The sequence below is a fragment of the Leisingera sp. F5 genome (assembly GCF_001593695.1).
Genome location: NZ_LUKH01000006.1, coordinates 54,385 through 108,430, shown reverse-complemented (window position 1 = coordinate 108,430; position 54,046 = coordinate 54,385). Strand labels below are relative to the sequence as shown.

At 62.5% G+C, this 54,046-nt stretch carries 59 protein-coding genes (3 of these 59 only partly in view); 29 read left to right on the top strand and 30 right to left on the bottom strand.

The genetic code is table 11. The features are described from left to right. Positions 1-2 carry a 2-nt sliver of a molecular chaperone DjiA gene (locus A2I95_RS05425; protein ID WP_291728611.1) on the top strand. 697 nt of this gene lie to the left of the window's left edge, so only 2 of the gene's 699 nt are visible here; its start codon lies beyond the left edge, outside the window; the stop codon is cut by the window's left edge — 2 of its three bases fall inside, at positions 1-2. Next, positions 1-978 carry the 3' portion of an endonuclease/exonuclease/phosphatase family protein gene (locus A2I95_RS05420; protein WP_291728610.1) on the top strand. Its footprint begins 18 nt before the window's first position, so 978 of the gene's 996 nt are visible here — the last part of the coding sequence; its start codon lies off the left edge, out of view; it ends in the stop codon at positions 976-978. Before A2I95_RS05425 ends, A2I95_RS05420 begins: the two co-directional genes overlap by 20 nt. Before the next feature lie 137 nt (positions 979-1,115). Further along, positions 1,116-2,186, top strand: coding sequence for a serine hydrolase (locus tag A2I95_RS05415; protein ID WP_291728609.1), 1,071 nt, complete (start codon positions 1,116-1,118; stop codon positions 2,184-2,186). A gap of 113 nt (positions 2,187-2,299) precedes the next feature. After that, positions 2,300-2,680 (top strand): hypothetical protein, encoded by a 381-nt coding sequence (locus A2I95_RS05410; protein ID WP_291728608.1) that lies wholly within the window; start codon positions 2,300-2,302, stop codon positions 2,678-2,680. An 18-nt stretch (positions 2,681-2,698) separates the two neighbouring features. On the opposite strand, the gene A2I95_RS05405 is transcribed toward A2I95_RS05410, so the two are convergent. The 5 genes from A2I95_RS05405 to A2I95_RS05385 form a co-directional block, all read right to left on the bottom strand. Further along, complete coding sequence (locus A2I95_RS05405; protein ID WP_291728607.1) at positions 2,699-4,270, bottom strand: Ppx/GppA family phosphatase; 1,572 nt, start codon at positions 4,268-4,270, stop codon at positions 2,699-2,701. A gap of 52 nt (positions 4,271-4,322) precedes the next feature. Continuing rightward, positions 4,323-5,042 (bottom strand): DnaA/Hda family protein, encoded by a 720-nt coding sequence (locus A2I95_RS05400; protein WP_291728606.1) that lies wholly within the window; start codon positions 5,040-5,042, stop codon positions 4,323-4,325. Positions 5,043-5,047: 5 nt separating this feature from the next. Beyond that, a complete protein-coding gene (locus A2I95_RS05395) occupies positions 5,048-6,136 on the bottom strand; it encodes an AI-2E family transporter (RefSeq protein WP_291728605.1) in 1,089 nt (362 codons plus the stop codon). 312 nt (positions 6,137-6,448) lie between these two features. Then, positions 6,449-7,426: a 2OG-Fe(II) oxygenase family protein gene (locus A2I95_RS05390; protein ID WP_291728604.1), complete on the bottom strand. Its 978-nt coding sequence runs from the start codon at positions 7,424-7,426 to the stop codon at positions 6,449-6,451. Then, positions 7,423-8,787 carry an FAD-dependent oxidoreductase gene (locus A2I95_RS05385; RefSeq protein ID WP_291728603.1) on the bottom strand — a complete coding sequence of 455 codons (1,365 nt, stop codon included), beginning with the start codon at positions 8,785-8,787 and terminating at the stop codon, positions 7,423-7,425. The genes A2I95_RS05390 and A2I95_RS05385 overlap by 4 nt, the downstream gene beginning before the upstream one ends. Positions 8,788-9,029: 242 nt before the next feature. On the opposite strand from A2I95_RS05385, the gene A2I95_RS05380 reads away from it, so the two are divergent. The 3 genes from A2I95_RS05380 (at position 9,030) to proS (ending at position 12,695) form a co-directional block, all read left to right on the top strand. Beyond that, complete coding sequence (locus A2I95_RS05380) at positions 9,030-10,631, top strand: BCCT family transporter (protein ID WP_291728602.1); 1,602 nt, start codon at positions 9,030-9,032, stop codon at positions 10,629-10,631. Positions 10,632-10,853: 222 nt separating this feature from the next. Then, positions 10,854-11,147 carry a hypothetical protein gene (locus tag A2I95_RS05375; RefSeq protein WP_291728601.1) on the top strand — a complete coding sequence of 98 codons (294 nt, stop codon included), beginning with the start codon at positions 10,854-10,856 and terminating at the stop codon, positions 11,145-11,147. Between the two features lie 192 nt (positions 11,148-11,339). Then, positions 11,340-12,695: a proline--tRNA ligase gene (gene proS, locus A2I95_RS05370; RefSeq protein WP_291728600.1), complete on the top strand. Its 1,356-nt coding sequence runs from the start codon at positions 11,340-11,342 to the stop codon at positions 12,693-12,695. Positions 12,696-12,778: 83 nt separating this feature from the next. Here the strand turns inward: proS and A2I95_RS05365 are convergent, their stop codons facing one another. Both A2I95_RS05365 and A2I95_RS05360 read right to left on the bottom strand, forming a co-directional pair. Further along, positions 12,779-13,267, bottom strand: a complete 489-nt coding sequence (locus A2I95_RS05365) for an HPP family protein (protein ID WP_291728598.1) — start codon at positions 13,265-13,267, stop codon at positions 12,779-12,781. Positions 13,268-13,488: 221 nt separating this feature from the next. Next, a complete protein-coding gene (locus A2I95_RS05360; RefSeq protein ID WP_291728596.1) occupies positions 13,489-14,592 on the bottom strand; it encodes a spondin domain-containing protein in 1,104 nt (367 codons plus the stop codon). Positions 14,593-14,998: 406 nt separating this feature from the next. On the opposite strand from A2I95_RS05360, the gene A2I95_RS05355 reads away from it, so the two are divergent. From A2I95_RS05355 to A2I95_RS05345, 3 genes are all read left to right on the top strand, one after another. Continuing rightward, on the top strand, positions 14,999-16,285 hold the full coding sequence (locus tag A2I95_RS05355) for a lipoprotein-releasing ABC transporter permease subunit (protein ID WP_291728594.1): 1,287 nt from the start codon (positions 14,999-15,001) through the stop codon (positions 16,283-16,285). Further along, positions 16,278-16,961, top strand: coding sequence for an ABC transporter ATP-binding protein (locus A2I95_RS05350; protein WP_291728592.1), 684 nt, complete (start codon positions 16,278-16,280; stop codon positions 16,959-16,961). The genes A2I95_RS05355 and A2I95_RS05350 overlap by 8 nt, the downstream gene beginning before the upstream one ends. 208 nt (positions 16,962-17,169) lie before the next feature. Continuing rightward, on the top strand, positions 17,170-17,490 hold the full coding sequence (locus A2I95_RS05345; RefSeq protein WP_291728590.1) for a polymer-forming cytoskeletal protein: 321 nt from the start codon (positions 17,170-17,172) through the stop codon (positions 17,488-17,490). A gap of 71 nt (positions 17,491-17,561) precedes the next feature. Here the strand turns inward: A2I95_RS05345 and A2I95_RS05340 are convergent, their stop codons facing one another. From A2I95_RS05340 to A2I95_RS05325, 4 genes are all read right to left on the bottom strand, one after another. Next, positions 17,562-17,996, bottom strand: coding sequence for a DMT family transporter (locus tag A2I95_RS05340; RefSeq protein WP_027259436.1), 435 nt, complete (start codon positions 17,994-17,996; stop codon positions 17,562-17,564). Positions 17,997-18,145: 149 nt separating this feature from the next. Further along, positions 18,146-18,826, bottom strand: coding sequence for a hypothetical protein (locus A2I95_RS05335; RefSeq protein WP_291728586.1), 681 nt, complete (start codon positions 18,824-18,826; stop codon positions 18,146-18,148). A gap of 18 nt (positions 18,827-18,844) precedes the next feature. Further along, positions 18,845-19,501: a DNA-3-methyladenine glycosylase I gene (locus A2I95_RS05330; RefSeq protein WP_291728584.1), complete on the bottom strand. Its 657-nt coding sequence runs from the start codon at positions 19,499-19,501 to the stop codon at positions 18,845-18,847. 27 nt (positions 19,502-19,528) lie between these two features. Continuing rightward, positions 19,529-20,293, bottom strand: a complete 765-nt coding sequence (locus tag A2I95_RS05325) for a hypothetical protein (RefSeq protein WP_291728582.1) — start codon at positions 20,291-20,293, stop codon at positions 19,529-19,531. Between the two features lie 823 nt (positions 20,294-21,116). Here A2I95_RS05325 and A2I95_RS05320 point away from each other — a divergent pair. Beyond that, a complete protein-coding gene (locus A2I95_RS05320) occupies positions 21,117-22,058 on the top strand; it encodes an SIR2 family protein (RefSeq protein WP_291728580.1) in 942 nt (313 codons plus the stop codon). An 18-nt stretch (positions 22,059-22,076) separates the two neighbouring features. Here A2I95_RS05320 and parE read toward each other — a convergent pair whose 3' ends face one another. Beyond that, positions 22,077-24,035 carry a DNA topoisomerase IV subunit B gene (gene parE, locus A2I95_RS05315; protein ID WP_291728578.1) on the bottom strand — a complete coding sequence of 653 codons (1,959 nt, stop codon included), beginning with the start codon at positions 24,033-24,035 and terminating at the stop codon, positions 22,077-22,079. Positions 24,036-24,386: 351 nt separating this feature from the next. On the opposite strand from parE, the gene A2I95_RS05310 reads away from it, so the two are divergent. The 3 genes from A2I95_RS05310 (at position 24,387) to A2I95_RS05300 (ending at position 27,553) form a co-directional block, all read left to right on the top strand. Beyond that, positions 24,387-25,802, top strand: a complete 1,416-nt coding sequence (locus tag A2I95_RS05310; protein ID WP_291728577.1) for a pyridoxal-dependent decarboxylase — start codon at positions 24,387-24,389, stop codon at positions 25,800-25,802. A 202-nt stretch (positions 25,803-26,004) separates the two neighbouring features. Continuing rightward, the gene (locus A2I95_RS05305) at positions 26,005-26,640 is read left to right on the top strand and encodes a DUF1007 family protein (RefSeq protein WP_291728575.1); all 636 of its coding nucleotides are present in this window, start codon (positions 26,005-26,007) and stop codon (positions 26,638-26,640) included. A 1-nt stretch (position 26,641) separates the two neighbouring features. Next, positions 26,642-27,553 (top strand): hypothetical protein, encoded by a 912-nt coding sequence (locus A2I95_RS05300; RefSeq protein WP_291728573.1) that lies wholly within the window; start codon positions 26,642-26,644, stop codon positions 27,551-27,553. Between the two features lie 4 nt (positions 27,554-27,557). Here A2I95_RS05300 and A2I95_RS05295 read toward each other — a convergent pair whose 3' ends face one another. Then, positions 27,558-28,208 carry a TIGR02453 family protein gene (locus tag A2I95_RS05295; RefSeq protein ID WP_291728571.1) on the bottom strand — a complete coding sequence of 217 codons (651 nt, stop codon included), beginning with the start codon at positions 28,206-28,208 and terminating at the stop codon, positions 27,558-27,560. Positions 28,209-28,331: 123 nt separating this feature from the next. Here A2I95_RS05295 and A2I95_RS05290 point away from each other — a divergent pair, with 123 nt between their 5' ends. The 3 genes from A2I95_RS05290 (at position 28,332) to A2I95_RS05280 (ending at position 31,361) form a co-directional block, all read left to right on the top strand. Beyond that, complete coding sequence (locus A2I95_RS05290) at positions 28,332-29,720, top strand: MATE family efflux transporter (RefSeq protein ID WP_291728569.1); 1,389 nt, start codon at positions 28,332-28,334, stop codon at positions 29,718-29,720. 67 nt (positions 29,721-29,787) lie between these two features. After that, positions 29,788-30,234, top strand: coding sequence for a nucleoside deaminase (locus A2I95_RS05285; protein WP_291728567.1), 447 nt, complete (start codon positions 29,788-29,790; stop codon positions 30,232-30,234). Positions 30,235-30,377: 143 nt separating this feature from the next. Continuing rightward, a complete protein-coding gene (locus A2I95_RS05280) occupies positions 30,378-31,361 on the top strand; it encodes an NAD(P)H-binding protein (protein WP_291728565.1) in 984 nt (327 codons plus the stop codon). Between the two features lie 125 nt (positions 31,362-31,486). On the opposite strand, the gene A2I95_RS05275 is transcribed toward A2I95_RS05280, so the two are convergent. Then, positions 31,487-32,350 carry a delta-class carbonic anhydrase gene (locus tag A2I95_RS05275; RefSeq protein WP_291728563.1) on the bottom strand — a complete coding sequence of 288 codons (864 nt, stop codon included), beginning with the start codon at positions 32,348-32,350 and terminating at the stop codon, positions 31,487-31,489. Positions 32,351-32,699: 349 nt separating this feature from the next. On the opposite strand from A2I95_RS05275, the gene A2I95_RS05270 reads away from it, so the two are divergent. Beyond that, a complete protein-coding gene (locus A2I95_RS05270; RefSeq protein ID WP_291728561.1) occupies positions 32,700-33,350 on the top strand; it encodes a hypothetical protein in 651 nt (216 codons plus the stop codon). 21 nt (positions 33,351-33,371) lie between these two features. On the opposite strand, the gene A2I95_RS05265 is transcribed toward A2I95_RS05270, so the two are convergent. After that, positions 33,372-33,785 carry a hypothetical protein gene (locus tag A2I95_RS05265; protein WP_291728559.1) on the bottom strand — a complete coding sequence of 138 codons (414 nt, stop codon included), beginning with the start codon at positions 33,783-33,785 and terminating at the stop codon, positions 33,372-33,374. Between the two features lie 14 nt (positions 33,786-33,799). Further along, a complete protein-coding gene (locus tag A2I95_RS05260) occupies positions 33,800-35,002 on the bottom strand; it encodes a pyridoxal phosphate-dependent aminotransferase (protein ID WP_291728557.1) in 1,203 nt (400 codons plus the stop codon). Positions 35,003-35,100: 98 nt separating this feature from the next. Between A2I95_RS05260 and A2I95_RS05255 the strand changes: the two genes are divergently transcribed. The 3 genes from A2I95_RS05255 to A2I95_RS05245 all read left to right on the top strand — a co-directional run bounded on the left by A2I95_RS05255 (position 35,101) and on the right by A2I95_RS05245 (position 36,356). Further along, positions 35,101-35,517, top strand: coding sequence for a helix-turn-helix transcriptional regulator (locus A2I95_RS05255; protein WP_291728556.1), 417 nt, complete (start codon positions 35,101-35,103; stop codon positions 35,515-35,517). A gap of 7 nt (positions 35,518-35,524) precedes the next feature. Next, entirely contained in the window at positions 35,525-35,782 is a 258-nt protein-coding gene (locus tag A2I95_RS05250) for a succinate dehydrogenase assembly factor 2 (RefSeq protein ID WP_291728554.1), read from the top strand. 76 nt (positions 35,783-35,858) lie between these two features. Continuing rightward, positions 35,859-36,356, top strand: coding sequence for a winged helix DNA-binding protein (locus A2I95_RS05245; protein WP_027259418.1), 498 nt, complete (start codon positions 35,859-35,861; stop codon positions 36,354-36,356). Positions 36,357-36,646: 290 nt separating this feature from the next. Here A2I95_RS05245 and A2I95_RS05240 read toward each other — a convergent pair whose 3' ends face one another. The 3 genes from A2I95_RS05240 to A2I95_RS05230 all read right to left on the bottom strand — a co-directional run bounded on the left by A2I95_RS05240 (position 36,647) and on the right by A2I95_RS05230 (position 39,511). Next, entirely contained in the window at positions 36,647-37,075 is a 429-nt protein-coding gene (locus tag A2I95_RS05240) for a VOC family protein (protein ID WP_291728550.1), read from the bottom strand. A gap of 78 nt (positions 37,076-37,153) precedes the next feature. Next, positions 37,154-38,506, bottom strand: coding sequence for a surface lipoprotein assembly modifier (locus tag A2I95_RS05235; protein WP_291728549.1), 1,353 nt, complete (start codon positions 38,504-38,506; stop codon positions 37,154-37,156). An 84-nt stretch (positions 38,507-38,590) separates the two neighbouring features. Continuing rightward, positions 38,591-39,511 (bottom strand): thymidylate synthase, encoded by a 921-nt coding sequence (locus A2I95_RS05230; protein WP_291728547.1) that lies wholly within the window; start codon positions 39,509-39,511, stop codon positions 38,591-38,593. Between the two features lie 416 nt (positions 39,512-39,927). On the opposite strand from A2I95_RS05230, the gene A2I95_RS05225 reads away from it, so the two are divergent. Continuing rightward, on the top strand, positions 39,928-40,824 hold the full coding sequence (locus A2I95_RS05225) for a thymidylate synthase (RefSeq protein WP_291728545.1): 897 nt from the start codon (positions 39,928-39,930) through the stop codon (positions 40,822-40,824). A gap of 382 nt (positions 40,825-41,206) precedes the next feature. On the opposite strand, the gene A2I95_RS05220 is transcribed toward A2I95_RS05225, so the two are convergent. Continuing rightward, the gene (locus A2I95_RS05220) at positions 41,207-41,410 is read right to left on the bottom strand and encodes a hypothetical protein (RefSeq protein WP_291728544.1); all 204 of its coding nucleotides are present in this window, start codon (positions 41,408-41,410) and stop codon (positions 41,207-41,209) included. A 63-nt stretch (positions 41,411-41,473) separates the two neighbouring features. Then, positions 41,474-41,827, bottom strand: a complete 354-nt coding sequence (locus tag A2I95_RS05215) for a hypothetical protein (protein ID WP_291728542.1) — start codon at positions 41,825-41,827, stop codon at positions 41,474-41,476. Between the two features lie 278 nt (positions 41,828-42,105). Here A2I95_RS05215 and A2I95_RS05210 point away from each other — a divergent pair, with 278 nt between their 5' ends. Then, on the top strand, positions 42,106-42,585 hold the full coding sequence (locus tag A2I95_RS05210; protein ID WP_291728540.1) for a dihydrofolate reductase: 480 nt from the start codon (positions 42,106-42,108) through the stop codon (positions 42,583-42,585). Positions 42,586-42,640: 55 nt separating this feature from the next. On the opposite strand, the gene A2I95_RS05205 is transcribed toward A2I95_RS05210, so the two are convergent. Then, positions 42,641-42,847: a cold-shock protein gene (locus A2I95_RS05205; RefSeq protein ID WP_027259410.1), complete on the bottom strand. Its 207-nt coding sequence runs from the start codon at positions 42,845-42,847 to the stop codon at positions 42,641-42,643. A gap of 188 nt (positions 42,848-43,035) precedes the next feature. On the opposite strand from A2I95_RS05205, the gene A2I95_RS05200 reads away from it, so the two are divergent. Continuing rightward, a complete protein-coding gene (locus tag A2I95_RS05200) occupies positions 43,036-43,353 on the top strand; it encodes an arsenate reductase family protein (protein WP_291728535.1) in 318 nt (105 codons plus the stop codon). Positions 43,354-43,395: 42 nt separating this feature from the next. Beyond that, entirely contained in the window at positions 43,396-43,743 is a 348-nt protein-coding gene (locus tag A2I95_RS05195) for a hypothetical protein (RefSeq protein ID WP_291728533.1), read from the top strand. Between the two features lie 74 nt (positions 43,744-43,817). Here the strand turns inward: A2I95_RS05195 and A2I95_RS05190 are convergent, their stop codons facing one another. From A2I95_RS05190 to thrS, 5 genes are all read right to left on the bottom strand, one after another. After that, positions 43,818-44,381, bottom strand: a complete 564-nt coding sequence (locus tag A2I95_RS05190; protein ID WP_291728531.1) for a DoxX family protein — start codon at positions 44,379-44,381, stop codon at positions 43,818-43,820. Between the two features lie 4 nt (positions 44,382-44,385). After that, the gene (locus A2I95_RS05185) at positions 44,386-45,141 is read right to left on the bottom strand and encodes a DUF2063 domain-containing protein (RefSeq protein WP_291728529.1); all 756 of its coding nucleotides are present in this window, start codon (positions 45,139-45,141) and stop codon (positions 44,386-44,388) included. Continuing rightward, positions 45,138-45,992, bottom strand: coding sequence for a DUF692 domain-containing protein (locus A2I95_RS05180; protein ID WP_291728527.1), 855 nt, complete (start codon positions 45,990-45,992; stop codon positions 45,138-45,140). Before A2I95_RS05180 ends, A2I95_RS05185 begins: the two co-directional genes overlap by 4 nt. A gap of 68 nt (positions 45,993-46,060) precedes the next feature. Further along, complete coding sequence (locus A2I95_RS05175) at positions 46,061-46,366, bottom strand: DUF2282 domain-containing protein (RefSeq protein WP_291728525.1); 306 nt, start codon at positions 46,364-46,366, stop codon at positions 46,061-46,063. 221 nt (positions 46,367-46,587) lie between these two features. Next, the gene (gene thrS / locus A2I95_RS05170) at positions 46,588-48,534 is read right to left on the bottom strand and encodes a threonine--tRNA ligase (RefSeq protein WP_291728523.1); all 1,947 of its coding nucleotides are present in this window, start codon (positions 48,532-48,534) and stop codon (positions 46,588-46,590) included. A 282-nt stretch (positions 48,535-48,816) separates the two neighbouring features. Here thrS and A2I95_RS05165 point away from each other — a divergent pair, with 282 nt between their 5' ends. After that, the gene (locus tag A2I95_RS05165; protein WP_291728521.1) at positions 48,817-49,065 is read left to right on the top strand and encodes a hypothetical protein; all 249 of its coding nucleotides are present in this window, start codon (positions 48,817-48,819) and stop codon (positions 49,063-49,065) included. 101 nt (positions 49,066-49,166) lie between these two features. On the opposite strand, the gene A2I95_RS05160 is transcribed toward A2I95_RS05165, so the two are convergent. Then, positions 49,167-50,174: a DUF4105 domain-containing protein gene (locus tag A2I95_RS05160; protein ID WP_291728520.1), complete on the bottom strand. Its 1,008-nt coding sequence runs from the start codon at positions 50,172-50,174 to the stop codon at positions 49,167-49,169. A 132-nt stretch (positions 50,175-50,306) separates the two neighbouring features. On the opposite strand from A2I95_RS05160, the gene A2I95_RS05155 reads away from it, so the two are divergent. From A2I95_RS05155 to A2I95_RS05145, 3 genes are all read left to right on the top strand, one after another. Then, a complete protein-coding gene (locus tag A2I95_RS05155) occupies positions 50,307-51,056 on the top strand; it encodes an alpha/beta hydrolase (protein WP_291728518.1) in 750 nt (249 codons plus the stop codon). Positions 51,057-51,131: 75 nt separating this feature from the next. Then, positions 51,132-51,557, top strand: coding sequence for a VOC family protein (locus A2I95_RS05150; RefSeq protein ID WP_291728810.1), 426 nt, complete (start codon positions 51,132-51,134; stop codon positions 51,555-51,557). Between the two features lie 122 nt (positions 51,558-51,679). After that, positions 51,680-52,405: an alpha/beta fold hydrolase gene (locus A2I95_RS05145; protein ID WP_291728515.1), complete on the top strand. Its 726-nt coding sequence runs from the start codon at positions 51,680-51,682 to the stop codon at positions 52,403-52,405. Here A2I95_RS05145 and A2I95_RS05140 read toward each other — a convergent pair. Continuing rightward, positions 52,402-52,974, bottom strand: coding sequence for a DUF6151 family protein (locus A2I95_RS05140; protein WP_291728514.1), 573 nt, complete (start codon positions 52,972-52,974; stop codon positions 52,402-52,404). The two genes, A2I95_RS05145 and A2I95_RS05140, sit on opposite strands and share 4 nt — an antisense overlap. A gap of 4 nt (positions 52,975-52,978) precedes the next feature. After that, a protein-coding gene (gene phaZ / locus A2I95_RS05135) for a polyhydroxyalkanoate depolymerase (RefSeq protein ID WP_291728512.1) crosses the window boundary here: on the bottom strand, positions 52,979-54,046 show its 3' portion. It continues 207 nt past the right edge of the window; 1,068 of the gene's 1,275 nt are visible here — the last part of the coding sequence; the start codon falls outside the window, past its right edge — the gene reads right to left on this strand; the stop codon is at positions 52,979-52,981.

Below are 54,046 nucleotides of genomic sequence, written 5' to 3'. Positions count from 1 at the left end.
AATATCGAATGGTTCGCCAGCCTGTTTGATGCAGAGGATAATTTGCTGCTCGACGGCGAACGTTCCTCCCGCCACGGGGTAGACCGCTATACCCAGGGCCACGCCATCGCCCATGTGTTGCGTCGCATCGATGCCGATGCGGTTATGGTGGTGGAGGCGCCCAATACCGGGCGCAGCCAGCGCACCACAAGGGCGCTGGAGCGCTTTGCAGCAGAAGCCGGCCTCAGGGCGCGCGAAGCGGTAAGCGGCTTTCCCAACGACACCCAGCAGGAAATTGCGCTGCTGTTTGATCCGGATGTTCTGGACGCCCGCCACGATGCCCGTTCCACGGCGGATGCACCGCAGTTTGACGGCGCGTTCGGCATCGATCTGGACGTTGACGCCCAGGCCGATCAGGTGCGGTTTTCCAAACCGCCGCTGGAACTGGCGGTGACCACCAAAAGCGGCACGCCGCTGCGGATGATCGGCGCGCATCTGAAATCCAAGGCGCCGCATGGCGCCCGGTCCAAGGATGAGATCACCGCCGTTTCCATCGCCAACCGCCGCAAGCAGCTGGCGCAGGCGATCTGGCTGCACCGCCGGGTCGAGGAGCATACGGCAGCGGGCGAGCATATGGTGGTGATGGGCGACCTCAATGACGGCCCCGGCCTGGACGAATTTGAAAAACTGTTCGGCCAGTCCTCGGTCGAGATCGTGATGGGCAGCCTGCTGAACGACCCCCACGCGCAAAGCCTCTTGCGCCCGCGCGCCACCGCGCTGCCCAGTACGTCCCGGTTCTACAACCCTGAAACCAAACGCTATTTCTGCGCGCTTTTGGACTATGTGATGATCTCGCACAGCCTGATGGGGCTGCGTCCCGAATGGCGTATCTGGCACCCGTTCGAGGATGCGGAATGCTACGCCGATGACGAGATGCGCATGGCACTGCTGAATGCGTCCGACCATTTCCCGGTGACGCTGGATCTTGATCTGGCCTGATGTGTCAGCAGAGGCGTTTTGCTCACTGCTGGCCGCTTCGAAATCCGCCGCGGGTAATTTTCCCGAAAGAGGCTGAAACGGCCACAATTCCGGCCAGATCGCCGTCTAATCCTCCGGTCATTTGATTGGGGGATATTATGGGTCTGCGTAAACTTCTTGCATCTGCACTTCTGCTTGGCGGCTTTGCCTTGGCCGGAACTGGCGTTGTTATGGGGCTGGACGGGCCGCTTGCCACCGCGCTTGATGGTTCCGGCGCAAGAAAGAGCGCAGAACCGCAGGCCGCCGAACCGGTCGGTACAGCCAGGGTTGAGGCCGCCTGGCGCAGCTGGATGGACCGGCATGGCGTGACCAGCAGCAGCCTGGCGATTGGCCGCGATGGGGTGATCCTGCACAGCGCCGGGCAAAAACGCAGCCCGCAAATGGCCTATCCCATGGCCAGCCTGTCCAAGGCGGTCACTGGCATGTGCCTGAACCAGCTGCTGAAAGACGGCCCGTATACATGGCAAAGCACTGTGGCGGATCTGGCGCCCGAATTTGCCAGGATGAACTTTACTCCCGCCGATGAGATGGCAGGCCTCACCCTGGAACAGATCGCCACCCACACCAGCGGGCTGCCGGAGAAGCTGGCTTACGGCAAAATGTCGACGCGTTCCAGGAACCTCAGCAGCCAGCCCACGATGGCCAAGGCCGCATTGAAGGAGGCTGCAAATTTCGGCCCGCGCGGCAGTTATGTCTATTCCAACTCCAATTACGCCATCCTGGGCTTCCTGATCGAGGCGATGTCCGGAAAATACTATGGCGACTACTGCAAGGAGCAGATCATGGTCCCCGCGGGTGCGGATCAGGCCACAGTGGCAGGGCGGATGTCTTATGCCGCCGGCTATGGCGGCTGGGCTTTATCGGTTGAGGATTACGCCCGGTTTGCCATGCATTGGTTCGCCCCCGAACAGCCTTGGATGACGGCACCGGCGCAGTTTGCTTATGACAGATCGGTGCATTACGGCATGGGCGTCCACGTCTTGCCCGCTCATCCGGGAACCTTTGTCCGGCACACCGGCAGATGGACTCATAAGGATCCGCGCAAACCCAACATCGGCGCCCTGTTCTTTGTCCGCCCGGATGGGCTGACGGTTGTTGCCAGCTGGGACGGGTCCTTGGACTGGGATCTGTACAATGAGCTGTTTCAGGACCTGCAGGACGCTGTCTGACCTGCGCAGCCGCGCCGGGAAACAAGCCGAAGGCGCCGGCAGGCGCCCGCCCGGGGCAGCACGGTTGCGCACTCCCCCTGTTACCTCCGGCAAACCAACCCTATATTGGCGCCATGAAACAAATCCTTCTGCCCGCCGCTCTTGTTGCCCTGATGTCCAGCCCGCTCACCGCCCAGGAGGCCGGGGAAGAGGACACCGGCCCCTCGCTGATGGAGCGCGGGGCGGAGCTGTTCTGGGAGGGGCTGCGCGAGGAGATGGCCCCGGCCTTGGACGACCTGCAAGGCATGATGGCAGAGATCGGCCCCTCGATGGCGGAATTCCTCAGCGAAATGGGTCCCGCCCTGGCCGAGATCGCCAGGGAGGTGGAGGATTGGAGCGCCTATGAGCTGCCCGAGATCCTGCCCAACGGCGACATCATCATCCGCAAGAAACCCAAGGACAACGCGCCCGCGGACAAGGACAAGGGTGAAGAAGAAGGCGTCACCGAAATCTGACGCCTGCCAAACGGGATGTTACTTCTCTGATATCAGCGCGGGCTTGCTGAAGGACAGCACCACTTCTGCCCCCAGCGTCTTGCCCAGTGACTGCAGCCGGGATTCAGCCACCTCGCCGTACAGCGGCCGTGACGCGTCCGGCAGCTCGGCATGCAGAATGCGTTTGCGCGGCTGCCAGCGCAAGGATCCGATATCGCCGCTGCTGGTCAGCATCAGCATCGCGCCGAACCGCATCGCCTTGCCCAGAACTTCGGCCTCATGCTGGCCTTTCTCATCCAGCAGCGCGTAGAGATGCTCAAAGGCGCTGCCCTGCCGTTTGTTGCTGTAACGGTGCAGCAGCGCCAGCCCCAGAAACACCCGTTCGGAATGCTTCAGCCCGCCCAGATTGGCGCGGGTGGCATTGTCGAAACAGACCTCGGCGCGGTAGTCGGGATGGGCGCGCCAGCTGACGTCATGCAGCAGGCAGGCCGCCTTGACCAGCCGCCGTTTGCTGTGCCGTGCACCGCTGAACAGCGGGCTGACGAATTCATACAGAGTGCCGCCGAACCCGGGCACGCGGGCGTCCTTGGCCTCGGCAAAGCGCGAGGCCTCAATCAGCGGATCGCGGGCGCGCAGACGCTGCGGCATCTGCTCGTACAGCAGCCCCTCGCGGATGCCATAGCTGGAGACGGCGATGTCTTTGGGCTTGAAGGTCTTGACCAGCCGGGTCAGCACGTCGATGGCATAAGGCACCAGTGACATCCGGCTGGAGGAGATACCGCAGGCGTCGCGCAGCTTGTCCAGATTGCGGGTCTCGATATAGCGGGCGGTTTCGCGCACGTCCTTGGCGGACATCCGGTATTCATGCAGCACCTTCAAGGGATAGCCGCGCCGGTGCATGTCGATGCGGGCAATGGCGCGCCAGCTGCCGCCGACCAGGAACAGCCGGTCGCGCTGCGCGCCCATCTCGCCTTTCAGCTGTTCGATCACCTCTTTGATATGCGCCTTGCGGCCGCGGCGCCCGCCTTTGATGTCGCGCAGCTTCAGCGGCCCCAGCGACGAGGTCAGCCGCCGCCCCACGGTATTCTCCTGGATCTCCGCCAGCTCCATTGACGAGCCGCCGATATCGCAGACCAGCCCATAGGCGCCGGGCCAGCCCAACAGCACGCCTTGCGCCGACAGCCGGGCTTCCTCGCGCCCGTCAATGACGTGGACTTTGAGGCCCGTCTCGCGCAGCACCTCGGCACAGAATCCGGGACCGTCCTCGGCGTCACGCACAGCCGCGGTGGCGACGGCAGACAAGGGCGGCAGCCCCATGCCCTTGGCCAGATGCTGGAACCGGCGCAGCGCCGACAGCGCCCGCTCGCGGCCCTCGGGGTTCAGCCGGCCGCTCTCGGACAGGCCGGCCCCCAGCGCGCACATGATCTTTTCGTTATAGAAATAAGCCGGGCTGCGGGCGGCGCCGTCGAACACCACCAGCCGGACCGAGTTGGAGCCGACGTCGACCACCCCCACCCGCGACAGCGCCCGGGCTCTGGGGTCATCAAAGATCGGGCGGCCGAAGGGCCCCCAATCGGCATTGGCGGCGGCGGGGTCCTGGGTCACGTTCATGAGGGCTCCGTCTGGCAATCCGCGGTCAGGATGATTGAAGGGAAGGCAGCGGTCAACCGCTTGCAGATGCGTCTTTTTCCGCGGCCTCTTCTGTGGCTTCCTGGCGGATCTCGGTCAGCACCCGCACCGCCAGCGGCCGGGACAGGCTGCGTTTTTCCGCCAGTGACAGCCGGTCCAGCCGCCCGACAATCCGCGCCGCGGCGGCGAATGAGCGGTCCATATGCGCCACCAGATAGGGAATCACATCCGGCTTCGGGGTGATCTGGCGGTCGTTGAACAGCTTGGCCAGCACCACCGCCAGCAGCTGGTCGTCCGGCGGCTGCAGCTCGGCATGGGTGGCGGCCTGCACCCGGCTTTGCAGGTCGGGAAGGGTCAGCCCCCAGAGGTTCGGCGCGCCGCGGCCGGTCATCACCAGCGCGTGGCCCTGTGCCAGCACCAGATTGTGCAGATGGAACAGCGCGTCCTGCTGCGCCTGGCTCCCAGCGATCTGCGGCACGTCCTCAACCGCGATGGGGCTTTGGGCCAGATCCGGCACGGCCTCGGCGGTCAAACGTTCTGCACCGATGATCCGCGCCCCGGTCTGGCTGGCCCAGACATGCACCAGATGGGTTTTGCCCGCGCCGGCAGGGCCGGTCAGCACCAGCTTGCCGCTGGGCCAGGCAAAGCCGGGGTCCAGCAGCGCCACCGCCATCGCGTTGGAGGGCGCCACAAAGAAATCATCCCGCCCCAGCGCAGGTTTCGCCGGGAGGTCAAAGCTCAGCTGCTGTGCCATGTGCCTTATTCCGCCCCTGCGTCCTGCTTTACGGCACTGGGATGGCTTTGCCCCTGATAGAGACGGCTGTCCAGGTATTGCTCAGTCAGGAAGCGGGCGACGACCCCCAGCGCGGCGGCCACAGGCACCGCCACCAGCATGCCGACAAAGCCAAAGAGCGCGCCGAACACGGACAGCGCCAGCAAGAGCCACACCGGATGAAGCCCGACCGAGCCGCCCACCAGCTTTGGCGTCAGGAAGTTGCCTTCAGCGACCTGGCCGATGGCAAAGATGATGCCGACAAGCCCGATCGACACCCAGTCGCCCCAGAACTGGAACAGCGCCAGGCCGATTGCCAGCGCGCCGCCGATGAGGGCGCCAAGGTAGGGGATGAAGGTGATCAGCCCGGCGATAAAGCCGACGGCAAGGCCGAAGTTCAGCCCCACCAGCATCAGCGCCACGGCGTAATAGGTGCCCAGGATCAGGCAGACCATGCCCATGCCGCGGATAAACGACGCCAGAACCGCGTCGATCTCAGACGCCAGGCGGCGGATCACCGGCTGATGATCACGCGGCAGCAGTTCATCAATTCGGGCGACCATCCGGTCCCAATCCAGCAGCAGATAGACCGCCACCACCGGCACGATGACCAGCAGCACCACAATGTTCAGCACCGAGACAGCCGAGCCCAGCACCGATTGCAGCACACCCACTGCGCGCGACTGCAGCGTCTGCATAAAGGAGGTCACCGCCTGATGGATGCGGCTGTTTTCCTCAAAGACCGAAGGAAAATGCTCGGACGCAAAGGCGCGGGCATCGCGCAAGAGCTGCGGCAGCACATTGGCAAGATCGATCATCTGCGAGATCAGCGTTGGCACCACCAGCAGCAGCAGCAGCAGGAACACCAGCAGCGCGCCGACGGTGATGGCGGCGGTGGCAGCCGTGCGGCTCATCCCCCAGGCTTCCAGCCGGTCGGCAATCGGGTCGATCATATAGGCAATTGCCGCACCCAGGATAAAGGGCATCAGCACACCGCCAAGCGCCCACATCACAACGGCAAACACCGCCGCAGCGATGCCCCAGTATTTGAACTGTTTCTTTGCTGGTAGCGCCATGGTCCGACAATCCGCCCTTTATCCGTTTGGTTCAGGATCTTGGCGGCCAGTCTTCCCTGATGGGGCCGGGGCTTGCAAGGGCCGTGCGCAATTCGCCTGTGGGCAAGGCGGGGATAAGGCGGAAAAGGCCGGGGGCAAGTGGTGGAAGGTTTCTGCCCGGCCGGCCGGTAAGGCTTTGCTTCAACCACAGTGTGATGTGAAAAAACGGCTGAGCCGTAAGGAGTTGAGGGCAGCACCCGTCCGCGGGTGAAAGCGAAGCGCCCGCCCATGGGGGCGGACGGGCGCTGCCCGGCCTATCGGCCAGGCGGTGTTCTAGCTGTGAATCGTGCCCAGTTCCGGCGTATCGGCGCCTGCGTCTTCGTCCGGCCAGTTGGTGCGCCAAATCTCGGTTGACCAGTGGCCGCAATGGACCGCGGGGCGGTCGAACCCTTCCACCGGCGGCAGCAGCGGCTGTACCACCACGTCATGGCGGGGCACCGCGAAATAGGGGAAGGAGTAGCGCTCCCGCCCGCTTTTGTTCACCACCCGGTGCGGGGTCGAGACCAGCCGCCCGCCGGACCACAGCTCCAGCATGTCGCCGATATTGACGACAAAGCCGCCGGGCGGGCAGGCCGGCGTTATCCAGCCGCCATCACGCGCCTGCACTTCCAATCCGCCCACCGGGTCGGGCGCGATGATGGTCAGCGCGTCGGTGTCCTTGTGCGGATGGATACCAAAACCTTCGTCTTCCGGCGCCTGCGGCGGGTAGTGCAGCAGAGTCATGTTGGTGAGCGGCGTCTCAAACGGCTGCTGGAACTGCGCCGGGTCCAGGCCCAGCCCTTCGGCCAGCGCCCCCAGCAGCAGGTGGAACACGCCGTCAAGCTGCGCCCAGTAGCCCAGGATCACCTCCCGCGCCTGCGGCACTTCCACCGGCCAGCGGTTGGGGCCGTAAAGCGGGCAGGCGGCGCGGATGGGGTCGTCCGCTGCCACCTCATGGTGCAACTTGTAACCCTCGTATTTGTCTGCGGTTCCAGACCCGTCGTTCGGTGTGAAGAAGCCCATCGGGATGTAGCCACGGTAATTCTCCCGGGTAATCGACTGATCCCATTTGGAGTTTTCTTCCACGGCAAAGATTGCCCGTACCGCTGCGCGCACGTCCTCCACGGTTTCCGGCGCCACGCCGGTGCCGGTGACCGACAGGAACCCGATATCCTCTGCCGCTGTCTGAATGGCGCGGATGGTCTCGTGCCGCTGCGGGTGATCCGCCTCGCACAGGGGCGAGATGTCGATGGTGGGAATGGCCTGCGTCACAAGTACCTCACGCCCTGGCGTTTCAGCTCGGCTTGCACGTCCGTGATGTTCACCGCGCCGAAGTCGCAGCCCGCCTTGACCGACAGTGCGGCAGCAATCCCGGCACCTTGCCCGGCCACGGCGCAGCAGGCCATGTTGCGGGTGGCGGCATGGGCGATCTTGTCTCCACCAATCGCCCGGCCGGTGACCAGCAGGCCCTCGACGCCCTTGGGCAGCATTGCGCGATAGGGGATCTGCATGTAACGCCCGGTGGTCGGCAGGATCAGCACCCCGTAGCCGTCGATGAACTCCGGGTAGATGCCGATGGTGTCCTCGAACCGGCCCTGATGCCGTGTCTCGTCCTCGGTGATGTTGTGATGGGCGTCGATCTTGCGGGTGTCGCGGATGCCGATGGTCATGCCGAAGTTGCGCAGCCGCGCGCCTTCGCAGCCCGGCGTATAGGCGCGCAGGGCGTCAATCGCGTGCATCGCCTGTTTGCGGCCCTCAATCTCGCCCTTGGTCATACTGTCCGGATCAGTGCCGTCGATCCCGGCCAGATGCACCAGGTTCATATAGGTCATCTCGCCCGAGTCATGCACCGCGCCCCAGGTGCCGCCGATGGTATTGAGATGCGCCGGGATCACCCCGTCGCGGATCGCCTGGCCAAAGGGTTTTGCCAGGAAAGGAGAGTACATATCGTCCTCTTTCCCTGAGGTCTCCACCTGCCATTCGCCGGTCGACCAGTTGGCATAGGTCTGCGGATCGGCTTTGACACCTTCCATGAACTTCTTCTTGTCGACGCCGGCAATGTGGAACATGACGGAGGCTGCCTGCATCTGCTCCACCGGGGTTTTCACGCAAGGCGCGCCCATCATATGGGCAATGTCGGCGTCACCGGTGGCGTCGATCACCCGTTTTGCCAGAATGGCCTCGCGGCCTGCCTTGCTCTCGGCAATAACACCGGTGATCCGGCTGCCCTCGCGGATCGGCGCCACGAAGACCCGGTGCAGCATCGGGTGGATGCCGGCCTCCTCGACCAGCCTGTCGGCAACCAGCTTGAACCCCTCGCTGTCCAGCTCATAAGACAGCGATTGGCTTTCGGGCACTGCGGCGCCCATCGCCTTGGCGCGCTCCTCGAACTCCCAGCCGATGCCGCCGGCCTCCACCGTCTCCTTGTGCCGGTACCAGGCAAAACCCTCGACCCCCACGGCGGTGATATTGCCGCCGAAACAGCCGAAGCGGTCGAGCAGCGTAACCTCCACCCCCGCCCGCGCCGCCGCCAGCGCCGCCGCCAGCCCGCCGGGGCCGGAGCCCACCACCAGCACTTCGGTTTCATGAATGACCGGAATCTCGCGTGCCGGCTCGGTAATGGTCTTGGCCACGTCTGTCTCTCCCTTGTCCCTGCTGAGGGCGATGTTTCCGGTAACAATTTCGAATCTTGAACGACGGTTCAAGTTCTTTTACGCCATGATGCCGCAAAAACGACATCTGCGCGGGCAAGCGGAACCGGTCCCTCTGCGCGATCTGCCGCCTGCTGCCATGGCAGGCTTGGACGCCGGATTAGGTAATTCCGGCATTTAATGCGACACTTGCGGGATAGTTGACGAGTATAAGGGGAGGCGTCATGCCAGAGACAAAGAAAATGCTCGATCCCGACCCGAGGGTCTGGGACTTCGAGACGGAACATGAACTGGGACAGGACAACATCCGGCCGTTCGGTCTGGATATCCATAACCCTGTCTTCCTGATCTCAAGTGTTCTGATCGCGGCTTTTGTGCTGATTGCGCTGGCCAATCAGGAAGCCGCGGCGGCCTTTTTCGGCTGGCTCCGGCCCTGGCTCACCAGCACCTTCGACTGGTTCCTGGTCTTGTCGGTGGATGCCATCACCTTGTTCTGCCTGGCGCTGATCGTGCTGCCGGTCGGTTCGGTCCGGATCGGCGGCCAGGATGCGACGCCGGACTATTCCTACGCCGGCTGGATTGCGATGATGTTCGCGGCCGGCATCGGCATCGGCCTGTTGTTCTTCGGCGTGCTGGAACCGGTTTATTACAACTTCTCCGAAGGCGGGGCCGCCCGGCCTCTGAACATCGACATCACCCAGCCGGGCAATGAATACATCGGCATTGTCGGCACCATTCACCATTGGGGTCTTGAGGGCTGGGCGGTCTATGCCGCGGTTGGCCTGTCGCTGGCGATCTTCTGCTACAACCTCGGCCTGCCGCTGACCCTGCGCTCGGCCTTCTATCCGATCCTGGGCGAACGGGTCTGGGGCTGGTGGGGCCACGCCATCGACACGCTGGCGGTCTTTGCCACCCTGTTCGGGCTGACCACCTCGCTGGGTCTTGGCGCGCAGCAGGTTGCGGCCGGCCTCTATGAGGTCTTCGGCATCGAGCCGTCCCCGACGGTTGTTGTCCTCTTGATCATCGGCATCACCGCAATTGCGCTGGGCTCAGTGCTTATGGGCATGGATGCCGGCGTCAAACGCCTGTCGGAGATCAATATGGTGATGGCGGTCGGACTGTTCATCTTTGTCATTCTGGTGACGGGGATCGGCGCTGCAATTTCCCGCTATTTCAACGTGATGGTGGATTACGTGCTGCTGCTTCCGGCGCTCTCAAACCCGTTCGGGCGTGAGGACACAAGTTACTTCCACGGCTGGACTACCTTCTACTGGGCCTGGTGGATCGCCTGGTCGCCCTTTGTCGGCATGTTCATCGCCCGCATCTCCAAGGGCCGCACGGTGCGCGAATTCGTGCTGTGCGCGCTGATCGCGCCCACCGCGGTCTGCGCGCTGTGGATGTCGACCTTTGGCGGTGGCGCCATCGACATGTTGAACGCAGGCGGCGCCGAAGGCGTCAAGGCCACGGTGATCGACAGCTACAAACCCGAGGGCGCGCTGTTCGGCTTCCTGAAGGAGCTGCCGCTCTATTCCATCGTGGCTCCAGTCTCGCTGGTGCTGATCGTGATCTTCTTTGTGACCTCATCGGACTCCGGTTCACTGGTGATCGATACCATCACCGCAGGCGGCAAAATGGATGCGCCGGTGATCCAGCGGGTGTTCTGGTGCACGCTGGAGGGTCTGGTGGCGATTGCCTTGCTGCTCGGCGGCGGCCTGTCGGCGCTGCAAGGTGCTGCGGTCTCGACCGGCATCCCGTTCACGCTGGTGGTGCTGATCATGTGCTACTGCCTGTGGCTGGCGCTGCGGGCTGAGCGGGCGAAGATGTAGGCTACGTCAAAGCGTAAGTGAAACTTCTGCGGGCGTTTGGGCGCCCGCAGTTACTTTGGGAGCGTGAGGGCACGAGTGTTTGCCTCTTGCGCGTCCAGCGGGGAGAAATGGCACCTTGGCATCAAGGTTGGGGGCGGTTTCTGCTTCGCCCAATCTCCTAGTTTGACTGCACGCAGAATATGTTACATTGCGGAATTTGAGTTTCTGGAGGAAAGGTGTCAATTGACTAGGCTCTCAGATCGGTTCGGCGAAAAAGTCCTGCAGCTTGTGGAGAGATTTCTTCCCCATAAGCTCTCTCCTAAAGATATGAAGTCACTTCAGGATGCAGGCTTTGCAACGCTGTTTCTTGGCGGTTTTGCAGCCATTGGTGTGGTTCTGGAAGGTGATAATTTTCTTGCAAACTTGGTAAGGGAAAACCTCCCTTCGGAAGTCACCTTAGGGTTCGTAGATCCTGCCTTCGCAGTTATCGTTCTTTTTTGCATTTGGGGTTACACAGCGTACCAAATCAAACGTTAAACCGTGGTTTGCACTGCAGCTATACCCGCCCAGAAAAGCTCAAGAAGTCGTGGCCAGCGATTTTCCTCGTACGATGCAGACTGGCTGGCGTAACTTCTCCAATTCGAAAGCTCAGTTCTCCCCACTTGCCCGCACCCCCATCACCCACTAAACCGGGCGGGAACTCGAACCCACATCACCGATGGAGCCAAGATGCGCCTGTCCCGCTATTTTCTGCCGGTTCTGAAAGAGAACCCCTCGGAAGCCCAGATTGTCAGCCACCGGCTGATGCTGCGCGCCGGGATGATCAAGCAATCCTCCGCCGGGATCTATTCCTGGCTGCCCTTGGGCTTCAAGGTGCTGAAGAAGATCGAAAGCATCGTCCATGACGAACAGATCCGCGCGGGCCATATTCCGATGCAGATGCCGACCATGCAGTCCGCCGACCTGTGGCGCGAGAGCGGCCGCTATGAGGCCTATGGCCAGGAAATGCTGCGCATGAAGGACCGGCATGACCGCGACATGCTGTTCACCCCAACGGCGGAAGAGCTGATCACCGACATCTTCCGCGCCCATGTCAGCAGCTACAAGGACCTGCCGCTGACCATGTACCAGATCCAGTGGAAATTCCGCGACGAGATCCGCCCGCGCTTTGGCGTGATGCGCGGCCGCGAATTCTACATGAAGGACGGCTACAACTTCGACCTGACCAAGGAAGACGCGCTGCACGCCTACAACCGCCACCTTGTCAGCTACCTGCGCACCTATGAGCGCATGGGGCTGCAGGCGATCCCGATGCGGGCTGACTCCGGCCCCATTGGCGGCGATGACACCCATGAATTCCTGGTGCTGGCCGATACCGGCGAGTCGGAGGTGTTCTATGACAGCGCCGTCACCGATCTGACCTTCGGGGACCGCGAGATCGACTATGACAGTGTTGAGCAGTGCCAGGGCGTGCTGGAGGAGTTCACCTCCAAATACGCCCGCACCGACGAGACCCATGACGAAGCCCTGTTCAACCAGATCCCCGAGGAGCGCCGCCGGGTGGCCCGCGGCATCGAAGTGGGGCAGATCTTCTACTTCGGCACCAAATATTCCGATGCGATGGGCGCAACCGTGCAGGGCCCGGATGGCAAACCCGTTCCGGTCCACATGGGGTCCCACGGCATTGGCGTGTCACGTCTGCTGGGCGCCATCATCGAAGCCAGCCATGACGACAAGGGCATTATCTGGCCTGAGGGCGTCACCCCGTTCCACTGCGGTATCGTCAACCTTAAGCAGGGCGACGACGAGGCCGATGCAGCCTGCAACCAGCTTTACGCTGCGCTGACCGCGGCCGGGCTGGATCCGCTCTATGATGACCGCAAGGAACGGGCAGGGGGCAAGTTTGCCACCATGGACCTGATCGGCCTGCCGTGGCGCATCACCGTCGGCCCGCGCGGGCTGAAGAACGGCGTGGTGGAGCTGACCTCGCGCCGGACTGGCGAGAGCGAGGAGCTGTCGCCGGAAGAGGCCGTTAAGAAGGTGGTTGCAGTCTACAAAAAACACCCGACCGGACGCGGTTTCTGATCCGGGCCAGAGATTGGAAAAGAATAACCCCGCCGGCGCTGCCCGGCGGGGTTATTCTCTAGGCGATTTTCAGGCTGGCGTGATTAGCTGTGTTTCAACGGATACTCATGCCCGGCCAGGCGGTGGAACAGCGCGGCGATGGCGACCAGGGCCACCGCGCCGGCCAGCACCGGAAACAGCAGGAAAGAAAGTCCGGGATCGGCTGCAAAAACCACCAGCGGATCAGCGCCTGCAGGCGGATGCGTCAGCCGCAGCGCTGCCATCACTGCAATTGCCAGCCCCACGGCCAGCGCCAGCGCCCACCAGGTTTCCGGCAGTACGGTATTAAGGCCAAGACTGATAGCAGTGGCCAGCAAGTGGCCGCCGACCACATTTGCAGGTTGCGACAACGGGCTTTGCGGCACTGAGAACAGCAGCACGCAGCTGGCACCGAAGGGGGCGATCAGCAGCAGCAGATTGGCGTGGGCCGTAAGCAGGGAAAGTGCAGCAATTGCCAGGAAGGCGCCCAAACCGGCGGTTATCACACTCCGCAGCGATGGATACGGCAGCGCGCGTTTGAAATACTTGTCCATGTTGTCCCCGGTTTCTTGAGAGGCGGCAAGCAGCCCGTTAAAGCCTGCAGGCAGGAGGACGCAAGGCAATATCCAAATCCGGCATGAACCTGCGCGGCTCCGCCTGCCTGCCTGCCGCCAGACGGCCTGGGACCAAGAGGTTTGACAAACTCTTGGTAAATCTTTTCTGCAAAAGATTTGTGCCCCCGCCTGCGGGCGGGGGCTTTGCTCAAGGCCTCTGTTCAAAGGATATCGAAATTGGCGGCGCTCAGGTCGTCAAACTCCACGCCGCGCAGAACCAGCGCATCGCCATCACCGAAATTCAGCACAGTGTTTGCGCCGCGGCTGCGGGCAAAACCAGCCAGATCCTCAAAGCTCTCAACCCCGTCAACATCCAGTGAGATCAGGTCGTCTTCGGCGTTGAACCGCAGAATTCGGTCGCGCCCGTCACCGTCTTCGAAGATGAACGTGTCATTGCCGCGCCCGCCTTTCAGCACGTCCCGCCCGGTGCCGCCGTCCAGCGTGTCGTTGCCGCGGCCGCCAAACAGCACATCGCGGCCCGCACCGCCGTCCAGCTCGTCCCAGCCGCCGCGGCCCAGCAGGATATCGCGGCCGCCGCCTGCGCTGACCAGATCGTCAGCTGAGGAGCCGCGGATGAAATCAAAACCTTCGGTGCCTTCGGTCTCGCGGTACTCATTGATGTGGATATCCGCAATCCGGGCACCAGGGCGGGTAAAGTCAGCGGTCTCGGGGTCGATAAAGGCGCCGGCTGCGTTGGTGCCGCCCAGGATGCGGCCTTCGCCCTCCGGCAGGAAGCCCTCATGCAGGGTGACCACACCGTTTTCGTCCACGCCGGTGTCCGGCGCGGTCTGGTTCAGGAAGGCGGCGTCTTCTTCGGTGTTTTCCTCGGTGCCCGCATCCAGCACGCTGCTGCCGTCAAAAGTAATGTCCTGGGCGCCCAGGAAATTGCCGTCCGCGTCGAACAGCTGCACCCCCTGGCCGGTGCCGACGAATGCATCGTTGGACGGCAGCAGCATCGCTGCCAGAGAGATGTAGCCGTTGGAGGCGCCGTCGATGCTGATCTCTGCCACGCCGGTTTCGCCGGTGGCCAGCGGGCCGCCTGCGCCCAGCACCGCACCGGTCACGGCATCACTGTCCAGCGCCTCCACCTCGGCGTTGATGGGGGCAAAGTTGCCGTCCTCGGCCAGCGCCTCCAGCCCGGCCGAGGCGGCTTCGTTCCGGTTGTAGAGGTCAAAGCTGCCGTCATGGGCGGCAAACCAGAACGGCGTCAGAAAGGTGCCGCCCTGGGCAGAGGTGTTGGTGGCAACAATGCGGATATCAGTCATGGGGTGTCCTCAAATTGAAATGACGTGAGGGCACCCTGGGGCGGGAAATTCTGTTCGCATAGCTTTGCGCCCTTCACGGAAGTTCAACTGGAGGCGACCTTGCCGTGAGGTCACGCGAAGGTCATTTGGGTTAATGGCGGGAGGGGGTTCCGTTGCCGGAGCTAAGGTTTCTGCGGGGCGCAGCGTTGCCGGAATTTTTGAAAATTCCGGCCAATTTTCTTGCAAGAAAATTGTCTGCCGCCCGAGGGCGCAACGCAGGGCGCCGTGCGGCGCCGTCCGGCAGGCGAAGCTGCGGCAAGCCCGGCGGCGCCAGCAGCAGCGGAAAAAGGGCCGGACCGGCAACCACACCTTGACCCCGGGCGCCCGGCAGCACAGGTTGCAGCAAAATTTCCGGGCAGGACAGCATATGGCCACGACACCTCCGCCGTTTTCACGATTTGAATGGATCATCGCCTGGCGGTACTTGCGGGCCCGCAAGGCCGAAGGCGGGGTCAGCGTGATGACCTGGATCAGCCTCATCGGCATCACTCTGGCGGTGTTTGCTCTGATTGCCACGCTGGCAGTGCGGTCGGGCTTCCGGTCGGAATTTGTCGGCACCATTCTGGGCGCCAACGCGCATGTGACGCTCTATTCCTATGGCGAGGTGACCGAGGCCGGAGTGCTGGACCGTTCGCTGAAAGACTATCAAGCGCTGGCTGAAACGGTGGCCGCGGTGCCCGGCGTTACCCGGGCCGCCCCCCTGATCAAAGGGCAGGTGATGGCCAACCGGCGCCAGCGCAATGCAGGTGTCGAGGTGTTCGGCATCTCAGCGGCTGATATTCAAGGCATCCCCGGTGTCGCCCAAAGCGAGGAAGCCGTGGGAGACCTGGCGCGTTTTGAGGACGGCATCGCCATCGGTTCCGGCGTGGCCCGCGAATTGGGGGTGAGCGTGGGTGATAAGATCAAGCTGATCTCCCCCAACGGGGTCAAGACCGCCTTTGGCACCAGCCCGCGGGTCAACGCCTATGAGGTGGTCTATGTCTTCACCGCCGGGCGCTGGGACATCGACCGCACCCGCGTTTATCTGCCCTTTGCCGAGGCGCAGGGGTTCTTCAACCGCGAGGGCGTGGCGGATGAGATCGAGGTGATGGTGGAGGACCCGGAAGAGGTTGATGCCATGGCGGCTGCAATTCTGGGGGCCGCAGGCGGCACCGCAGGCGTGTGGACCTGGCGGGATGCCTCGGGCGGGTTCCTGCGGGCGCTGGAGGTCGAGGACAATGTGATGTTCATCATCCTGTCGATCCTGGTGCTGATTGCGGCGATGAACATCGTCTCGGGTCTGATCATGCTGGTCAAAAACAAGGGCCGCGACATCGGCATCCTGCGCACCATCGGCCTGAGTGAAGGATCGGTGATGCGGGTGTTTTTCATTTGCGGCGCCTTTACCGGGGTGCTGGGCACGCTGTTCGGCGTGCTGCTGGGGTGCCTGTTTGCGCTGTACATCGATCCGATCTTTTCGTTCGTGAACTATCTGATGGGCGGCGGCGTCTGGGATCCGTCGATCCGCGGCATCTATGCGCTGCCGGCCGAGCTGCGGCCAGGCGATGTGCTGTCGGCCGTTGGCCTGTCGCTGGGGCTGTCGTTTTTTGTGACCATTTTCCCGGCCCGCCGCGCGGCGCGGCTGAACCCGGTGGAGGCGCTGCGCTATGAGTGAGATCACGCTGGAGCTGACGGGGATCAGCAAGTCCTATCTGCAGGGCACGCCCGGCCAGGTGAATGTTCTGCGCGGTGCCGATCTTACCTTGCAGGCGGGTGAGGTTGTGGCGCTGGTGGCGCCGTCGGGCGCGGGCAAGTCGACGCTGCTGCATATCGCGGGCCTGCTGGATACGCCGGACGCGGGCGAGGTGCGGATTGCGGGCGAGGATATCACCCGCAAGGGGGAGCGCCGCCGCACCCGGGTCCGGCGCCAGGAGGTGGGGTTTGTCTACCAGTTTCACCATCTGCTGCCCGAGTTCACGGCGCTGGAAAACATTGTGCTGCCGCAGCTGGCCAATGGCGCTTCGCAAAAGGCGGCAGCGGTGCGGGCGGCGGATCTGCTGGGCACTGTGGGCCTCGCTGGCCGGGCCGATCACCGCCCTGCGGCCTTGTCCGGCGGCGAGCAGCAGCGGGTTGCGTTTTGCCGCGCGCTGGCCAATGCGCCGCGGGTGCTGCTGGCGGATGAGCCGACCGGGAACCTGGACCCCGGCACCGCTGACCAGGTGTTTGCGGCGCTGATGGAATTGGTGCGCGGCACCGGTCTGTCGGCGCTGATTGCCACCCACAATCTGGAATTGGCCGCGCGGATGGACCGAAAGGTGAAGCTGCAGGACGGGCTGCTGGTGGCGATGTGAGCAAATTGCGCCTTTGCGGCGCAAGGCCTTCGGCGAGAGTATTTGCAAAAAGATGAAGGCGGTGGAGAACGGCAGCAAGCGGCGGCAGGCGGAAGTTTGCCGGGGGCATCAGGCCCGGGCTATGGCCGGGGGCGGCGGTTTGCTATCAGGTGTTCAAACCGGGCCCGGCAGGTTAGGCTGGCCGGGAATGCGCAGAAAGGGCTGAGACGTGGTGAACTCCGTAATCGAAAAAGATGTGACTGTTGAGGGCAACATCACCTCCAGCAAAGGCAGTGTCGAGGTCCGGGGCCGGGTGGTCGGCGATCTCTCGGCGCAGGCGGTGACAGTGCATCAGGGCGGCACGGTTGACGGCGCGCTGAGCGCGCAATCTGTGACCGTTGAGGGCAGTTACAGCGGCAAGATCCAGTGCGAGGACTTGCGGCTGGCGGCAAGTTCGCAAGTGAAGGCGGATGTGTCTGCCCAGAGCATGGCCACCGAAAGCGGTGCGCAGGTGGAAGGCACAATCCGGATCGTCGGCAAGAAGGGGTAGGGGCAGGCAGCGGCCTGCCGTTGCAGTGCTGTGCGGATATAGCGAAAGTTTCCGCACCGCCCCTGCCGGCGTCACGCGATCTGGGTGATCCAGACCCCTAGCGCCATCACCGAAATGCCTGCCGCGCGTGTCAAGGTCAGCGGGCTGACCTGGGCGCCGAACCAGCCGAAATGGTCGATTAGTGCAGCCGAGATCAGCTGGCCGATCAGCACAAAGAACACCGCATTGCCAACGCCGAAATGCGGCGCCACATGGGTGATGGACAGAACGTAAAAAGCCACCAGAACACCCGCCAAAAGCAGGTGTTTCGGTGCCGCCGGGATTTTTGCCAAGGCCTGCGGTCCGGCGATCAGGCAATAGATAAGCGTCGAAATCAGCGCAATCAGGAACAGTACAACAGCGGCTGAGGCCGGGGAGCCGATCAGCTTGCCTAAGGCCGCATTCAGGGCTGCCAGCACCGGGATGCCAAGGCCGGCGGCCAGCATGATGAGGGCGTATTGTGTCATGGGCCTGTGCCTTTCATGGTTGCAGGGCTGTTCTGGACGCATTCGGCCCGCGGGGACAAGTGCTACGTTGCGGCGCCGGAATCCGGCGCGGATCCCGGCTCTGAAAAATTGATTTTTCAGGGCCGTTTTCATTGCATGAAAACGGCGGGTCAGTCGCAGATGCCGCGCAGTTCAGCGTCTTTCCAAGGCAAGTAGACATCACTTTCGCGGTTTTGCGGCAGGGCGCTGACCGGCATGGCGGCCGCCAGCATCCCGTGCAGCCGGCGGGTTCGCGCCGCCTGCGGGGCCAGGGCGCGGCAGCAGACGTATTCTTCGATGATGGCGCCTTGCTGCTCAAAGCCATAAGTGAGGAAATCCGGCTCGCCTTCCAGGTCGAACAGATAGGGATCGCGGCGGCCGCCATGTTCGGCAGCCGCGCGCAGCGGGTGGTAGCCGGTGCGCTTGCGGTTCTGCCACTGCCAGACATGGGTCGCCTCATGCGCCAGCAGCATCGCCTCGACCAGGTGCAGCTTGTCCGGGTAGTCCGGCAGGTAGTTCTCCGTGTACCAGGCCCGGACAAAGAAGATGCGGTTGAACAGCGCGACGGCAGCGGGAGAGGAGGTGACGACCTCGTCCGTGACAGGCGGCAGGATGCGCTCGCGGCAGGTGACGCGCGGGCGCTGTGTGCGGCGGAAGGTGATGGCGGCAACCGGTGCGCCCTTTACAATGCGGACCTTGCCGGCGTTCAGGCTGGACCCGTGCAGCCCGGCCAGATAGGCGCGCTCGGTCTCTGTCAGCGGACGGCCGCAGGCGGAGAGAGCCAGCAGGGCAAGAAGCAGGACGCGGATCATGTCTGCATTGCCATCCGGTCAGCAGCTCATTGCCAGCACGCGGCTGATTTCGGTCAACGTGCGGCCCGATTGCTCCATCCAGGTGTTGAAGGCGGCTTGCACCGCTTTCATGGCGGTTTTGGAGGTTGCGGGCTTGTCGATCACCCCTTCGGCGATCAGGCGGGCGGTGACGTCCCGGGACAGGATGAAACTGTCGCGGCCGGCAAAGCGCATGGCGTATTGGCCGGTGTTGCCGCCCAGGCGGGCGCCGCGTTTTTTGAGCATTTCCAGAAGCCCGGTATAGTCGGCAGAGGGCCAGCCGCCAAGCACCTGGCCCGCGCCGCCCTCGTCACGCAGCTCCATCAGAAAGGCGGCGTTTTCGCGCACGGTGGCAAGCTTGGCGCCATTGCGGACCACGCGGGTGTCGCTGAGGATCCGGTCGAACTCATCCTCCGGCATAAAGGCGCAGGGGCCGGGATCGAAGCCGTGGAAGACCTCCTCGAAGCCGTCCCATTTGGCCTCGATCACTTTCCAGTTGAAGCCTGCCTGAAAGATGCATTTTGTCATCACCGAGAGCCAGCGGTCCTCCGGCAGATCCGCCGTCTTGGGGTCGGGTTTGGTGAGTTTCTCCTCCAGCGCCGCGGGGCCGCCGTGGCGGTCTGCGGAAATGGCGTGGATCTCGTCAAAGCTGCGCATGGCGGGTCCTTTTGGCGTCGGTTCAGGTTAGCGGGGCCGGCGCAGCTCGACAATGGATTTGCCGAGGCGGAAGGGGGCGGCAAAGCTGACAAGGCAGAGCGCGATGATCTGCAGCACCAGGATATGGGCGTTGTCCTGCAGGTATTCCCATTCGTCCTTGAGCTTTGCGACATGGGCGACCAGATCGTCATAGGCCCGCGCGATGATCAGGAAATCGCCGGCAATAGCGGGCACCTTGCGGCGCATGTTGTCGACCGCTCTTTGCGCGGGGTCGTCGAGCGCGGTGAAGACCAGAAACGCCTCAGGGTCGAAGGCGCTGGCCTGGGCCTCCATGTCCTTCATCTCGTCCATCCCGGTGCGGGAGGTGCCGAACAGGAAGCTGAGGCCCTGCAGCGGTGCGACCTCATCTGTGACCGCGATGAACAGTGGCAGTTCGGCGTTGCCCGCGGTGGAGGCGGAGAGAAATTCGACCTTTTCGCAAAGGACTGCGATGTCGGCGTCATAGGCGGGGTCGCAGAACCGCAGGCGGAAGCGGGCGGCGTCGCGGTCGAAGGCCGCCGTTGCGGCATAGGCGATGTCGATCTGGCGTTCGAGTTTGGAGCTGTCGGCGGCGTAGATGCCGGAAATGACGGCGACCAGCGCGCCAAAACCGCCAAGGACCACCCACACGAGGTCCGCCAGTTTCCAGGCGCGGTGGCCTGCCGGTTTGCGGAACAGGAAGGCGGTGCCGATGAAGCCGGTGAGGAAGAACAGGATCAGCAGGGGCAGCTGGTTGTCCGCGATAAAGGCCATGGCTGTTTCCCTGATGTGAGTGGCTGGCCTAACCATAAGAAGGGAAAGCGGTTTCAGGCAACAGCCCTCACGAAGCTGTCACCGGGACGCGGGTCTGGCCGGGCGGGAGGGGGTCTCCGTCCGGGTGGCTGGCTGTTTGGGGCCGGGGGGCCGTTTTGATGTGCGGCCGTGCCGTGCAGGCTGGGGTAGAGGTGGCGGCGCCGCCAAGGACCCGGATGGGCCGGAGGCGGAGGGCCGGGCAGGGGGTCGCAAGCCCCCATGTCCGCTCGAAAGCTCTCGGTCTGCGGAGAACCCCTGCACCCAATGAAGGAGGTGGTGGTGGGGCTCCCGTATCTCCTGGTGGTGCGGGGTGTCAGTCCGCACCGGTTTGCCGCGACGGATTGGAGTATGGCAGGCCCGGGTTAAGGGCGCGCAAGCGGGGCGTGCGGTGGATCGGGGTTTGGCGCAACGCCCTTGACCGGGGCGCTTGCCGCTGATGTTGGATGCCTCCCCTCTCGGCGGCAAAGCCGCCTGCCGGGCAGGGGGCGGGAGTATTTGGCAAAGGTGAAAGGGGGGGCGGTGTGCCCCTTTGGGACGTGGGGCGATAGCCGCACGGCTTGCGCCTGACCTTCCCGTCATACCGGAGGCATGCTTTCAGCATGACGAAGGCGCATTCGCGCCCTCCCAAGGTCAGGCGCGGGCCTTGACGGGGGAATGAATGCAGAGGTAATCAGCGAATGATTGTATTCACACTCAAAACGCTGACGGGAAAGGGCTAGAATTGAGGAAGTTATACGTTTTTGGGAACGGGCTCGGGCGGGCGTTGTCCAACGAAGATTACAGTTTGTCTAAGGCCCTGCAAACAGCATGGGATGACAATGTGGTTCTTTCAGTCGAACAAAAGCAGTTGATCCATCAGTGCCTACCAGAAGATGTAATTGAGAATGATGTTTTAGTTGCTCCCCAAGGTGAGGACCAATTGGACAAGTTGCAGCGTGTTCTTGCGGCGTGTGATGAAATTTCAAAAGTAGAAGTCGCCGGAGGCGTAGGTTGGCTAAACAATACTGGAAGAATTTTTCCTAGTGCGATTAGGAGTTATATTCACCGTGCAGCGACCTATTTTCATCAACTTGAGCACGCTCTCCCAAATGAGTTTGTAACGTCTTTGATTGAAAGCGTAATTGGTACTGGAAGCCATATCGCAACGCTAAATTATGATGAGCTTCTATACCGTTCATTTATTGGAAGTGATCTTTTTGCACCGAGGCATCATCTTATTGATGGGTTTCAGCACCAGTTTGCCGAAGAAAATCTGGAGCGCTTTCGCCCCGCGAGCCAAGGTTTTTACTTACACCTTCATGGTAGCCCTTTGTACTATACCGATGACCAAGGCGCCATTAGGAAGACAAACTTGGCTGGTGTTAATACCTTAATCGGCCATTCGTCTACCCATCTGGTATTAACGCATGTTGCTCATAAGGCAGCTGTTATCGCCTCAAGCCCATTGCTGCGCGCTTTTTGGGTTGCACTTGAAACGGCGATGGCGGAATCCGATGGCGTTGTTTTGCTTGGCTACGGCGGAGAAGACCTTCATCTGAATAGTTTGATCAGTCGGTATTTTCGAGAAAAGCAGGTTGAAATTGTCGTGCGGGACAAACCTGAGTATCAAGTTGACAACGGCTCTGGAGCGGCTGCGACGTGGAGCGCGAAACTGGGCGTGAAAAAAACGTATCTGTGGAGACCTCAGGGCATTCTGGACCACAGAGAGTGGCAGTGGTCAGAGTAATTGAGGGGGAGCCCCCCCTCAAACATCCAGCTCCTCCACGAACTTCGCGTTCTCCTGAATATACTGGTAGCGCAGTTCGGGTTTCTTGCCCATCAGCTGTTCGACCAGCTCGCCGGTCTCGCCGGGTTCGTCCTCGTCGATGGTGACGCGGATCAGCTTGCGGGTGGTGGGGTCCATGGTGGTCTCCTTCAGGTCCTTGGCGTCCATTTCGCCAAGACCCTTGAAGCGGCTCACATCAATCTTGCCCTTGCCGCCGAGGCCTTTTTCCAGCCAGCTGTCGCGCTCGGCCTCGTCCAGGCAGTAGACGCGCTTCGCTCCTTGCGTCAGGCGGAACAGCGGCGGGCAGGCGAGGTAGAGGTGGCCGCCGTCGATCAGCGGGCGCATCTGGGTGAAGAAGAAGGTCATCAGCAGCGAGGCGATATGGGCGCCGTCGACGTCCGCATCGGTCATGATGATGATCTTGTCATAGCGCAGATCGTCGAGGTTGAACTTGGTGCCGGTGCCGACGCCCAGTGCCTCGCACAGGTCGCGGATTTCGGCGTTGGTGCCGATCTTGTTGGAGGCAGCGCCCAGCACGTTCAGGATCTTGCCCTTCAAGGGCAAGAGCGCCTGATTGACCCGGTTGCGCGCGCCCTTGCCGGAGCCGCCGGCCGAGTCGCCCTCGACGATGAACAGTTCGGTGCCGGAGCGGTCTTTGGAGGTGCAGTCGGTCAGCTTGCCCGGCAGGCGCAGCTTCTTGGTGGCGGATTTGCGCTGGGTCTCTTTCTCCTGCTTGCGGCGCAGGCGTTCCTCGGCCCGCAGCACCAGGAAATCGAGGATGGCGCCCGCCGATTTGGTGTCGGCGGCGAGCCAGTTGTCGAAATGGTCGCGGACCGAGTTTTCCACCATTTTCGAGGCGGACTCGGTCGAGAGGCGGTCCTTGGTCTGGCCCACGAATGCGGGGTCTGCGATGAAGCAGGAAATCAGCGCGCAGCCGCCGGCCATCAGGTCGTCGCGGGTGATGTTGCCGGCCTTCTTGTTGCCGACCAGATCGCCGTAGGCCTTGATGCCCTTGAGGATGGCGGCCCAGAAGCCGGCGACATGGGTGCCGCCCTCGGGCGTGGGGACGGTGTTGCAGTAGGATTGGGTGAAACCGTCGCGCGAGGGCGTCCAGTTGATCGCCCATTCGACGTAACCCGGCGCGTTGAATTTCTCGCGGAACTCAACCTTGCCGGCAAAGGGCGCGTCTGCGTAGACCGAGGATTTGCCCAGCACTTCGCTCAGGTAGTCGCGCAGGCCCCCGGGGAAGTGAAAGGTGGCCTCGGCCGGGGTTTCACCGTCGTCGATATGGGTTTTCCAGCGGATTTCGACACCGGAGAACAGATAGGCCTTGGAGCGTACCAGGGTCATCAGGCGCTTGGGCTTGAACCGGTGGTGGCCGAAGATCTGCTCGTCGGCGTGGAAGGTCACGAAGGTGCCGCGCTTGTTGGGAGCGGCGCCGATTTTCTCAACGGGTCCCAGCGGCAACCCGCGGGAGAAACGCTGTTCGAAAAGCTCCTTGTTCTTGGCCACTTGCACCACCAGCGAATCCGACAGCGCGTTCACCACCGAGGAGCCTACGCCGTGCAGGCCGCCGGAGGTCTGGTAGGCCTTGCCGGAAAACTTGCCGCCCGCGTGCAGGGTGCAGAGGATCACCTCAAGCGCGGATTTGTCCGGGAACTTGGGGTGCGGGTCGATCGGGATGCCGCGGCCGTTGTCGGTGATGGTGACGGAATAATCCGCGTTCAGGGTGACTTCGATGCGGTTGGCATGGCCCGCGACGGCCTCGTCCATCGAGTTGTCGAGGATCTCGGCCACCATGTGATGCAGCGCGCGCTCATCGGTGCCGCCGATATACATGCCGGGGCGCTGGCGGACCGGCTCAAGCCCTTCCAGAACTTCGATCGAGGAGGCGTCATAGGTGTCGGCTGCAGGCGTGCTGAGGAGGTCGTCGGCCATATGCGGGAACTGCTCTTCCTTGGTGTTGATTGGCAGTCATTATGGCAGGTGTTGGGGCCGGGTGGAAGAGGGGCGCAAGGGGCTGTGGATAAGGCGGGTTGGGGTTTTTCCAGGGTCAGGGAAAAGAGCGGTCAGGGCAGTGCTTGGCCCCGGTGGGCAAAAACCGCCCTCCCGCTTTGGCCCGGGCGGCAGCGGGTGCAGAGGGACGCTCTGGTTACTGTGCGGGCCAGGGTGAGTTTTCAAACCATCGAAGGTAAGTTCCGATAATCCGGGTGCGTCGATATTTTCCGTGCGGTGCAGGGGGCTGGGGGGTAGACCTCGGCCAGCGAATGGCATGAGGAGGGCGCGCGGGTGGCTGACAAGGGGATCAGGACGCAGGATTGGGTGGCGTTCCGGGCGGAGGCGCAGCGGATGCTGGAGGCGGCGCTGGACCAGATGCAACAGGCCGCGGAGCATCCCTGGCAGCCGGTGCCCGACGACATTGATGCGCGCTATGCGGTGACGGCGCAGGCGCAGGGGCCGGAAGCGGCGGTGGACCGGATCATCCGCGACGTGCTGCCCTATCATGGCGGCAACACCCATCCGCGGTTCTGGGGCTGGGTGCAGGGATCGGGGCTGGCGACGGACCTGATCGCTTCGGTCGCGGCGGCGGCGGTCAATGCTAATATGGGCGGGCGCGATCACGGAGCGAACTATATGGAGCGCGCCGTTGTCGACTGGACCCGTCAAAAGATGGGGATGCCCGAAGGGGCCAGCGGGCTGCTGGTGACTGGCACCTCGCAGGCGACGGTGATTGCCTTTCAGGCTGCGCGGCTGAGGGTTCTGAAGGATTTGCGCAAATCCGGTCAGGGTGACGTGCGGCTGACCGCCTATGCGGGCGAGGGCGTGCATAACGCGACGCTGAAGGCGGTGGAGCTGCTGGGCATCGGCTCGGACAACCTGCGCAAGGTGCCCTTGGCTGGCGGACAGATCGACTGCGCGGCTTTGGCGGCGATGGTTGAGGCGGACAAGGCCGCCGGGGCGCTGCCGTTTCTGGTGGTGGGTACCGCCGGATCGGTGGATCTGGGGCTTTATGATGATCTGAATGCACTGGCGGATGCGGCGGCGGGGCTGGGGCTGTGGCTTCATGTGGACGGGGCCTTTGGCGCCTGGACGCGGATTGCGGCGGAGCCTTGGCGGTCCTTGTCCGACGGGATCAGACGGGCCGACAGCATCGCGCTGGATTTCCACAAGTGGATGTATGTGGGCTATGACTGCGGCATGGCACTGCTGCGCAACGAAGACGAGCACCGGGCGGCGTTTTCGGCGCGGCCTTCATATCTGGAGGGGGCCGAGCGCGGGCTGGCGGGCGGCGAGCCGTGGTTCTGTGATTACGGCATCGACCTGAGCCGCGGCAACCGGGCGCTGAAGGTTTGGACCGCGCTGGAAACCTATGGCGAGGCGGCGTTTTCGGAAGCCATTACGGGGAACTGCGCGCTGGCGGCATTCATGGCGGCAGAGGTTGGGGCGCAGCCGGATATGGCGCTGGGGGCGCCGGTGGTGTCGAATGTCTGTGTGTTTACTGCCCGCAGTGATCTGGAACCTGAGGCGCAGTCCGAGGTGAACGCGCGGATTGCCCAGACCCTGCAGGAGAGCGGCGAGGCGGTGTTTTCCACCACCCGGTCGCAGGGCCGGGTGATGCTGCGTGCCGCGATCACCAACCACCGCAGCCGCGAGGCGGATGTGCGGGCTGCAATTGCGGCAGTGGCGCGGGAGGCGGCTGTTTAGGCAGTTTGCCATGCGCCCGGCCGGATGCGGGGGCGGGGCTGGCCGGAGGCGTGAAGCTGAAGCAGAGAAAAGGGGCGTTGCCCCTCGGCCTTCCGGCCTCACCCCAAGGTATTTCTGACCAGAAAGAAGCGGTCAGGCTGAAGCCTGCCGGTGAGGTGCGCGGCTGTTGCGGGGGGGCGGATTGGGGCGTAAAGCTGTGGTTATGAAACGTTTTGTTCCCTTGCTTTCGTTTGCGCTGCTGGTGCCGCAGGGCGCCGGGTCGCATCCGCATATCTTTGTCGACACCGCTCTGAAGGTTGTTGTTTCGGACGCCGGGCAGTTGCAGGCGGTGGAGATCACCTGGGCTTATGACGAGTTTTACTCGTTGCTGATTTTTGAGGATCAAGGGCTGGACAGCGATTACGACGGTGCGCTGACAGCCGCGGAACTGGCCGGGCTGCAAGGCTTTGACATGGTTTGGACCGACGGGTTCCAGGGCGACACTTATCTGACCCGTGAAGGGGTTGCGCTGGCGCTGGGGGCGCCGGAGCATCTGTCCACTGAGGTTGCCGAAGGGCGCATCACCACCCGCCACCGGCGCGTTCTGCTGCAGCCGCAGGCCGCGGACGGCGTGATGATCAAGGCCTATGATCCAACGTATTACACGGCCTATACCCTGACCGGCGGGCTGGAGGTTTCGGGCGGCTGCCAGGGGCGTGTCACCCCGCCGGATCTGGATGCGGCCTATACCAAAGTTGAAGAGCTGCTCTATGCGATGCCCGCGGATCAGGCAGAGGCGGCTTATCCGCAGGTCGGCGAAGCCTTTGCCGATACTGTGCAGCTGAGCTGCGGGGCGTAAGATGCGGGCTTTTCTGGCAGTTACAGCGCTGGCTGTTGCGGCTTTTGCAGCCTGGCTGTGGGGCTTTGGCGGCGCCGGTGTTGTTGCCGCCTGGGCGGGCGAAGGCCAGCGCGAGGCGCAGACCGCGATGGCACGGGGGCTGCGGGCTTTGCGGGCCGGCGAGCCCGGGGCGCTGACGGCGCTGCTTGCTTTGTGTTTTGCCTACGGTTTTTTTCATGCCGCCGGGCCGGGGCATGGCAAGCTGGTGATCGGCGGCTATGGCATGGCCAAGCCGGTGCCCTTGCTGCGGCTGGCCGGGCTGGCGCTGGCGTCTTCGCTGGCGCAGGCGGCGACGGCGGTGGTGCTGGTGGCGGGCGGGCTGCTGCTGCTGGACTGGGGGCGGGAACAGCTGACCAGTGCTGCCGAGGATGTGCTGGCGCCGGTGTCCTACGGGCTGATTGCTCTGGTGGGGCTGTGGCTGCTGCTGCGCGGCGCGCGGCGGCTGCTGGGCAGCCGGGCCGGCAGGGCGGGAGAGCACCATCATCACCACCATCATGAGCATGAAGATGTCTGTGCCTCCTGCGGGCACCGGCACGGGCCCACGGCGGAGGAGGCGGCCAATGCCGCGTCGCTGCGCGATGCGCTGGCGATCATTGGCGCGGTGGCGCTGCGGCCCTGCACTGGGGCAGTGTTTCTGCTGCTTTTGACCTGGAGCATGGGCGTGCTGTGGGCCGGGATTGCCGGGGCCTTTGCCATGGGGCTTGGCACCGCAACGGTGACTGTGGCGGTGGCGGCGGCAGCGGTCACCCTGCGCAAGGGCGCGCTGGCTCAGATGCAAGGGACGGGTGCGCTGCGGGCCGCGGCGGTGCTGGAGATCGCCGCGGGCGCAGTGGTGGCGGTGCTGGCCTGTCAGATCATGCTGCGGGCGCTTTGAAGGATCACGCGGTCAGGGCGCTGTCGAGCAGGGCAAACACCGGCTCCTGGGTGAGATAGGCTGACATCAGGGCCTGCATCGGGGCGGTTTGCTCGCGCGGGGTCATCTCGTGCCAGAAAGTCAGGGATTTGCGCTGCAGCAGGTGTCCGTGCGGGTGGGCCTTGCCATAGGGGGCGGGCACGCGTTTCAGTTCGGGGTCTTTGACGGCGTGGCCCTTGAGCGCCAGAATATCCGCCAGCGCTGCGATCTCGTCGCCATAGGCGCCGTCGATGGCAGCACGCCAGCGCGGCAGCTGCGGCTTACTGAAACCCATAATGCCGCCGCCTGCGGTGCAATACTCCGGGGCCACGCCGAAGAACAGCGCGCAGCCGCTGCTGTTCAGCGTCCACATCAGGTGCAGATGGGTGGTGTAGGGCGTCTTGTCCTTGGAAAACCGCACATCGCGCTGGGGGCGGAACAATTTGCCGGTAACTTCGGCACCGTTGCGCCGGGTGATGGCCTGGGAGACTTCATCCAGCAGCCGCAGCGCGGGGGATTTCAGCTGGGCTTCATATCTGTCCTTCTGCGCGGTGAACCAGTCCCGGCTGTTGTTCTGCGAAAGCGCCGCCAGAAAGGCGCGGGCATCGGGGATCAGCTGGGCAAAGGTGTCGGTCATCGCAATAGAGCTCCTGGCAAGCGGGCGGGAAACCCGCCTGTGCAGTTTATCACCATAGGCCTGTGCAGGGGCAAGGAAACTCCGCTCTTGCGGGGGGGAACGCCCAAGCCTAAGGCTGGCTGTATGAGCACATTGGCGACCAAACACACCGAGATGTCCCTGCGCGGCCATGCCAGGGCGATTGCCATCCTTGGGCTGCCGCTGATCGGCGGCCATGTGGCGCAATTTGCAATCGGGCTGACCGACACCGTGATGCTGGGCTGGTACGGGGTGGAGGCGCTGGCGGCGGTGACGCTGGGGGCGACCTATTTCTTTTCCATTTTCCTGCTGGGATCCGGTTTTGCCTTTGCGGTGATGCCGATGGTGGCGGCGGCGGCCGGTGCCGGGGAAGAGCGGCAGATCCGGCGCTCGACCCGCATGGGGCTGTGGCTGTCGCTGGTCTATGGGGCGGCGGCGATGCCGTTGTTGTGGTGGTCGGAACCGATCCTGCTGATGCTGGGGCAGCAGGCGGATATTGCCCATGCGGCGGCAGAGTATCTGCGGATTGCCGGCTGGGCCATTTTTCCGGCACTGCTGTATATGGTTGCCAAATCCTATCTGGCGGCGCTGGAACGCACCCAGATCGTGCTGTGGCTGTCTGTTTTCGGTGCCGTGCTGAACGCGCTGGTGAACTATGCTCTGATCTTTGGCAATTGGGGCGCGCCGGAGCTGGGGATCACAGGGGCGGCGATTGCGTCGCTGGTGACCAACGGGGTGTCCTTTGCGCTGGTGCTGGCCTATGCGCTGAAGGTGCTGCCGGAGCATGAGCTGATGAAGAATTTCCAGCGCCCGGATTGGGAAATGCTGGGGCAGGTGTTCCGCATGGGCGCCCCGATCGGCCTGACCACCCTGGCTGAGACCAGCCTGTTTGCCGCCTCGGCGATGATGATGGGCTGGCTGGGCACGGTGCCGCTGGCGGCGCACGGGATCGCGATCTCGCTGGCGGGGCTGACGTTCATGGTGCATCTGGGGCTGTCTAATGCGGCCACGATCCGGGCGGGCAATGCCTTTGGGCGGAGCGACCGGGACCACATGGCGCGCGGCGGCAAGGTTGTGACGGTGATGTCGCTGGTGGTGTCCGTGGTTGGGATCACTCTGTTCCTGGCCATTCCCGATCCGCTGATGTCGCTGTTCCTGGATCCGGCGGATCCGCAGAAGACGGAAATTCTGCTGATCGGTGCGGGTCTGTTGGCGGCAGCGGCGCTGTTTCAGCTGATGGACGGGATGCAGGCGATTGCATTGGGGTTGTTGCGCGGGGTGCAGGATACCGGCGTGCCGATGGTGATTGCCGTGCTCAGCTATTGGGCGGTTGGAATCCCGGCGTCCTATGTCTTTGGCTTTGTGCTGGAGTGGGGCGGTGTTGGCGTCTGGGTGGGGCTGATTGCGGGGCTGTCCGTTGCAGGCCTGTTCCTGATGGCGCGCTTTTGGAAGCAGTCGATCAAGACGGTGGGTGCTGCGGCGGCGCGGGGTTGACCGTCCTGTGCCCCGCGGGCAGGTTTCTGAAAGAGCATTGTATTCATTCAAAAAGAGGCTTTTTCCCATGATGACAGACGACGACAGGCACCTGCTGCGGATCGCCTATGAGGAAGCAAAGGCGGGCTTTGACGAGGGCGGATGCCCGATCGGATCGGTACTGGCGCGGGAGGGCCAGGTGGTGGCGCAGGGCCGCAATCAGCGGGTGCAGAAGGGCGATCCGATTGCTCATGGCGAGATGGACGCGCTGCGCAAGGCGGGGCGGCAGAAAAGCTACCGGGACACGGTGCTGTATACCTCGCTGTCGCCCTGCATGATGTGCAGCGGCACCATTGTGCAGTTCGGCATCCCGCGGGTGGTGATCGGCGACACCAAGAATTTTGGCGGCAACGAGGAATTCCTGCGCTCCAGGGGCGTTGACGTGGTGATTGCCGGGGACCCGGACTGCATCGCGCTGATGGAACGGTTTATCCGGGAAAGGCCGGAGCTGTGGGCGGAAGACATCGCCGAGTGACGGCAGTCTGAGGTCTGGCGAAACTATGATATTTTGCGTCGGGTTTCGTAGGCTTGGCGCAGGAGGTTTGCTGTAGGGTCTGCGCAGATTTGCAATACATGCGCGCGCCGTTTGGACGGTGCGCAGCAGCAGGAGATTCTGCCATGTCCAAACCCATTGTTCTGATCACCTCGGCCACCGGCCGTATCGGCCGCGAATTGGTGGCGCGTTTGGCCGCCGCAGGCGGCTTCACCGTCCGGGCCTGCTATTTCAGCGAGGCCAAGGCCGAGCAGCTGACCGCGATGGGCGCTGATGAGGTTGTGAAGTTCGACCTGTCGGAACCGGCCACCTGGGAAGCGGCGCTGGACGGTGTTTCCGCGGTTTATTCGGCTTCGCTGGACCCGATGCTGGAGGGGCATCTGAACTTTGCCAAAGCGCTGGGCGACCGCAAGGATCAGATCAAACATGTGGTGCGCGTCAGCTGCATGGGGGCGGATACCAATACCGCCGATTATGACGCCGCCACCCATGCGTCACGCGCAGGCGCAGGCATTCCGCTGATGCTGCAGCACTACTGGTGGGGCGAGAAAGCGCTGATCGACGCAGGCCTGAACGTGACCGCGCTGCGCAACAACTTCTTCATGAACCACCTGCTGAAGACCGATTGCGGCACCATCGAGGCCGAGGGCTGGTTCTCCAACCCGCTGGGGGATATGCGCAATTCTTTTGTCGCCACCCGCGACATTGCCGAGGCTGCAGCGGTGGTGCTGGCCGAGGGCCCCGGGCGGCATGGCAACAAGTTTTATGACATCACCGGCCCGGCACCGCAGTCGATGGCGGAAATCGCCGCTGATCTGGGCCGCGCGATGGGCAAGGAGATCACCTATCGCGCCCAGTCCATGGAACAGTTCGAGGCCGATTTCGGCAGCACTCGCGCCGAATTCTTCGAGTATCTGACCAATGGGTTCTATACCCGCTGCAGCCCGGATTTTTATAACATCACCGGGCACAAGCCGACCTCCTATTATGACTATCTGACCAGCAAGGGCGCCAGCGGTGAAACGGGCCTTGAGGAACTGTGGCAGGGCAATCTGTGGAAGAAGGGCGTCGATGCGATGAAAGACGCGGCGGCCGCCACGGCGTCCTGAGCCGCCGCGGGCCGGTTGTCAGCCTAAGTAAAAAGAGGGGCTTCGCGCGGGCAGCGCGAAGCCCCTGGCCTGTCCTGCATGGGGGGCTGCGCGGGCAGGCCTTCAGCGCCGTTGAGCCGGCGGTCTTAGCGGCTGATGCCTGACAGCAGATCCGGGTTCGTCACCAGATTGCGAACACCGTGGGCATGATCCTCCATAAAGACATTGCCTTCCAGCCACTTTCCAACCGAATGAATGTTCACCTTGGCGACCTTGGGGCGCACACTCCAGGAGACCTGGAAGGGGGAGCCGTCCTCGTTATAGCCGGGGCCGGTGGTGGAGCCGGCATATTGCACCGGGGTGCCGGTATCGCTGGGAATATTGCTGGCCTGATGCAGCCCGTTTGCTTTGCCCAGATGGGCCAGTGCGCCGAAGTTGAGCGCATTTTCGTCGTTCACCAGCACAAAAACCTGCGCTTCGACCCGCAGCTGCGGGTTTTTGATCGCATCGCTGAGGCAGGACCCAAGGGTCGGGCCGGGCTGCACCTGGGCGGTGGAGTGTACGTAATGCACCTCGATCGTGTCACCGGGTTGCAGGCCGCCGTGTTCGGTTGCGCCGATGGGATGGTCGAGCGGTGCCAGTTCTGCGGCGGTCAGCTCACCGTCGTATTTGTAGCCGGTGCCATAGCCGTGGCCGTCGCCATTGCCGGCGAAAGTAGTGAATTCACCGCCGTGGTGCTCGGCGTTTTCGTGAAAGTGGATGTTGCACAGGTTCATTTCCGCATAATCCGGCGCCGCCTCGAAGCTGCGCGTGTTGCTGCCAGCGGCGGCGTCTATGTCGCGCGGTGACTGGGGCCCGAAACCGGCGCCCTTGGTCTTGGCCGCCAGGGTTGCGCGCTGTTCGGCAATTGCACTGTCCGCAACGGCACCCGCGCCGACAGCATGGGTTGCGGTCCCGGCAAGCAGGGTGGAAACAGTGGCGGCGGCCAGAGGCAGAATGGGTTTTTGCATAAGGATTCCTGTTGCAACTGAGAACAAAAGCGGGACGTACCGCTGCACCGCAGGTTCTGCGGGTGCGGGGCTGCTCAGGCGGCAGCGACTAAGATGTGATATTGGGATTGTGTTGATGAGAAAATAATCATCCAGTAGTTGTATTTCGCGGTCGCTGCATCTGCTTTGGCGGTGTGATATGCTGGGTGGAAACACTGCCACCGGCGGCAAGGAGGCACCTGTTATGGCAAGCTCCGTTCCCTGTCCTGTTTTTCCGGCGTCTCTAAGGGGCGTTTTGCTCGCCTGCCTGGCGTTGATAGCCTTGGCGGCGGGAGCGGCGGCAGAGACAGAGCGGCCCCGAAGCGGGCTGATGTGGAACAGAACCGGGCTGCCGGCCGTTTTTCCGTTGCAGGTGAAAAGCCCGCCGGGGGCGGATTACTATCTGGTGCTAAGCAATGAAGAGAGCGGGGAGGAGGCGCTGGCGGCCTATTTCAGAGGCGGTGCGTTCTTTAAAGTGCTGGTGCCGCCGGGCCGTTTCGTGCTGCATTTTGCCAGCGGATCCGGCTGGCAGGGCGAGGGGCGGCTTTTCGGCCCCGAAACGCGGGTTTTCAAGCTGCCGGATGCACTGGAATTTGCCATCCGCGGGGCAGGGATCAAGGGCGGGCACAAGATAACCCTGACGCAGAGCGGCGCCTATTTGCAGGCCGCGGTCAAGGAACAGTACATCTGCCAGGTTGCCAGTCTGGACGGGCCGGTGCCGGAGCCCCGCCCGCTGCAGGAAGCCGGGGAGCTGTTCCGGCTGGGCGGTGACCGCAATGAAAGATGGAGCCTGCATTTGCGGTGGCGGCTGGGGTTGCGCGCGCCTGGGGCGGGCACGGCGGAACAGTTATGGCAGCGCAGATGGTTTGTGCTGGGCAGCCCGCTGTTGCCCAGGCGCCAGGCGGCCGGGGACAACCCGGCCCCCCGTCGGGCGGACCCCCGGTTCCGGTCTTTTGCGGTCCGGTCGCTGTTTTGCGGCTGAAGCGCCCAAGCGGGCCGGAGGTCAATCTCCGCCGCGGTCCTTCATCAGCCGGTCGGCCTTTTTGCGCACCAGCACGCCGCGCAGGTCGTGCATGGCCAGCAGCAAAGCGTCGGTGACGTCCTCCAGCTGCGCATCCGTGGCCCGGCTGTTGGCCCAATGCGCGGTGAGGTTCAGATGATCGATGGCGCGGTGGATATCGTCGGTATCGCGGGCCGCAATTGTGGCGGCGCGGTCTTCCATCCAGGACTTGATCTCGGCGATGTCCTGTTCGGACAATTCGCGCTGGCCATGCGGTTTGATCTCGCCGTTGCGGATGTTCACAACGGCGATCTGGTCCATTTCAATCCGCCGCTGGCGGTTCTCGGTGTCTACGCGAAAGACAAAAGCGCCGTTCTCACGGACGCGGAAATAATAGTCCGGCAGGTCGGCGCTCATGTCTTCTTCTCCCGTTACGTCAGCGCGGCGCAGAAGGCCTGGATGCGGCTGCAGGCCGTCTCCAGCGCTGCGTCGGATGTAGCGTAGCTGACGCGGAAGTTGGGCGACAGCCCGAAGGCGGCGCCAAAGACCACGGCCACGTCAGCCTCTTCCAGCAGGGCGGTGGCGAAGTCCTCGTCCGTTTCAATCACCTTGCCGGCGGGCGTGGTCTTGCCGATCAGCCCGGCGATGGAGGGATAGACGTAAAAGGCGCCTTCGGGTGTGGGACAGGAGATGCCGTCGATCTGGTTCAGCATCCGCACCACCAGGTCGCGGCGGCGGACAAATGTCGCGTTGTTGGGCGCCAGGAAATCCTGGGTGCCGTTCAGCGCCTCTACCGCGGCCCACTGGCTGATGGAACAGGGGTTGGAGGTGGATTGCGACTGCACCTTGCGCATGGCAGCGATCAGTTTTTCCGGACCTGCCGCATAGCCAATGCGCCAGCCGGTCATGGCATAAGCCTTGGAGACGCCGTTGCAGGTGAGGGTTCGGCTGTACAGCGCCGGTTCCACTTCCGCCGGGGTGCAGAATTCGAATCCGTCATAGGCGAGGTGTTCATACATGTCGTCGGTCATCACCCACACATGCGGGTGGCGCATCAGCACATCGGTCAGCTCTTTCAGTTCCGCCCGGCTGTAGCCGGCACCGGTGGGGTTCGAAGGCGAGTTGAAGATGAACCATTTGGTTTTCGGGGTGATCGCAGCCTCCAGCTGATCGGCGGTCAGCTTGAAATTGGTCTGGATCGAGGTCTCGGCAATCACCGGCGTGCCGCCGGCCAGCAGCACCATGTCCGGGTAGCTGACCCAATAAGGGGCAGGGATCACCACCTCGTCGCCGTCGTTCAGGGTCGCCATCAGCGCATTATAGAGCGTCTGTTTGCCCCCGGTTCCGACCGAGACCTGCGCGGGCGTGTAGTCCAGCCCGTGGTCGCGCTTCATCTTGGCGCAGACCGCCTGTTTCAGCTCGGGGATGCCGTCGGGGGCGGTGTATTTGGTCTTGCCCGCAGCAATGGCGGCGACCGCTGCGTCCTTGATGTTCTGCGGCGTGTCAAAGTCCGGCTCGCCGGCGCTGAGGCCAATGACGTCGCGTCCTGCGGCCTTCAGTTCAGCCGCCTTGGCGGTCATCGCGATGGTCGGTGACGGTTTTACGCGGGATAAGGTCTTGGACAGGAATGACATGGGGGCTAGGCCTTGGTTTGTATGTTTCGCAGAACTGTCATAGGGTGCGGCTAAACGGCGATCAAGCCGCGTCGAAACTGGATTTAGGAGAACTGGCAATGACGGAGCAGAACACAGACTGGTACGGTCCGGATGCGGCAACTTTCGGCGACCGCGTGGCGGCTGCACGGGAAGCCGCAGGGATGACCCAGGGCCAGCTGGCGCGCCGGCTTGGCATCAAGAAATCCACTCTCAGCGCTTGGGAGCGGGATCTGGCGGAACCGCGCGCCAACAAGCTGACCATGCTGGCAGGTGTGTTGAACGTGTCGATGTCCTGGCTGCTGACCGGCGAAGGCGAAGGCATGTCGGAACCGGCGCCGCTGGAGCTGGACGCTGGCGATTTTGCAAGTGTTCTGAGCGAATTGCGCGATCTGCGCAGCGAAATGCGCCAGAATGCGGAGCGTGCGGCGCGTTTGGAGAAAAAGCTGCGGACGCTGCTGCAGGTCAATGACAGCCAGGCAACTGAAGCTGCCTGAGACCGGGATGCAGGAAGACCGTGCCACCCGCCTGAAGCGGTTGCAGATGCGCTCGATGCGCCGGGGTATCAAGGAAATGGATATCCTGCTGTCGGCCTTTGCAGCCGCGAATCTTGCGCAGATGGACGAGGCGCAGCTGGATCTATATGACCAGCTGCTGCTCGAAAATGATCAGGATCTCTATCAATGGGTCACCGGTCAGGCGGCACCGCAAGAGCGGTTCCGCGCCCTGGTTGCGGATATATCGCAAACGTACCAAAAATAATAAAATACCGGCTTAACTGATTTTTCGGGAATTGTTGGCATCTTGTCTCAAGAGCAAATTCGAGTCGGAGATGCGAATGAGTATGGAAATGCCAATCGGCCAGACGGACCGCAAAGGGTTCATGACTGGCTACCTGGAGGCGCTGGGTCTGCTTGAGCGCCTTCATCGTCTGCTGCTGGACGTCATCAAGGATGAGTTCGAACGCGTCGGCGTGCTGGAGATCAATGCGGTCCAGGCGCTGCTGCTGTTCAACATCGGCGACAATGAAGTGACCGCCGGGGAATTGAAGACCCGCGGCTACTATCAGGGCAGCAATGTCAGCTATAACCTGAAGAAGCTGGTCGAGATGGGCTATATGCACCATCAGCGCTGCGAGATCGACCGCCGGTCGGTGCGCGTCCGTCTGACCCAGCGGGGCCGGGAAATCCGCGATATCGTGTCGGCGCTGTTCTCGCGCCATGCGGAAGGGCTGGAGAACAAGGATGTGATCTCCTCCGAAGGAATCGACGATATCTCCACCGCGCTGAAGCGGATGGAGCGGTATTGGTCGGACCAGATCCGCTATATTTATTAAGCCGCCGGTTGGGGTGTGAAATCCCAGCGGGCAACAGGCCGGGCAGAGCCGGGAAAACACCGGCGGGCCGCAGACAGAGCATGAGGGGAAACCGTGCTCTGGACGTATTGAAGGGCAAAGCGCCAGGATCCGCGAAAAGGTCCATGGCAGATGGCTGCAGAAGCGGCCGCCCTTGTTACCGGGTTTGAGGGTTGCAGGAAATCAATAAGCGGCTGCAGAGGCCGCATGGAACGGGCAGCACCAAACCGGTGCTGCGCCGGGTTTTCTGCGTTGCGGAACGGGGTGTTACCCTACCACTTGCCGGTGTTTTCCATGCCGGCCCAGGGTTCTGCAGGTGCCAGCGGCTCACCGTTTTGCAGAAGTTCGATTGACACATTGTCGGGGGAGCGGACAAAGGCCATATGCCCGTCGCGGGGCGGGCGGTTGATGGTGACGCCATTGTCCATCAGGTGCTGGCAGGCGGCATAGATATCATCAACGCCATAGGCGAGATGCCCGAAATGGCGGCTGTCATCAGGCAGCGCATCATCGCCGTCCCAGTTATAAGTGAGTTCCAGCGGCGCCTCCTCCTGGCCCGGCGGGGCCATGAAGACCAGGGTGAACCGGCCCTGCTCATTCTCCCAGCGGCGGGTCTCCCGGAGGCCCAGAAGAGAGTAAAATGCCATCGATTTTTCCAGATCCTTCACCCGGACCATGGTGTGCAGATATGTGAGGGGCATCGGCGGTCTCTCCTGTCTGTGTTTGAAGGGATTTAATCGGGGTGGTGCGCAATGGCCAGCGAAAGCGCCAAGGCGCTCTCAGAATTTTGATTCGATGCCCAGGGAGACAGAGAATTCCGAGCTTTCAAAGCGGCTATGGTTCGAGAGTTTTTTCCCGGCACGCAATCGCAGCATCGGCGCGAAACCGGCATAGTCATAGTCTTCAAAGAATAGGTTCAAATCGGCGTAAGCGGAATGGTCCTGCCGTCCACCAGGAATAGGAATCCAGTCTGTTCCGTTGTTGAAGATGTAGGTGGGGTAGTCGGCAGCCCCTAGGATCAGCCCAGTGCTGACCTTGACCGGCCCTACTTTTCGACCAACGGTATAGCCGACCCTGAGTGTTGCGGATTTCGTGGTGGAGCTGTCGCTTTCCGCGTGGGTATCGCGCAGGCCAAGTGTGAAGTTCAGGTTGTCACCATTGGCCAGTTTCCGGGAGAGCGAAGCGCCTAAGCCAAACACATCTGCGTCCAAAGAAGCATACCGAGGATTCAGGCGGTGTTCGGCGCTTCCGTCAAGAGTGAAACGCATCTGAGGTGATAGCGCCCAACTGCGTGCTCCGGTCACCTTTACCAGATCATAGCTCCGTTCCCCGCCATACCAGGAAGTTGCACTTGTCACGGATATCCGGGCGCTGCCACCATTATTCTTGGGTCCTGCGGCAAAAGCATGGCTGAAGGTGACTTCACCGTAAGTGGAGCCGAATTCGGAGTTGCGCGGCACCGTTGTGCCAGTGTGCCCGGCCAATTCAGCGGCCTTTGCCTTGGCATTGGATGACAGAGCCACACGCTGAATATAGAGGCGGCCACTTAAGGACGTCAGGCTTGTTTCGTTTTGCCTCAAGCGGCGGCTGATGCCTGCGTCCAGCGTGCCGGTAACACCTGATAGCGCAACGGCTCTTGGCCCAAGCCTGTTCACATGGGAGGAGAGCCCGTCAATCTCCTGCGTTGCCGCATCCGAACCGCCGTTGACATTATTTGATGGTTTCACCCCCCCGCTTAGCCGGAAGGACCAAGGATTTATGCGCCGGAGGGTCTCGTAATCCTTGGCGATCAGGGTTTCGGCCGTGTCATCGGGCGCGTACACGGCAGTGCGGCGCAGCCAGTATTGCGACAGAGTCGGGCTGCCGCTCTGAAAAGCCAGGCGGGAAGCAAGCTGCGCCATCTGGTACTTTGCGGCGCCGTCAGGTGCAAAGCGGAAGGCGCGTGCGGCGGATTTTCGTCCTTCTCCGGGTTGGCCGATTTTGGCTTGGGCGGCTGCCTGCAGGTGCCAGGCAGTATGGTTTTTGCGGTCGGCCTGCAGCAAGGCGTTGGAGATCCGCAAGGCCAGCCGGGGGTTGCCGGAGTTCAGCGCATGTGCGCCTAAGGCGTGACCTTGCTGGACCGACAGATGCATCTGCGGCGCTGGTGCTTCTTGCGCATGGGGCTGGGCCGTTGCCAGGGTCAGCCCAAAGAGAGCCGCGGTGGCCTTGCGCATGGTTTAAGGATCAGGCTGGTTGCAGACCGGGTCGGGGCTGGCACCATCGCAAGAGCCGAGCACAAAGACCCCGTACTCCTCGATCGGGGGGGTATTCCCCGAAAAGGCTCCAATATGGCCTGTCGCGTGGACCGATCCCGCAACCGCTGCGGCATCCGTACCGGAAAAGACGCCACCGTATTCGCCAACACTTGTGCCTCCAGCATTGACAGCGCCTGTAAACGAACCGTCCGACGTTATCGCCGTGTTCATGAGGGTCAGATCCTCGACGGCTGTTGCAGGCAAGTCGGTGATCCGGCGGTTGTAGATCCGGCCTTTGACTTCACTGTCTTGTGTGAAGTCAGCATTGATGAAGACATCGCCGGTAACTTCAGCAGATTGGCCAGGGAGAATGGAAGGGTCGGTGCCAGGAGCCGGGGTGAGCAAGTCGCCGCCGTCGCCGTCAATGTTCAACAGGCCCACATAGGTGCCGGCATAGCTGACGATACCGCCGGCCCCCGCGTCCGTATCGGGAGCGGAAAAGCTGCCGGTGCGCCCGTAGGTTGTGCCGCCCTGGTAAGTGCCGAACTGTCCGCCTGTCACAACGACAGCAGCGTAACCGCCTTCTGTCTGACGCACATAGGCAGTCGAGTGCTCAGTCAGTGCGTTGTCCTGAACGGAATAGGCCTCGTAGCCATTGCGGTCTAAAGCAGGCTTGCGGACATAAGTCGCGGTAAAGGGTGTTTCATCCAGGCCGACACCAGTAACAGTCAGTGTTTGGTTGCCTGGGTCATAATCGACGCTCTCGAGGTCGTTTGCCAGTGCTTCGGGGATGGTGGTGGTCGGGTCACCTGTGGGATCATCCGTCGTCGTGTTGAACGGATTGCCCCCGCCGCACGCGGACAACGCGGTGACAACCGCCAGTCCCAGCCAATAGCGCCTCATCTGCCTCTACCTCAATATGTTTTATCGTTTTGCGCCACCTTCGGTCCGCACCGGCCAGTTGTCAATTGAACCGTTGGCATTTGGACGCAACCGTGGCGGATACGCTACCTGCATGTAGCTCGAATTCAGATCCGGCTGCGTATATGTTGTATGAAAGGAACGGCGTGGAGGTGTTTTTGATCTTGGCGCTTGATGGCGCAGCCGATATGCCGGGGCGTGAATTTCGGGTGCAAGTCGAGGAAAGCAGCCATACATCGGTATCTGGGCCGGCGCCGCGGCTTTCTGTTTCACAAAGCGTTGTGGAACGTCCTTGGGACAGAAGAATGAGCTATCACCCGGCACGGGTTATTCACTATGATTGAGAAGGGCTGCCACACAGTTTTCTGTTGATGGCAAAAAAATGTGGAGACAGAGGCATGCGGCACCCGGAATACCAGTACCTGGACCTGATCGAACGAGTCCTTGAATACGGGGACGAGCGGGTTGACAGAACAGGAGTCGGCACCCGCTCGCTGTTCGGCGCCATGGTCCGCTTTGATTTGTCGGATGGCACTGCGCCTATTCTGACGACCAAGCGCGTCTATTGGAAAACCGCAATCAAGGAAATGCTTTGGTTCCTGACCGGGGGCACCAATATCCAGCCGCTGCTGCGGGAGAATGTGCGGATCTGGACAGACTGGCCGCTGGCGGCCTATCGCCGCGAGACAGGCGAAGACATCACGCAACAGGACTTCGAGCGCAGGATTACCGAGGACGACGGTTTTGCCGCCCGATGGGGTGAGCTCGGCCCCGTATACGGCAAACAGTGGCGGCGCTGGATGGGATCTGATGGCCGCGAACATGACCAGATCGAGACGCTGATCCGCTCGCTGCGCGAAACCCCTGCGAGCCGGCGCCTGCTGTTCCACGGCTGGAACGTTGCGGAACTGGGGGAGATGGCGCTGCCGCCCTGTCATATGGTTTATCAGTATCACGTGACCTCCGACGGGCGCCTGAATTGCCTGTTGTTCCAGAGATCGGTCGATTTGCTGCTGGGCGCGGCGTTTAACTATGTGGGGGCCTCTGCGCTCCAGCTGATGCTTGCGCAACAAGCGGGGCTTCGCCCCGGTGAATTGGTTTGGGTCGGCGGGGATGTGCACCTTTACCGCAATCATTTCGATCAAGCGCGTGAGCAACTGGCACGTGACCCCCGTCCATTGCCGAAAATCTCGCTGACCAAACGTGCGGAGAGTATCGACGACTACCGGATTGAGGACTTTGAAGTCGAAGGTTACGACCCTCATCCTCACATCAAGGCCGACGTCGCGGTGTAATGTTAAACCGGCTGACGAGGCTGGTTTCCTGGGGCAGCCAAGGGCGGCCTCAAGCGGATCAAAACCGGCCGGGCAGGGTTGGGGGATGCGTCCCGGCGTTCCCAGTGGACTCACCCGCAGGTGCTGCAGGCAGCGCGGCACCTGCGGACGTTCGGCCTGCGGGGCATCAGCACGACGACACCGGCGCCGACCGCAGCATATCGCTGGCATAAGTGCTCCGCAGCGGCGCCGCTTCCTCCAGTCGTTTCAGTCGGCCGGTGTGCTTTCGATGCTGAGACACTTCGGTCAAGCTCAGCAGCTTTCGCTCCGCGTACAGTTCCGCCAGCAGCGCAAGCTGGCAGAATATTATCAAGACCGGTGATCCCAAAAGACACGTAACGATTCAGCCCCCGCTCAAGCACCGCCCCGCCCAAGCACCGCCCTGCCGATCGCGCGCTGTGCCGGTGCTGGAACCGGATCGGCGCCGGTCATCGCCGGGCCAGTTGGTGTAAACCACCCCGGCGGCGCGGGCGGCGCCCATTGTATTGGCGCTGAACATTTCCGTGAAGGCATTGGTCAGGAAAGCAAAGACGCCCGGTGCAGCCATGATGTCCTGCGTCGGCAGCGCGGGTTGCGTCGCCGCGCCAAAAGGCGCTCTCGTCCCGGCCGTTCAATTCGGCAACCAGCCGGTTTCAGAGCGGTATGCCTGAACGGTTTGTGCGATGATGGTCCGGCTGGCGGTGTTGACAAAGCCCAGTCGGATCACCGCGCCCGCGGCGCCATCACCCTGGAGGCTTTCCCGGTGCGGATGTTCGAGATCGCCGGCAGAGTGGCCGGGGAATACATCAACAGCCGTGCAAACAGGGTGCCGATCAGCAGCGAAGGGAAAAGGATTGAAATCGGGCTGAGCAAGCGCGGCGGGCGCTTGAGTTGTTTGAGAACGCAGCGCCAACCGCGCTTGCTCAGCCCAAAACCGGCGGCTATGAAATGCACATGCAAAATAGTCCGGTTCGGTCAGATTCAAGCGGGCGGGGCGCTGGAAAGGCCGGCAGACAGGTTACGGGCCGTGGCTGGCCTTTTTCAGGGGAAGAGCAGACCAGGGCAGGCGCGGGATGGGGCCATAGCGGCAATAGCCAATTCTAAGGGGACAGAAAAACCGTTCAACATATGCGTCATTTGCAGGTCAAAGGGCAGGGCGGCGCATTCTTCGATTTCACCGCCGGTGATTTCAGGATCCGGAATTTTGATCCCGGTCCGGACGTCAAGGCACCGGTTGCAATCTGAACAGCAAGGAAGACACTCATGATTACCCTGATCGCTGCGCGGGCACGCAACGGGGCCATTGGCAAGGATAATGACATCCCTTGGTTTGCGCCTGAGGATTTGAAAGCGTTTCAGCGCGAGACGCTGGGCGGCGCCATAATCATGGGCCGCAACACCTGGGACAGCCTGCCGGTGAAACCGCTGAAGAACCGGCTGAATCTGGTGGTGTCGTCAAATCCGCAGGCGGCAGAGGTTGTGCTGCCGTCGATCGGGGCGGCAGTGCAGGAGGCCTATGCGCAAGGCTACCGCCGGGTCTATGGCATTGGCGGCGAAGGCATCTACCGCGGTATGCTGGAAATGGCCGACCGGCTGCTTGTCACCGAGGTGGACCTGACCATCGAGGATGCAGATGCCTTTTTTCCGGAATTTGAGGCAGGCGAGTGGGCCAAGGCCGGGGAAACGGTTCTGCGCGGCAGCGATCCGGGCTGTGTGATGGTTGAGTATCTGCGGCGGGCCTGACGGGCTGTCTTTGCCTGCGCCCAGTCTGATCCCGGGCGCAGTGCAGATTAATCGGTCAAAGCTCTTTCAGCTCTGCGGCCATTTGGCGGCCATCGCGGCCTTCGGACAGCTCGTAGCCGACTTTCATGTTGTCCGCGAGGCCGGCCATGCCGGACCGTTCCACCGCGGAAATGTGCACAAACACATCCTTGCCGCCTTGATCGGGTTCAATAAACCCATACCCTTTGGTGGTGTTGAACCACTTCACGGTGCCACTTGGCATTTCCCGCGTCTCCTTCTACTTTGCACGTCGCCTTGAGGCTTCCCAAGACATCCGGCCCGTCCCGTTGTCTGAAGCGAGTGAGGTAAGGCCAGACAACTTTAAGTTTTACACGGGCTGCTCGAAAATCAAGAGAAACCGGCGCATTCCACCATAAATTGTGCGAGGTTCCCGGGGAGTATGGAGGATTAATGAAAATCTACGGGCTGAAAAACTGCGATACCTGCCGTAAGGCGTTGAAGAGTATCGAAAACTCAATTCTGATCGATATCCGCACAAGCGGCATGCCTGAGGGGGTGCTGGAGGCGGCTTATGCACAATTCGGCGCGAAACTGGTCAATACGCGGTCAACCACGTGGCGTGGTCTGAGCGAGGGGGATCGTGCAGGCGAGCCGCTGGCCCTGTTGCGGGAACACCCTGCATTGATGAAGCGGCCGCTGATCGACCGGGACGGGGAATTATTCCTGGGTTGGGATCAGAACGTGCAGGCGGCTCTTGGCGGATCTTAGACCGCTGCCTATGTCGTTACTGCAAGTTTCGGGAGAGGCAATATGCGCAACGCAGCCCTGGTATTGGGGATCATCGCCGGTGTTTGCGGCATGATCGTGGGCTTTTTCGGCTATGGCTACACTGCGGCGGTGGAGCATTTCGGCGAGGTCGAAGGGCTGGCTGAACAAGTCGGTAACGTGGAACGGCTGCGGCTGCTGGCGGTGCTGTCGCCGCTTTTGGCGATTGCCGGCGGTGCGATGGCGCGGGCGCGCGCATTGTGGGGCGGGGGCCTGCTGCTGGCATCGGCTGCGGGGATGTATGCGGGGTTTGGCCTCAACGTCTTTACCATCTTCCCGCTGAGCTTTGCCGCGGCGGCCGGGAAGCCGGACGAGCCCAAGGCGCACTTCTAAGATACGCCGCTCTTCCATGAAAAAGGCGCCGCTGCCGGGGCAGGGCGCCTTTGCTATGTTTAGACCGGAGCGGGTCAGGCGATGGCTGGCTCCAACTGGCGGCGCAGCAGTGCGTCCACCGACAGGGCGCCTGCGCCTTTCACCACCAGATAGGTCAGCACGAAGATCCAGAACAGGCGCTGATCCAGGATCACGGCATCCGGGAAGCGATCGAACAGAGCGCCAAGGGTCTTGTCGTCCGTGGCGCCATGGCCGATGACATCGGTCAGGGACTGAACGATGATAAAACCGATCATGCCGAAGGATGCCAGACGGGTGGCCAGGCCGATCACGATCATCAGCGGCAGGATAAACTCGGCGTAAGTGCCGGCAAGCACCACCAGTTTCTGGAACAGGCCGAATTGCGAGACGTCATAGCCTGCGGCCTCCAGCTGTTTCGGGAAGATCTGGCTGTAGGCGCCGATGGAGGGGCTGAACAGGCCAAAGATGCCGTCGCCCAGCTTGGTCAGGCCGGAGTTCCAGTAGTAAAGAAGAAGTGTGGAGGCGAAGACAAAGCGTGCCGCGAGCGGCATCAGCCAGTCGCCGGCCTTTTCCACCAGGCCGAAAACTGCGTTGTGAATGGAGACAAGTGCGTGCATGGTCTTACCCTTTGCTGTCCAGTCCTGTGATCGCGCCGCCCTGCAACAGCAGGGCCAGCGTGGCACCCAGGTCGAATGTTTCGTCTTCGGCGGCGGCCTGTTCCAAGGCTTCGCCGATGCTGGCGCCCCCCATCAGGGCGCGGATCCAGGCTGCGCCCGCGGGCGGCAGAAGCTGGGGAATGGGGTCGAATTCGGGGCGGGTGATCAGCACGTCCTGGGCCTGCGCCTCAGGCTTGGGGGCGCCGTCTTCGGTGTTGTAGCGCCACAAGCCATGAATGGGCCATGGTGAGCACAGGACCTGCACCGCAGGGGCCAGGGCCACGCGTGTGTTCATCAGGTCCTCGGGCGTCAATGCGCCCAATGCTTCGGGTGCGATGGGCGTTGCATCCGCGGCGTGGTATGCGCGGCGCAGGGCCAGTTCCAGCCGGGCCGCATCGCCCAGATAACCCAGGTGCTTGAGTGGCTCCATGCCCTCCAGGAAGGCGGGGAAGTGTTCGCCATAAAACATCATCAGCGGCGAGGACGGCGGATACTGGCGCAGGTAGATGCCGGCAAGCCCGTCCATGTTCTGTTTGCCCAAGAGTTTGGCAATCACCGGGAAGGCGCTGTGCATGGCCTCGGTCAATGAGACAGCGACATTGTTGCGGTAGACGCTGAAGCGGCGCCCGGCGGGCTGGGCCTGATGATCTATCAGGCCATCGGGTACCTGCTGTCCCGCATCCATCATGGCGCGGGCGAAGTCTGTCTGGGTCACGCTCATGCCGGGACGCGCTCCAGCGCGGTTGCGGCGCGGGCGGCCTCGGCTTCCAGCACAGGCCAGTCCGGCACGTCGTTGTCCCATTCGATCAGAACCGGCTTGGAGCCGGATTTGGCGAGGGTATAGTCCAAAAGTGCCCAGACCGGGTCTACTATCTCGGCGCCATGACTGTCGATCAGCAGGGGATGGCCGTGCTCGTCCTCATCCTCTTCATGGCCGCCGAGGTGGATTTCACCCACCTTGTCCAGCGGAAAGGCGTCAATGTAGCCCTGCGGTGAGAAGCCGAGATTGGTGGCCGAGACAAAAACGTTGTTCACATCCAGCAGCAGCCCGCAGCCGGTGCGGCGGGAGATCTCGGACAGGAACTCCGGCTCGGACCAGGTGCTTTCGGCAAAGGCGAGGTAGCTGGAGGGGTTTTCAAGCAGCATCCGCCGCCCGATAGTGTCCTGCAATTCGTCAATGTGATCGCAGATCCGCTGCAGGCTGGTGTCCGTGTAGGGCAGCGGCAGCAGGTCGTTGTAGAAATGGCTGTCGTGGGTGGACCAGGCCAGATGTTCGGAGAAGCTGGCGGGGTTCAGCCAGGACACCAGATGCTTGAGCCGGGCGAGGTGGTCTGCGTCCAGCGGGCCTTCGCCGCCGATCGACAGGCCCACGCCATGCACCGACATGGCAAAATCTTCAGCAAGACAGCGCAGCTGCGCAATCGGGCGTCCGCCGTCCCCCATGTAGTTTTCTGCGTGGATTTCCAGCCATTTGACAGCGCCCGGATCGGCAGTGATCTGGGCGAAATGCTGCGGCTTGTAGCCAACGCCGGGGGCGGCAGGCAATCTGTCATGTGCAGCGGCGTCAAGCATGGGAAGTCCTGTTTCCGGGTGCAAAAAGGGCGGGAATTCACACTCCCGCCCCCATATTCAAGCGGCGCTTATGCCGGCAGGTCGCGTTCCAGCGGTTCCAGCGAACCCTTGCGCGCAGAGCCGTCTGCAGTTGCCGGCAGTTCCAGGCCCTCGCAGGTGCCTGCATCAACCAGCGTCCAGGCGTTGCCCTGGTAGTCGGTGGTCGAGGTGCCCGCACAAGTGGTGCCGGGGCCGGCGGCGCAGTCGTTCTGGCCGGCCAGCGAAACGCCGTAGCACTTTTCCTTGGTGGCGGCTGCAGCGGGGATGGTCGAAGCGGCGGTCAGTGCGGCGGCAACGGCGCTTGCAACGGCCAGGGATTTTGCGGTGTTCGACATCTCGTGAATTCCTTTCGGTTTAACATGCGGTGTCGTGATGACAGGGAAACCCTAACCCGTGGTTTCCGGGATTTTAAGTCACGACCCCGTGTCTCACGCCTGCGTCAGCGTATGTGACAGCGGAACGCCGGGTAAAGAGCTGATTTCAGGGAGAATTGCAGGCGTTTGTAACAAAACGGCCCCCGAATGGGGGCCGCTGATGCTGATCTTCCCGCGAAATGTTACAGAAGGTCCGGCGGGGTCGCTTCCACGGCCAGCGCCTTTGTAACATTTTCCAGGGTGTCGACCCTGGTCTGCTTTTCACCAAGACGGCGGACGGAGACGGTGCGCTCCTCCACCTCGCGGTGGCCGACGGCAAGAATAACCGGCACCTTGCCCACCGAATGCTCGCGGACCTTGTAGTTGATCTTCTCGTTGCGGATGTCGGCCTCGGCGCGCACGCCGGCCTTTTGCAGATTGGCAACAACCTCCTGCACATAGTCATCTGCATCAGAGGTGATCGAAGCGACGACAACCTGGCGCGGGGCGAGCCAGAACGGCAGCTTGCCAGCGTGCTCTTCGATCAGGATTCCGATGAAACGCTCGAAAGAGCCCAGGCAGGCGCGGTGCAGCATGAACGGGCGGTGCTTGTTGCCGTCGGCGCCGATAAAGCTCGCTTCCAGCCGCTCCGGCAGGTTGGGATCAACCTGCAAAGTGCCGCACTGCCAGTTCCGGCCGATGGCATCGGTCAGCGTGAATTCGAGCTTGGGACCATAGAAGGCGCCTTCGCCTTCAAGAAGCTCATAGTCATAACCGGCCGCCTTGCAGGCATCACCCAGGGCCTTTTCCACCAGATCCCAGCTTTCGTCGCTGCCGATCCGCTTTTCCGGGCGGGTCGAGAGCTTGATGGTCCAGTTGTGGAAACCGAGGTCGGCATAGACCTTGGACAGGAAGGCAATGAACTTGGCGGTTTCAGACTCGATCTGATCCTCGGCGCAGAAGATATGGCCATCGTCCTGCGTGAAGCCGCGCACCCGCATGATACCGTGCAGCGCGCCCGAGGGTTCATACCGCGCGCAGGAGCCGAATTCGGCCATCCGCAGCGGCAGGTCGCGGTAGGATTTGAGGCCCTGGTTGAACACCTGCACGTGGCAGGGGCAGTTCATCGGCTTCAGTGCGTTGATCGCCTTTTCACGGGCATGATCCTCGTCCACTTCGACGATGAACATATTCTCTTGGTATTTATCCCAGTGGCCCGAAGCCTCCCACAGTTTGCGGTCCACGACCTGCGGGGTGTTCACCTCGACATAGCCGTCGCGCTCCTGCATGCGGCGCATGTAATCCTGCAGCTGGGTGTAGATGCGCCAGCCGTTCGGGTGCCAGAAGATCTGGCCCGGAGCTTCTTCCTGCATGTGGAACAGGCTCATCTCGCGGCCCAGCTTGCGGTGGTCGCGCTTGGCGGCCTCTTCCAGCATATGCAGGTGGGCTTTCAGCTTTTCCTTGCCGGTGAAGGCAACGCCGTAGATCCGCTGCAGCATGGCGCGGGAGCTGTCGCCGCGCCAGTATGCGCCTGCGATGCTCATCAGCTTGAAGGCGTCACCCGGCAGCTGGCCGGTGTGCTGCAGGTGCGGGCCGCGGCAGAGATCCTGCCAATGCCCATGCCAGTACATGCGCAGCGGCTCATCGCCCGGGATGCTCTCGATCAGCTCGACCTTATAGGGTTCGCCCAAGTCGGTGTAATGCTGGATCGCGCGGTCGCGCTCCCAGACCTCGGTGCGGACTTCATCACGCTTGTTGATGATGTCCTTCATCTTTTTCTCGATGGTGCCGAGATCTTCGGGGGTGAAGGGCTCAGCCCGGTCAAAGTCGTAGTACCAGCCGTTTTCAATAACCGGGCCGATGGTGACCTTGGTGTCGGGCCAGATTTCCTGCACCGCGCGGGCCATGACGTGCGCCAGATCGTGGCGGATCAGTTCATTGGCCTGAACCTCGTCCTTCATGGTGTGGATGGCGATGGCCGCATCTGCATCAATCGGCCACTGCAGGTCCCAGTGCTGATCGTTGACGGTGGCGGAGATGGCCTTTTTGGCCAGTGAGGTGGAAATGCTGGAAGCCACCTGCGCAGGGGTTACGCCTGCGTCATAGGATCGTGCATTGCCATCGGGGAAGGAGAGAGAGATTTGGGCCATTGTCTGGCTGCTCCTCGTCGGTTTGGCGCCCACAGAACGCCCGGTTGCGGGTATGTGTTTCGTCCGCGCGTTTTGCGGTCAAAGCAGGGCCAAGTCAAGACGGGTTTGCATGTGTCTGTTATTGCCCCGGAAAATTTCACTGTGTGCCTATGTATGCGATTGCACATATATGTATACAGGTAAGCATCTGAAAAATAACAAAAAAATATTGCAATGCAAAACGGTCTGGGGCAGTGTGGCCAGAAGATTTATACCCATGGACATACCCGGAGGAGTGTTCCGATGACCCGCCCGAACCCGAACTTTGACCTGACGGTTGAAGATGTGGACCTGATTGAAACCGCGCTGTGCCAGTCCAGGGAAATCCTGTCGCAGCGCCGTCTGTCTTATGAGCATTGCGCCCATGTCGAAGGCGGGCCGAGCCGGGAGAAGGCACGGCTGACAGGTGAGGCATTGACCCGGATACAGGATTTGCTGGGGCGCTTGAGCACGCAGAAAACCGTTTCCAGCCCGGCTGCCGTAGTTTCGTGACTATGCCCATAGGTGCTTGCTGAATTTATCTGCAACAGAAAACAGGCGAGGGGCCGGCCCCTCGCGCTCCCCGGGGTATTTTAAACCAGAAAGAAGCCGGATCAGTTCGATATGAACGCGGGGATGCCTTGGCGGATCACTTGGGAATAATCCGGGGTCACGCCGTGGGCCTGGGCAATTGCTGTGATGCTTCCCAGGGCACGCAGTTCTTTGACCGTGCGGGCCTGGTCCAGCACGCCCTGTTCCCATGCATAATCCGGCAGATAGCCGTTTGCCAGCACCCGCCAGTCCAGCGGGACCTCGTCTGCAAAGGCGCGGATCATTGTCATCACCACGGTGGTGCAATTGGTGGTGAGTGAATTATACCACTGCGGCCGGGCGGCGAGGCTGTTGGCCGCATCGACATATTGCATCAGCAAGGTGCGGGCGGTCTCGGCGCTGACGTCAATGCGGAACAGCTGCACGTTCTCGCCGCGGGCATTGGTGCGGGTGCCAACCACGTCGCGTTCATCGGCGGCAAGGATCACCAGGGTGTTGGATTTGAACAGGTCCGCAATGGGTGAGAAGCCGCCGCCAAGCTGGCGCCGCACCTCGACCGACCAGGCGATGTGATCGCCGTTTTCAAAGCCGAAGCTGACGATCATATGGGCCATTTGCGGGCCGGCCCAATAGGACATGAACAGATCCACGGTGCCGAGCGTGGTCAGGTCATAGCTGCGGGTCTCCCAGCTTTCGCTGAAGTCTTCAGGGGTTTGCCAGTCGAAATTGCGCACATCGGTGAGCGTGAGGGTGTCGCCTTCCACCCGGCCGGTGACCTGGCGGGCCACGTCAGGGGCCCAGTTGCGCGCGTCCGGCGGCGTCAGGGTGGACCACCACAGGATCACCGCAGCCAGAGCCAGGGTGAAGGTGGTCAGCGCGCGCGCGGCACGCCTGCGGAACAGACCGGCAATAACGGTGAGACCCAGGAACGCAAACCCGCCTGCCAGCAGGCCGCGCGGTATCGTGCCAAAGGGCAGCCGGTACCACAGCGCCAGGGCGGCCCAGGCGGTGGTCAGTGCCACGGCCAGGATGGCGGCGGTGATCGCAATGCTCTTAATGAGTCTGAACATGCCCAAGGTCCCTTGAAAATTTTCGCGGACCATAAGGAGGCAGGCGGGGGGGGGGCAAGCAGGGAGTGCCGGCGCTTGCGGGGCAGGCGCTGCCATGCCACATCTTAGGGAAAAGGACAGGAGACCAACAACATGCCCGCCACATCATTCCTCGAGACCGCGCAAGGCCGCCGGATTGCTTATCACAAGAGTGAGGGGCAGGGGCCGTGCGTGGTGTTCCTGGGCGGCCTGAAATCCGATATGGAGGGCACCAAGGCGGTGCATCTGGAGGCATGGGCCAAGGCGCGCGGGCATGCCTTTCTGCGGTTTGATTACTCCGGCCACGGCGAAAGCTCGGGCACGTTTGAGGAAGGCTGCATTGGCGATTGGCACGAGGACACGCTGGAGGCGGTGGCGCAGCTGACCGAGGGGGGGATTATCCCTGTCGGGTCGTCTATGGGCGGCTGGCAGGCGTTGCTGCTGGCGCGCGAAATGCCGGAGCGGATCAAGGGGTTGGTGACCATCGCCGCGGCGCCGGATTTCACCGAGGACGGGTACTGGGCCAATTTCTCGGATGCGCAGAAGGCCGAGCTGCACAGCCGCGGCTATGTGGAACTGCCCAGTGACTACATGGAGCCCTATCATATCTCCAAGCGGATGATCGAGGATGGCCGCAAACGGCTGGTCCTGCGCACGCCGCTGTTCCTGCCTTTCAAGGTCCGCTGCTTGCAGGGGACCGCGGATACGGCTGTATCGACGGAAACCGCGCTGCGGCTGATGGATCACGCGACCTGTCCGGATATGCGGCTCAACCTGGTGAAAGATGCCGACCACCGGTTTTCGGACGAGGCCTGCCTGAAGATGATGGAAGACGCGGTGCTGGACGTTCTGGGCGGCGCCTGATGCGGCTGTTTGGGCGCGCCCCGGAGCGGCCTGGCCGGACGCAGCAGAGTGGTTGAAAATGCAAAGGATTGAATGATGGAACAGAGGGTGAGCCTGATTACGCTGGGCGTGCCGGATATGGCCAAAGCCGCTGCCTTTTATGAGGCTTTGGGCTGGCGGCGTGCAGAAAGTCCGGACGGGGTGATTGCCTTTGATCTGATCTCGCAGACCTTGGGGCTGTATCCGCTGGCGGCGCTGGCGGCGGAAACCGGTCTGCCGGAAGCAGAATTGGGCACCGGTGCGATGACGCTGAGCCACAACACCCGCAGCGAGGAAGACGTGGCTGTGCTGCTGGCGGCGGCAGAGGCAGCCGGCGCGGAGGTTCTGAAGCCTGCGCAGGACGTGTTCTGGGGCGGGCACCACGGCTATTTCCGCAGCCCGGACGGGCATATCTGGGAGATTGCCTTTAACCCGTTCTCACCCTTGGCGGAGAATGGCGCGTTCCGCTGGAACGGCCACTGAGCGTGGCAGGGCGGCGGCAGCTGTTCCGTAAATCTCTGCCGCCGCGAGGTTTTTCTTGATCCGCGGGTTCGTTCTTCGCAGAGTTGAACCAACGGGTGGAAGGCAAACCGCGAGGGCAGGATATGCCTTATGACCAGCAACCGTGCCGCGAACCTTTGGTTCTGCTGCCGGGGATGATGTGCGACGGCCGGATTTTTGACGCTCAGGTCAGGAGTTTTTCCGGCAGTATGCCGGTGATGGTGCTGCCGCTGGTGGGCGGCGACACGGTGGAAAAGATCGCCGCGCGGATGCTGGGCCACCTGCCGCCGCGGTTTTCCCTTGCCGGTGTGTCGATGGGCGGGATCCTGGCGATGGAGCTGCTGCGCCGCGCCCCCGAGCGGATCAGCCGGCTGTGCATCATGGGAGCCAGCCCGCTGGCCGAGACGCCGGATCAGGCTGCCAACCGCGAGCCGCAGATTGTTGCCGCCCGCGCCGGACGGCTGGAAGACGTGCTGCGCGAGACCATGCCAATGGAGGCATTCGCACCCGGGCCTTTGCGGCTGGAAGTTCACAACATGTTCTGCCGGATGGGATTGGAGCTGGGGCCGGAGATGTATGTGGCGCAGGCGCGTGCCCTTCAGCGGCGGCCGGACCAGCAATTCACGTTGCGGCGGGCGCATGTGCCGACGCTGGTTCTGGGTGGAGAACATGACACGATTGTGCCGCCAGCAAAACTGGATCTGCTGGCGCAGCTGATCCCGGATTCGCGGCTGGAGATCCTGCCTGAGGCTGGACATTTGCCGGTGCTGGAACAGCCCGACGCTGTCAACCGGGCGCTGCTGCACTGGCTGGCCGTGCCTGTGCCCTAAGGGTAGAGTCTTGCGCGCTGGTCTTTGCTGAGCAATTCGGGCTCGGCCACCGGTTTGCCGGTTTCTGCATCGAAGAACGGCGTTTGCTGCCATTTTCCGGACAGGCGCGAGGTGATCATCCGGCTGAGGATGCCCCAGGCCATCACCCCGCCGCCCTTGGTCCGGGACTGTTTGCCTGTAGCCGGGAGGAAAGCCTTGGCGCGGATTTTGCCAAGCGCGGATTTATCTTTGAACACGTCTGAGCGTATCCCGGCAAAGGGCAGCGCGGGCTTGGCCAGCGTGTTTGCAAATGGCGTGCCGCAGCAGGACGCGTACCAGCGCAAGGGGCCGCGAGGGCCAAGGCGCAGGGCTTTCAGGTGCGCGGCGCCCTGAGTAACGGAGATGCTGTCCGGCGCCAGCTGGAACAGATCCACCGGATCCGGCGCCGGGTCGGGCTGGCCGTGGTACAGTTCATTGGCGCGGCAGTCAGCGCAATAGCAGACAACACGGGTGCCGCCTTTGATGCCCTGCGCGGAGACTTCACCGCGCAAGGTCCCGCAGTTGCAGGAAAACGCCAGCCCGCCGCCCATGCGGTCAGGCTGCCGTGTTCTTGTTGGCCGGTTTGCGGCCCGGCTTTTGGCGGCTGTTGGCGTTCATGAAATCAATCACCAGCGGACGGATATTGTCGCGCCAGCTGCGGCCGGCAAAGATACCATAGTGGCCGGCGCCCGGCTCCAGGTGGCTGGCCTTCATGCTTTCAGGCAGTCCGGTGCACAGATCCAGCGCCGCGACGCATTGGCCGGGGGCAGAGATATCATCTTTGGCGCCTTCGACAGTTTTCACCGCCACATTGGTGATCTTGCCAATATCGACCTTGTGGCCGTTCACGGTGAATTCGTTGCGGGCGATTTCGCGTCGTTTGAAGACACGCTCGACGGTGGACAGGTAGAATTCGGCCGTCATGTCCATGACGGCAAGATATTCGTCGTAGAAACGGTTGTGGGCGTCGTGATCCGAGGCCTCGCCGCGGGAAACGCGGTGGATCTGGTCCATGAAGGCCTTGGAATGGCGCTCGCCGTTCATCGACATGAAAGAGGAAAGCTGCAACAGGCCAGGATAGACCTTGCGCCCCACGCCTTTGTATTTGTAACCGACCCGCTGGATCATGGTTTCTTCCAGCTGGCCCATGGTGACGCGGCGGCCGAAATCGGTGACCTCGGTCGGGGTGGCATCCGGATCCACCGGGCCGCCGATCAGCGTCAGGGATGACGGCTGCGCCTGGGGATCCTGCTCGGCCAGATAGGCGGTCGCAGCCAGGGTCAAAGGCACCGGCTGGCAAACCGCGACCACATGGGTGTCGGGGCCCAGCTCGCGCATGAAGTCGACGAGGTAGAGCGTGTAATCCTCGACGTCGAATTTCCCCGCGGAAACAGGGATATCGCGCGCATTGTGCCAGTCCGTCACATAGACTTCACAGTTCACGATCAAGCTTTGGACGGTAGAGCGGAGAAGGGTGGCGTAATGGCCGGACATCGGAGCAACCAGCAGCACCTTGCGGGGCTGTTCCTCGCGTCCGTTGACCTTGAAGTGGAGCAGATCGCCGAACGGGCGTTCAACGACAGTGGTGATGTCCACCAGATGGTCCTTGCCGTCTTCGCAGGT

Bases quoted from the DNA above. Each gene is read 5' to 3' on its own strand.
- A2I95_RS05355 (WP_291728594.1), top strand. From the start codon at position 14,999: ATGGCCACGACACCTCCGCCGTTTTCACGATTTGAATGGATCATCGCC.
- A2I95_RS05270 (WP_291728561.1), top strand. From the start codon at position 32,700: ATGTGGAACAGAACCGGGCTGCCGGCCGTTTTTCCGTTGCAGGTGAAA.
- A2I95_RS05210 (WP_291728540.1), top strand. From the start codon at position 42,106: ATGATTACCCTGATCGCTGCGCGGGCACGCAACGGGGCCATTGGCAAG.
- A2I95_RS05255 (WP_291728556.1), top strand. From the start codon at position 35,101: ATGACGGAGCAGAACACAGACTGGTACGGTCCGGATGCGGCAACTTTC.
- A2I95_RS05415 (WP_291728609.1), top strand. From the start codon at position 1,116: ATGGGTCTGCGTAAACTTCTTGCATCTGCACTTCTGCTTGGCGGCTTT.
- A2I95_RS05145 (WP_291728515.1), top strand. From the start codon at position 51,680: ATGCCTTATGACCAGCAACCGTGCCGCGAACCTTTGGTTCTGCTGCCG.
- A2I95_RS05365 (WP_291728598.1), bottom strand. From the start codon at position 13,267: ATGGACAAGTATTTCAAACGCGCGCTGCCGTATCCATCGCTGCGGAGT.
- A2I95_RS05225 (WP_291728545.1), top strand. From the start codon at position 39,928: ATGCGGCACCCGGAATACCAGTACCTGGACCTGATCGAACGAGTCCTT.
- A2I95_RS05195 (WP_291728533.1), top strand. From the start codon at position 43,396: ATGCGCAACGCAGCCCTGGTATTGGGGATCATCGCCGGTGTTTGCGGC.
- A2I95_RS05205 (WP_027259410.1), bottom strand. From the start codon at position 42,847: ATGCCAAGTGGCACCGTGAAGTGGTTCAACACCACCAAAGGGTATGGG.
- A2I95_RS05280 (WP_291728565.1), top strand. From the start codon at position 30,378: ATGTCCAAACCCATTGTTCTGATCACCTCGGCCACCGGCCGTATCGGC.
- A2I95_RS05410 (WP_291728608.1), top strand. From the start codon at position 2,300: ATGAAACAAATCCTTCTGCCCGCCGCTCTTGTTGCCCTGATGTCCAGC.
- A2I95_RS05185 (WP_291728529.1), bottom strand. From the start codon at position 45,141: ATGAGCGTGACCCAGACAGACTTCGCCCGCGCCATGATGGATGCGGGA.
- A2I95_RS05250 (WP_291728554.1), top strand. From the start codon at position 35,525: ATGCAGGAAGACCGTGCCACCCGCCTGAAGCGGTTGCAGATGCGCTCG.
- A2I95_RS05230 (WP_291728547.1), bottom strand. From the start codon at position 39,511: ATGAGGCGCTATTGGCTGGGACTGGCGGTTGTCACCGCGTTGTCCGCG.
- A2I95_RS05285 (WP_291728567.1), top strand. From the start codon at position 29,788: ATGATGACAGACGACGACAGGCACCTGCTGCGGATCGCCTATGAGGAA.
- A2I95_RS05220 (WP_291728544.1), bottom strand. From the start codon at position 41,410: ATGGCTGCACCGGGCGTCTTTGCTTTCCTGACCAATGCCTTCACGGAA.
- A2I95_RS05150 (WP_291728810.1), top strand. From the start codon at position 51,132: ATGGAACAGAGGGTGAGCCTGATTACGCTGGGCGTGCCGGATATGGCC.
- A2I95_RS05330 (WP_291728584.1), bottom strand. From the start codon at position 19,501: ATGCGCAGCTTTGACGAGATCCACGCCATTTCCGCAGACCGCCACGGC.
- A2I95_RS05295 (WP_291728571.1), bottom strand. From the start codon at position 28,208: ATGACCGACACCTTTGCCCAGCTGATCCCCGATGCCCGCGCCTTTCTG.
- proS (WP_291728600.1), top strand. From the start codon at position 11,340: ATGCGCCTGTCCCGCTATTTTCTGCCGGTTCTGAAAGAGAACCCCTCG.
- parE (WP_291728578.1), bottom strand. From the start codon at position 24,035: ATGGCCGACGACCTCCTCAGCACGCCTGCAGCCGACACCTATGACGCC.
- A2I95_RS05260 (WP_291728557.1), bottom strand. From the start codon at position 35,002: ATGTCATTCCTGTCCAAGACCTTATCCCGCGTAAAACCGTCACCGACC.
- A2I95_RS05340 (WP_027259436.1), bottom strand. From the start codon at position 17,996: ATGACACAATACGCCCTCATCATGCTGGCCGCCGGCCTTGGCATCCCG.
- A2I95_RS05200 (WP_291728535.1), top strand. From the start codon at position 43,036: ATGAAAATCTACGGGCTGAAAAACTGCGATACCTGCCGTAAGGCGTTG.
- A2I95_RS05235 (WP_291728549.1), bottom strand. From the start codon at position 38,506: ATGCATCTGTCGGTCCAGCAAGGTCACGCCTTAGGCGCACATGCGCTG.
- thrS (WP_291728523.1), bottom strand. From the start codon at position 48,534: ATGGCCCAAATCTCTCTCTCCTTCCCCGATGGCAATGCACGATCCTAT.
- A2I95_RS05400 (WP_291728606.1), bottom strand. From the start codon at position 5,042: ATGGCACAGCAGCTGAGCTTTGACCTCCCGGCGAAACCTGCGCTGGGG.
- A2I95_RS05395 (WP_291728605.1), bottom strand. From the start codon at position 6,136: ATGGCGCTACCAGCAAAGAAACAGTTCAAATACTGGGGCATCGCTGCG.
- A2I95_RS05360 (WP_291728596.1), bottom strand. From the start codon at position 14,592: ATGACTGATATCCGCATTGTTGCCACCAACACCTCTGCCCAGGGCGGC.
- A2I95_RS05175 (WP_291728525.1), bottom strand. From the start codon at position 46,366: ATGTCGAACACCGCAAAATCCCTGGCCGTTGCAAGCGCCGTTGCCGCC.
- A2I95_RS05275 (WP_291728563.1), bottom strand. From the start codon at position 32,350: ATGCAAAAACCCATTCTGCCTCTGGCCGCCGCCACTGTTTCCACCCTG.
- A2I95_RS05165 (WP_291728521.1), top strand. From the start codon at position 48,817: ATGACCCGCCCGAACCCGAACTTTGACCTGACGGTTGAAGATGTGGAC.
- A2I95_RS05140 (WP_291728514.1), bottom strand. From the start codon at position 52,974: ATGGGCGGCGGGCTGGCGTTTTCCTGCAACTGCGGGACCTTGCGCGGT.
- A2I95_RS05325 (WP_291728582.1), bottom strand. From the start codon at position 20,293: ATGGCCTTTATCGCGGACAACCAGCTGCCCCTGCTGATCCTGTTCTTC.
- A2I95_RS05245 (WP_027259418.1), top strand. From the start codon at position 35,859: ATGAGTATGGAAATGCCAATCGGCCAGACGGACCGCAAAGGGTTCATG.
- A2I95_RS05350 (WP_291728592.1), top strand. From the start codon at position 16,278: ATGAGTGAGATCACGCTGGAGCTGACGGGGATCAGCAAGTCCTATCTG.
- A2I95_RS05180 (WP_291728527.1), bottom strand. From the start codon at position 45,992: ATGCTTGACGCCGCTGCACATGACAGATTGCCTGCCGCCCCCGGCGTT.
- A2I95_RS05335 (WP_291728586.1), bottom strand. From the start codon at position 18,826: ATGATCCGCGTCCTGCTTCTTGCCCTGCTGGCTCTCTCCGCCTGCGGC.
- A2I95_RS05290 (WP_291728569.1), top strand. From the start codon at position 28,332: ATGAGCACATTGGCGACCAAACACACCGAGATGTCCCTGCGCGGCCAT.
- A2I95_RS05265 (WP_291728559.1), bottom strand. From the start codon at position 33,785: ATGAGCGCCGACCTGCCGGACTATTATTTCCGCGTCCGTGAGAACGGC.
- A2I95_RS05155 (WP_291728518.1), top strand. From the start codon at position 50,307: ATGCCCGCCACATCATTCCTCGAGACCGCGCAAGGCCGCCGGATTGCT.
- A2I95_RS05240 (WP_291728550.1), bottom strand. From the start codon at position 37,075: ATGCCCCTCACATATCTGCACACCATGGTCCGGGTGAAGGATCTGGAA.
- A2I95_RS05380 (WP_291728602.1), top strand. From the start codon at position 9,030: ATGCCAGAGACAAAGAAAATGCTCGATCCCGACCCGAGGGTCTGGGAC.
- A2I95_RS05190 (WP_291728531.1), bottom strand. From the start codon at position 44,381: ATGCACGCACTTGTCTCCATTCACAACGCAGTTTTCGGCCTGGTGGAA.
- A2I95_RS05160 (WP_291728520.1), bottom strand. From the start codon at position 50,174: ATGTTCAGACTCATTAAGAGCATTGCGATCACCGCCGCCATCCTGGCC.
- A2I95_RS05305 (WP_291728575.1), top strand. From the start codon at position 26,005: ATGAAACGTTTTGTTCCCTTGCTTTCGTTTGCGCTGCTGGTGCCGCAG.
- A2I95_RS05300 (WP_291728573.1), top strand. From the start codon at position 26,642: ATGCGGGCTTTTCTGGCAGTTACAGCGCTGGCTGTTGCGGCTTTTGCA.
- A2I95_RS05405 (WP_291728607.1), bottom strand. From the start codon at position 4,270: ATGAACGTGACCCAGGACCCCGCCGCCGCCAATGCCGATTGGGGGCCC.